Source organism: Mesorhizobium sp. B2-4-12 (assembly GCF_006441575.1).
Lineage (GTDB): Bacteria > Pseudomonadota > Alphaproteobacteria > Rhizobiales > Rhizobiaceae > Mesorhizobium.
Genome location: NZ_VFVC01000003.1, coordinates 113,239 through 169,319, shown reverse-complemented (window position 1 = coordinate 169,319; position 56,081 = coordinate 113,239). Strand labels below are relative to the sequence as shown.

At 64.2% G+C, this 56,081-nt stretch carries 56 protein-coding genes and 1 pseudogene (2 of these 57 only partly in view); 20 read left to right on the top strand and 37 right to left on the bottom strand.

Annotation, left to right across the window (positions count from 1 at the left end; all coding sequences use genetic code 11):
• The 4 genes and pseudogenes from FJ934_RS03360 to FJ934_RS03345 form a co-directional block, all read left to right on the top strand.
• Window positions 1-411: pseudogene (locus tag FJ934_RS03360) on the top strand (ABC transporter permease) (it extends 386 nt beyond the left edge of the window).
• Window positions 408-1,520, top strand: a complete 1,113-nt coding sequence (locus tag FJ934_RS03355) for an ABC transporter ATP-binding protein (RefSeq protein ID WP_140607229.1) — start codon at window positions 408-410, stop codon at window positions 1,518-1,520. The pseudogene FJ934_RS03360 and the gene FJ934_RS03355 overlap by 4 nt, the downstream one beginning before the upstream one ends.
• 25 nt (window positions 1,521-1,545) lie before the next feature.
• The gene (locus tag FJ934_RS03350) at window positions 1,546-2,931 is read left to right on the top strand and encodes an FAD-binding oxidoreductase (RefSeq protein ID WP_140607228.1); all 1,386 of its coding nucleotides are present in this window, start codon (window positions 1,546-1,548) and stop codon (window positions 2,929-2,931) included.
• A gap of 103 nt (window positions 2,932-3,034) precedes the next feature.
• Complete coding sequence (locus FJ934_RS03345) at window positions 3,035-3,403, top strand: cupin domain-containing protein (RefSeq protein WP_140607227.1); 369 nt, start codon at window positions 3,035-3,037, stop codon at window positions 3,401-3,403.
• A gap of 28 nt (window positions 3,404-3,431) precedes the next feature.
• Here the strand turns inward: FJ934_RS03345 and FJ934_RS03340 are convergent, their stop codons facing one another.
• From FJ934_RS03340 to FJ934_RS03185, 32 genes are all read right to left on the bottom strand, one after another.
• A complete protein-coding gene (locus FJ934_RS03340; protein ID WP_140607226.1) occupies window positions 3,432-5,075 on the bottom strand; it encodes an MFS transporter in 1,644 nt (547 codons plus the stop codon).
• Window positions 5,076-5,268: 193 nt separating this feature from the next.
• A complete protein-coding gene (asnB, locus tag FJ934_RS03335) occupies window positions 5,269-7,020 on the bottom strand; it encodes an asparagine synthase (glutamine-hydrolyzing) (RefSeq protein ID WP_281407098.1) in 1,752 nt (583 codons plus the stop codon).
• A gap of 289 nt (window positions 7,021-7,309) precedes the next feature.
• Window positions 7,310-7,576 (bottom strand): flagellar biosynthesis protein FliQ, encoded by a 267-nt coding sequence (gene fliQ, locus FJ934_RS03330; protein WP_140607224.1) that lies wholly within the window; start codon window positions 7,574-7,576, stop codon window positions 7,310-7,312.
• A 13-nt stretch (window positions 7,577-7,589) separates the two neighbouring features.
• Window positions 7,590-7,997, bottom strand: coding sequence for a flagellar hook assembly protein FlgD (flgD, locus tag FJ934_RS03325; protein WP_140607223.1), 408 nt, complete (start codon window positions 7,995-7,997; stop codon window positions 7,590-7,592).
• Window positions 7,997-8,440 (bottom strand): flagellar biosynthesis repressor FlbT, encoded by a 444-nt coding sequence (gene flbT / locus FJ934_RS03320; protein WP_140607222.1) that lies wholly within the window; start codon window positions 8,438-8,440, stop codon window positions 7,997-7,999. Before flbT ends, flgD begins: the two co-directional genes overlap by 1 nt.
• Window positions 8,437-8,784 carry a flagellar biosynthesis regulator FlaF gene (flaF, locus tag FJ934_RS03315; protein ID WP_140607221.1) on the bottom strand — a complete coding sequence of 116 codons (348 nt, stop codon included), beginning with the start codon at window positions 8,782-8,784 and terminating at the stop codon, window positions 8,437-8,439. The genes flbT and flaF overlap by 4 nt, the downstream gene beginning before the upstream one ends.
• 29 nt (window positions 8,785-8,813) lie before the next feature.
• Window positions 8,814-9,857 carry a flagellar hook-associated family protein gene (locus FJ934_RS03310; protein ID WP_140607220.1) on the bottom strand — a complete coding sequence of 348 codons (1,044 nt, stop codon included), beginning with the start codon at window positions 9,855-9,857 and terminating at the stop codon, window positions 8,814-8,816.
• A 3-nt stretch (window positions 9,858-9,860) separates the two neighbouring features.
• Window positions 9,861-11,315 carry a flagellar hook-associated protein FlgK gene (flgK, locus tag FJ934_RS03305; RefSeq protein ID WP_140607219.1) on the bottom strand — a complete coding sequence of 485 codons (1,455 nt, stop codon included), beginning with the start codon at window positions 11,313-11,315 and terminating at the stop codon, window positions 9,861-9,863.
• 27 nt (window positions 11,316-11,342) lie between these two features.
• Window positions 11,343-12,599 carry a flagellar hook protein FlgE gene (locus tag FJ934_RS03300; RefSeq protein ID WP_140607218.1) on the bottom strand — a complete coding sequence of 419 codons (1,257 nt, stop codon included), beginning with the start codon at window positions 12,597-12,599 and terminating at the stop codon, window positions 11,343-11,345.
• 79 nt (window positions 12,600-12,678) lie between these two features.
• A complete protein-coding gene (locus FJ934_RS03295) occupies window positions 12,679-13,347 on the bottom strand; it encodes a response regulator transcription factor (protein WP_140607217.1) in 669 nt (222 codons plus the stop codon).
• 221 nt (window positions 13,348-13,568) lie between these two features.
• Window positions 13,569-14,156 (bottom strand): transglycosylase SLT domain-containing protein, encoded by a 588-nt coding sequence (locus FJ934_RS03290; protein ID WP_246671429.1) that lies wholly within the window; start codon window positions 14,154-14,156, stop codon window positions 13,569-13,571.
• On the bottom strand, window positions 14,086-15,354 hold the full coding sequence (locus tag FJ934_RS03285; RefSeq protein WP_246671427.1) for a flagellar hook-length control protein FliK: 1,269 nt from the start codon (window positions 15,352-15,354) through the stop codon (window positions 14,086-14,088). Before FJ934_RS03285 ends, FJ934_RS03290 begins: the two co-directional genes overlap by 71 nt.
• Window positions 15,355-15,455: 101 nt before the next feature.
• Window positions 15,456-16,805, bottom strand: coding sequence for a chemotaxis protein MotC (locus tag FJ934_RS03280; protein ID WP_140607215.1), 1,350 nt, complete (start codon window positions 16,803-16,805; stop codon window positions 15,456-15,458).
• On the bottom strand, window positions 16,802-18,172 hold the full coding sequence (locus FJ934_RS03275) for a MotB family protein (protein WP_140607214.1): 1,371 nt from the start codon (window positions 18,170-18,172) through the stop codon (window positions 16,802-16,804). The genes FJ934_RS03280 and FJ934_RS03275 overlap by 4 nt, the downstream gene beginning before the upstream one ends.
• Window positions 18,169-18,789, bottom strand: coding sequence for a hypothetical protein (locus FJ934_RS03270; RefSeq protein WP_140607213.1), 621 nt, complete (start codon window positions 18,787-18,789; stop codon window positions 18,169-18,171). The genes FJ934_RS03275 and FJ934_RS03270 overlap by 4 nt, the downstream gene beginning before the upstream one ends.
• 3 nt (window positions 18,790-18,792) lie before the next feature.
• Complete coding sequence (gene fliF / locus FJ934_RS03265) at window positions 18,793-20,442, bottom strand: flagellar basal-body MS-ring/collar protein FliF (protein ID WP_140607212.1); 1,650 nt, start codon at window positions 20,440-20,442, stop codon at window positions 18,793-18,795.
• Window positions 20,443-20,573: 131 nt separating this feature from the next.
• Window positions 20,574-21,644: a flagellin gene (locus tag FJ934_RS03260; RefSeq protein WP_140607211.1), complete on the bottom strand. Its 1,071-nt coding sequence runs from the start codon at window positions 21,642-21,644 to the stop codon at window positions 20,574-20,576.
• A 277-nt stretch (window positions 21,645-21,921) separates the two neighbouring features.
• Window positions 21,922-22,902, bottom strand: a complete 981-nt coding sequence (locus tag FJ934_RS03255; protein WP_140607210.1) for a flagellin — start codon at window positions 22,900-22,902, stop codon at window positions 21,922-21,924.
• 255 nt (window positions 22,903-23,157) lie between these two features.
• Entirely contained in the window at window positions 23,158-23,889 is a 732-nt protein-coding gene (gene fliP / locus FJ934_RS03250; RefSeq protein ID WP_140607209.1) for a flagellar type III secretion system pore protein FliP, read from the bottom strand.
• The gene (locus FJ934_RS03245) at window positions 23,886-24,380 is read right to left on the bottom strand and encodes a flagellar basal body-associated FliL family protein (protein WP_140607208.1); all 495 of its coding nucleotides are present in this window, start codon (window positions 24,378-24,380) and stop codon (window positions 23,886-23,888) included. The genes fliP and FJ934_RS03245 overlap by 4 nt, the downstream gene beginning before the upstream one ends.
• A 14-nt stretch (window positions 24,381-24,394) precedes the next feature.
• Window positions 24,395-25,102 (bottom strand): flagellar basal body L-ring protein FlgH, encoded by a 708-nt coding sequence (gene flgH / locus FJ934_RS03240; RefSeq protein ID WP_140607207.1) that lies wholly within the window; start codon window positions 25,100-25,102, stop codon window positions 24,395-24,397.
• The gene (locus FJ934_RS03235) at window positions 25,099-25,683 is read right to left on the bottom strand and encodes a MotE family protein (protein ID WP_181165493.1); all 585 of its coding nucleotides are present in this window, start codon (window positions 25,681-25,683) and stop codon (window positions 25,099-25,101) included. The genes flgH and FJ934_RS03235 overlap by 4 nt, the downstream gene beginning before the upstream one ends.
• Before the next feature lie 3 nt (window positions 25,684-25,686).
• On the bottom strand, window positions 25,687-26,775 hold the full coding sequence (locus tag FJ934_RS03230; RefSeq protein WP_226890705.1) for a flagellar basal body P-ring protein FlgI: 1,089 nt from the start codon (window positions 26,773-26,775) through the stop codon (window positions 25,687-25,689).
• Window positions 26,776-26,924: 149 nt separating this feature from the next.
• On the bottom strand, window positions 26,925-27,461 hold the full coding sequence (flgA, locus tag FJ934_RS03225; RefSeq protein WP_140607204.1) for a flagellar basal body P-ring formation chaperone FlgA: 537 nt from the start codon (window positions 27,459-27,461) through the stop codon (window positions 26,925-26,927).
• 6 nt (window positions 27,462-27,467) lie between these two features.
• Window positions 27,468-28,256 carry a flagellar basal-body rod protein FlgG gene (gene flgG, locus FJ934_RS03220; protein WP_140607203.1) on the bottom strand — a complete coding sequence of 263 codons (789 nt, stop codon included), beginning with the start codon at window positions 28,254-28,256 and terminating at the stop codon, window positions 27,468-27,470.
• 11 nt (window positions 28,257-28,267) lie between these two features.
• Entirely contained in the window at window positions 28,268-28,591 is a 324-nt protein-coding gene (locus FJ934_RS03215) for a flagellar hook-basal body complex protein FliE (RefSeq protein ID WP_181165492.1), read from the bottom strand.
• A complete protein-coding gene (gene flgC / locus FJ934_RS03210; protein WP_140607202.1) occupies window positions 28,588-29,004 on the bottom strand; it encodes a flagellar basal body rod protein FlgC in 417 nt (138 codons plus the stop codon). Before flgC ends, FJ934_RS03215 begins: the two co-directional genes overlap by 4 nt.
• Before the next feature lie 2 nt (window positions 29,005-29,006).
• The gene (gene flgB / locus FJ934_RS03205; protein ID WP_140607201.1) at window positions 29,007-29,387 is read right to left on the bottom strand and encodes a flagellar basal body rod protein FlgB; all 381 of its coding nucleotides are present in this window, start codon (window positions 29,385-29,387) and stop codon (window positions 29,007-29,009) included.
• A 145-nt stretch (window positions 29,388-29,532) separates the two neighbouring features.
• Complete coding sequence (locus FJ934_RS03200; protein WP_140607200.1) at window positions 29,533-30,315, bottom strand: hypothetical protein; 783 nt, start codon at window positions 30,313-30,315, stop codon at window positions 29,533-29,535.
• Window positions 30,296-31,696 (bottom strand): flagellar protein export ATPase FliI, encoded by a 1,401-nt coding sequence (gene fliI, locus FJ934_RS03195; protein WP_140607199.1) that lies wholly within the window; start codon window positions 31,694-31,696, stop codon window positions 30,296-30,298. Before fliI ends, FJ934_RS03200 begins: the two co-directional genes overlap by 20 nt.
• Before the next feature lies 1 nt (window position 31,697).
• Window positions 31,698-32,423 carry a flagellar basal-body rod protein FlgF gene (flgF, locus tag FJ934_RS03190; RefSeq protein ID WP_140607198.1) on the bottom strand — a complete coding sequence of 242 codons (726 nt, stop codon included), beginning with the start codon at window positions 32,421-32,423 and terminating at the stop codon, window positions 31,698-31,700.
• 2 nt (window positions 32,424-32,425) lie between these two features.
• Window positions 32,426-33,547 (bottom strand): DUF1217 domain-containing protein, encoded by a 1,122-nt coding sequence (locus FJ934_RS03185; protein WP_140607280.1) that lies wholly within the window; start codon window positions 33,545-33,547, stop codon window positions 32,426-32,428.
• Window positions 33,548-33,694: 147 nt separating this feature from the next.
• Here FJ934_RS03185 and motA point away from each other — a divergent pair, with 147 nt between their 5' ends.
• Genes motA through FJ934_RS03155 form a run of 6 tightly spaced genes read left to right on the top strand, consistent with a single transcriptional unit; the run spans window position 33,695 to window position 38,528 of the window.
• Window positions 33,695-34,570 (top strand): flagellar motor stator protein MotA, encoded by an 876-nt coding sequence (motA, locus tag FJ934_RS03180; RefSeq protein WP_140607197.1) that lies wholly within the window; start codon window positions 33,695-33,697, stop codon window positions 34,568-34,570.
• 32 nt (window positions 34,571-34,602) lie between these two features.
• Complete coding sequence (locus FJ934_RS03175) at window positions 34,603-35,550, top strand: FliM/FliN family flagellar motor switch protein (RefSeq protein ID WP_140607279.1); 948 nt, start codon at window positions 34,603-34,605, stop codon at window positions 35,548-35,550.
• Between the two features lie 17 nt (window positions 35,551-35,567).
• Entirely contained in the window at window positions 35,568-35,954 is a 387-nt protein-coding gene (gene fliN, locus FJ934_RS03170) for a flagellar motor switch protein FliN (RefSeq protein ID WP_140607196.1), read from the top strand.
• Window positions 35,955-36,000: 46 nt separating this feature from the next.
• The gene (locus FJ934_RS03165) at window positions 36,001-37,011 is read left to right on the top strand and encodes a flagellar motor switch protein FliG (protein ID WP_140607195.1); all 1,011 of its coding nucleotides are present in this window, start codon (window positions 36,001-36,003) and stop codon (window positions 37,009-37,011) included.
• A gap of 3 nt (window positions 37,012-37,014) precedes the next feature.
• On the top strand, window positions 37,015-38,097 hold the full coding sequence (gene flhB / locus FJ934_RS03160; RefSeq protein WP_140607194.1) for a flagellar biosynthesis protein FlhB: 1,083 nt from the start codon (window positions 37,015-37,017) through the stop codon (window positions 38,095-38,097).
• Window positions 38,094-38,528 (top strand): hypothetical protein, encoded by a 435-nt coding sequence (locus tag FJ934_RS03155; RefSeq protein WP_140607193.1) that lies wholly within the window; start codon window positions 38,094-38,096, stop codon window positions 38,526-38,528. The genes flhB and FJ934_RS03155 overlap by 4 nt, the downstream gene beginning before the upstream one ends.
• Before the next feature lie 24 nt (window positions 38,529-38,552).
• Here FJ934_RS03155 and FJ934_RS03150 read toward each other — a convergent pair whose 3' ends face one another.
• Entirely contained in the window at window positions 38,553-39,323 is a 771-nt protein-coding gene (locus tag FJ934_RS03150; protein WP_140607192.1) for a helix-turn-helix transcriptional regulator, read from the bottom strand.
• Window positions 39,320-40,030 carry a helix-turn-helix transcriptional regulator gene (locus FJ934_RS03145; protein WP_140607191.1) on the bottom strand — a complete coding sequence of 237 codons (711 nt, stop codon included), beginning with the start codon at window positions 40,028-40,030 and terminating at the stop codon, window positions 39,320-39,322. The genes FJ934_RS03150 and FJ934_RS03145 overlap by 4 nt, the downstream gene beginning before the upstream one ends.
• Window positions 40,031-40,536: 506 nt before the next feature.
• Here FJ934_RS03145 and FJ934_RS03140 point away from each other — a divergent pair.
• Entirely contained in the window at window positions 40,537-41,730 is a 1,194-nt protein-coding gene (locus FJ934_RS03140) for a TMEM43 family protein (RefSeq protein WP_246671425.1), read from the top strand.
• Between the two features lie 74 nt (window positions 41,731-41,804).
• Here FJ934_RS03140 and FJ934_RS03135 read toward each other — a convergent pair whose 3' ends face one another.
• Complete coding sequence (locus tag FJ934_RS03135; protein ID WP_140607189.1) at window positions 41,805-42,836, bottom strand: histone deacetylase family protein; 1,032 nt, start codon at window positions 42,834-42,836, stop codon at window positions 41,805-41,807.
• 23 nt (window positions 42,837-42,859) lie between these two features.
• Window positions 42,860-43,513: a TetR/AcrR family transcriptional regulator gene (locus tag FJ934_RS03130; RefSeq protein WP_140607188.1), complete on the bottom strand. Its 654-nt coding sequence runs from the start codon at window positions 43,511-43,513 to the stop codon at window positions 42,860-42,862.
• Window positions 43,514-43,775: 262 nt separating this feature from the next.
• On the opposite strand from FJ934_RS03130, the gene FJ934_RS03125 reads away from it, so the two are divergent.
• The 8 genes from FJ934_RS03125 to FJ934_RS03090 all read left to right on the top strand — a co-directional run bounded on the left by FJ934_RS03125 (window position 43,776) and on the right by FJ934_RS03090 (window position 54,387).
• Window positions 43,776-45,455 carry an amidohydrolase gene (locus FJ934_RS03125; protein WP_140607187.1) on the top strand — a complete coding sequence of 560 codons (1,680 nt, stop codon included), beginning with the start codon at window positions 43,776-43,778 and terminating at the stop codon, window positions 45,453-45,455.
• Window positions 45,456-45,597: 142 nt separating this feature from the next.
• Window positions 45,598-46,692 (top strand): ABC transporter ATP-binding protein, encoded by a 1,095-nt coding sequence (locus FJ934_RS03120; protein WP_140607186.1) that lies wholly within the window; start codon window positions 45,598-45,600, stop codon window positions 46,690-46,692.
• Window positions 46,692-47,612, top strand: coding sequence for an ABC transporter permease (locus FJ934_RS03115; RefSeq protein ID WP_140607185.1), 921 nt, complete (start codon window positions 46,692-46,694; stop codon window positions 47,610-47,612). The genes FJ934_RS03120 and FJ934_RS03115 overlap by 1 nt, the downstream gene beginning before the upstream one ends.
• A complete protein-coding gene (locus tag FJ934_RS03110; RefSeq protein WP_140607184.1) occupies window positions 47,605-48,405 on the top strand; it encodes an ABC transporter permease in 801 nt (266 codons plus the stop codon). Before FJ934_RS03115 ends, FJ934_RS03110 begins: the two co-directional genes overlap by 8 nt.
• A 20-nt stretch (window positions 48,406-48,425) precedes the next feature.
• Complete coding sequence (locus FJ934_RS03105; protein ID WP_140607183.1) at window positions 48,426-49,460, top strand: extracellular solute-binding protein; 1,035 nt, start codon at window positions 48,426-48,428, stop codon at window positions 49,458-49,460.
• A gap of 64 nt (window positions 49,461-49,524) precedes the next feature.
• Window positions 49,525-50,721, top strand: coding sequence for a serine hydrolase (locus FJ934_RS03100; protein WP_140607182.1), 1,197 nt, complete (start codon window positions 49,525-49,527; stop codon window positions 50,719-50,721).
• Window positions 50,722-50,755: 34 nt separating this feature from the next.
• On the top strand, window positions 50,756-51,937 hold the full coding sequence (locus tag FJ934_RS03095) for a serine hydrolase (RefSeq protein WP_140607181.1): 1,182 nt from the start codon (window positions 50,756-50,758) through the stop codon (window positions 51,935-51,937).
• Window positions 51,938-52,062: 125 nt separating this feature from the next.
• Window positions 52,063-54,387: a Tex family protein gene (locus FJ934_RS03090; RefSeq protein ID WP_140607180.1), complete on the top strand. Its 2,325-nt coding sequence runs from the start codon at window positions 52,063-52,065 to the stop codon at window positions 54,385-54,387.
• Here the strand turns inward: FJ934_RS03090 and FJ934_RS03085 are convergent, their stop codons facing one another.
• A complete protein-coding gene (locus tag FJ934_RS03085; RefSeq protein WP_140607179.1) occupies window positions 54,388-55,299 on the bottom strand; it encodes a LysR family transcriptional regulator in 912 nt (303 codons plus the stop codon).
• A 102-nt stretch (window positions 55,300-55,401) separates the two neighbouring features.
• On the opposite strand from FJ934_RS03085, the gene FJ934_RS03080 reads away from it, so the two are divergent.
• A protein-coding gene (locus FJ934_RS03080) for an acyl-CoA dehydrogenase (RefSeq protein WP_140607178.1) crosses the window boundary here: on the top strand, window positions 55,402-56,081 show its 5' portion. 517 nt of this gene lie beyond the right edge of the window; the window shows 680 of its 1,197 coding nt (coding positions 1-680); it begins with the start codon at window positions 55,402-55,404; its stop codon lies beyond the right edge, outside the window.

Here is a 56,081-nt window from a genome sequence, read left to right as displayed (position 1 = left end):
GGTCGGGACGCTGGTGGGGTTCGTGCTCGCCCATACCATCCTTGCGCTTCCCTTCGTGCTGATCGCGGTCTCGGCCAGTCTCGAAGTGTTCGACAGGCGCCTGGAAACGGCCGCCGCAAGCCTTGGCGCCGGTGCGCTCGCCACGTTCCGCACCGTGACGATGCCGCTGATCCTGCCCGGCATGCTGTCCGGCCTGCTCTTCGCCTTCGCCACGTCCTTCGACGAGATCGTCGTATCGCTGTTCATCACCAACCCTATCTCAAGACCTTGCCCGTGCAGATATTCTCCTCCATCACCCGCGACGCCGACCCGACGGTCGCGGCCGTCGGCACCATCCTGCTGTGCGCCACCACGATCCTGATCGGTGGCGGCATGCTCCTTCTTGGCCTTGAGCCGAAGGGACGCCAATGAAGCGGAAACAGGAGAGCAAGGGTGCGGCGATCGATCTGGAGTCGATCAGCAAGGCCTATGGCGGCTTCAAGGCGCTGGACGGCATTTCGCTTCGAATCGAGCCCGGCGAGTTCATGACGCTGCTCGGCCCGAGCGGTTCGGGCAAGACCACGACGCTCAATGTGGTCGCCGGCTTCACCGATGTGACTAGCGGCAAGCTGATGGTCGGAGGAAAAAGCGTGGTCGGCGTGCCGGCGCACAAGCGCAATATCGGCGTCGTCTTCCAGCATTATGCGCTGTTCCCGCATATGAGCGTCGGCCGTAACGTCGCCTATCCGTTGACGCTGCGCGGCATCGACCAGGCACAGCGCAAGGCGCGCGTGGCAAGGGCGCTCGACATGGTCAAGATGGGCGATTTCGCGCATCGCTACCCCAGCGAACTGTCGGGCGGCCAGCAGCAGCGCGTGGCGCTGGCGCGCGCCATCGTCTTCGACCCGCCGCTGTTGCTGATGGACGAGCCGCTCGGCGCGCTCGACAAGAAGCTGCGCGAATGGCTCCAGCTCGAGATCAAGCGCATCCACCGCGAGCTCGGCACCACTTTCGTCTATGTGACGCATGACCAGGAAGAGGCGCTGGTCCTGTCCGACCGCATCGCCGTGTTCAATCGGGGACGGATCGAGCAGGTCGGTACCGGGCGCGAGCTCTACGATGAACCGAAGACGCTGTTCGTCGGCCGCTTCATCGGCGACTCCACCGTGCTGCGCGGAGAGGCGCGAAGCGACGGCGCCAGCACGGCGCTGCGCATAGCCGGCGAGACGGTGACGGCGCCGCGCCGGATCGCCGGGGAGGCCAGCCCGGTCATGCTGCTGCGCCCCGAAAAGCTCGCTATCCGCCGGCCTGGCCAGAGCGCGGCGGCCACCAACCGGCTGCCGGGGACGATCGCGGAAGCCATCTATCTCGGCTCGGGATCGAAATACGAAGTCAGGCTCGCCGACGGCTCCACGGCGATCGTGCGCTCGCCGCTGACCGGCGAGAGCTTTGGCCTCGGCGAGACGGTGGAGCTCTGCTTCGACGGTGCCGACGCCAAGCTTCTGGCCGACGACAGCACGGCCGACACAACGCTGACCTGATCCCAATCAATCCGAAAGTCATCCCATGCAAGCCAAGCGCAACGGCGACATATCGTTCTGGTATGCGGATCTGGGCGGGGTTCCCGCGCCCCGGCCACCCTTGCCCGACGATATCGAGGCGGATGTCGCGATTGTCGGTGCTGGCTATACCGGGCTGTGGACGGCCTATTACCTGAAGAAAGCGAAGCCCTCGCTGCGCATCGTGCTTATCGAACGCGAGTTCGCCGGCTTCGGCGCATCGGGGCGCAATGGCGGCTGGCTGTCGGGCGGCTTCGGCTGGTCGCGCGAGAAATATCTGAAGACCTCGACCCGGCAAGGCGTCACCGCCATGCAGAAGGCGATGGCGGGCTGCGTCGACGAGGTGATCCGGGTGGCGACGGAAGAGGGCATCGATGCCGATATCCGCCGCGTCGACAATCTGACGGTCGCCACCAATCCGGCGCAGCTGGAACGCGTGCGTGAGGAATGCGAGACGATCCGCTTGTGGGACGCAGACCCTGAACGCATCGAGCTGCTCGACGCCGAGGCGACCCGGGCGCGCATCAACATCCGTAATCTCATGGGCGGCTTCGTCATCCATGGCCAGGCGCGCGTGCAGCCGGCCAAGCTGGTGCGCGGGCTTGCCGCCGCCGTCGAGCGGCTGGGCGTGCCGATCTACGAACAGACAACGGTTACCGCCATCACCAAGGGCAGCGTGACAACCGACCGGGGCACGGTGCGCGCGGAAACCATCATCCGGGCGACGGAGGGGTTCACGGCCGGCATTCCCGGCGAGGAGCGGACCTGGCTGGCGCTCAACAGCGCGCAGATCGTGACCGAGCCGCTGTCCGAGGAGCTTTGGCGCCAGATCGGCTGGGAAGGCCACGAGCTTCTCGGCAATGCCGCACACGCCTATTGCTATGCCCAGCGCACGCGCGAGGGCCGCATCACCATGGGCGGGCGCGGCGTGCCCTATCGCTACGGCTCGCGCACCGATATCAAGGGGCAGACGCAGCAGGCCACGATCGATCAGCTGCACCAGATCCTGATGACGCTCCTGCCGCAGACTGGGGGCTGCCGCATCGAGCACGCCTGGTGCGGTGTGCTCGGCGTGCCGCGCGACTGGTGCACGACCGTCGGCCTCGATCCCGCGACCCGCATCGGCTGGGCCGGCGGCTATGTCGGGCTTGGCGTGTCGAGCTCCAATCTCTCGGGGCGCACGCTTGCCGACCTGATCCTCGGCCAAGACACGGAGCTGACGCGCCTGCCCTGGGTCAACCGCACCGTGCGGCGCTGGGAGCCGGAGCCATTCCGCTGGCTCGGCGTGCATTCGATGTACCAGCTTTATCATCTCGCCGATCGCCGCGAAGCCGCCGGCCTGGCACATACTTCCAGGCTTGCCGCCCTGGCCGACAGCATCACAGGCCATTAGGGCGGTTCAGCGTTGGGTGGAATCGTTGACCCACTCTAAGTCTTTGTTATTTCGCAATTCCGGGCGGAAAACCGTTGCATTTTTCCCGGAATTGCTCTGATCCATGGAGTCCGACTTGATCGATCTTTCGACCTTCCACGACCTTGCCAAGGCTGACATCGGCGCGTTCTCCCCAAAGCCCACCTCCATCGAGGGCAATCAGGTCGAGGCGGTGCGCTCGCTCTTCCAATCCCCGGACGGGACCGTCGATGTCGGGATCTGGGAGTGCACGCCCGGCCGCTTCACCGCCGATCGGTCGGGTTCGTCGGAAATATGCCACATCATTTCAGGGCGGGTGGAGGTGAGCCGCGCCGACGGTGAGGCGCGCGAGCTGGGGCCGGGCGACCTTCTCGTGCTGCCGCGGGGATGGAAGGGCGAATGGCGGATCCGGGAGACCACGCGCAAGCTCTACATGATCCAGTCGGCCGGCTAACCGGCGGACACCAGCTCTCCGCAGCGGATCAGTGCTCGATCGGCCCCTTGGCCATCACCAGCGCGGTGCCGGCGGTTGTCGGGCGCTCGATCACGCGACGCACGCGCGGCGGCTCGCTGCCGCTGTGCAGCGCCCGCAGGCGTTCGCCGACCGTGGCGTCGGCTTGGGTGATGCGGCCATTGTGGCGCACATATTCGAGCCAGGTCGGCGTGTGGTAGTGCTCGATCCAGATCATCGGATTTTCGAGATCTCGCGCCAGCGTCCAGTTGCGGGCGCCGTCACGGCGGCGGATGCGGCCGCGTTCGGCCATGGTGGCGAGGAATTCTGCCTCGTCCTCATGGCGGATCACATATTCGATCATGATGGCGATGGGACCGCTGCGCGGCTTCAGGTCCAGCGCCAGATGCGGCTCCTTGAAGCGGTTGAGCGGGTCGAGGTTCAGCACCTGCTGCTGCGGCAGCGGCAGCACAAGGCCGATGGCGCCGCCGGCCAGCATGGCGATGGCGGCCGCGATCAGCGCGGTTTCAGCGCCATGCGCATCGGCGACGACGCCCCAGATCCAGCTGCCGAGCGCGATGCCGCCGAACGTCGCGGTCTGGTAGACCGACAGCACCCGGCCGACCACCCAGCGCGGCGTCGCCATCTGCACGGTGACGTTGAAATGCGAAAGCGCGATCACCCAGCAGGCACCGCCAACCAGCAGGCCGAGCGACGTCTGCCAGGCATGCGGGCTGATCGCCGCATTGAAGGCGCAGACCGCGAAGCCGGCAAAGGCGCAGCGCACCATCGTCTCGCTGGAGAGCAGCTGCCGCAGCCGCACGCTGATCAAGGCGCCGCCGACGGCGCCAATGCCGAAGGCGCCCAGCATGATGCCGTAGGTCAGCGCATCGCCCTTGACGACGTCGCGCGCCACCAGCGGCAGTAGTGCTAACACCGCGCCGGCGCTGAAGCCGAAGGCGGCCCCCCTGACCAGCACCTTGCCGATGTTGGGCGACATGGCGACATAGCGCAGGCCGGCGCCCATGGCCGCGCCCAGCGACTCACGCGGCAAGGTCGATACCGGCACATCCGGCTTCCAGCGCGCCATCACGACGATGAGGCCGATATAGCTCACCGCGTTCGCCGCGAAGGCGGCCGCGGCACCAGCGGCCGCGACGATGATGCCGCCGATCGCCGGACCGACACTGCGCGTCAGGTTGAAGCCCATGGAGTTCAGCGCCACCGCGGCGGGCACTTTGTTGCGGGGCACCATGTCGCCGACCGAGGCCTGCCAGGATGGACTGTTCAATGCCGTGCCGCTGTCGATCAGGAAGGTGAAGGCAAGCAACGTCCACGGCGTGATCAGGTTGCAATAGGTGAACACGGTCAGCAGCAGCGAGACGACCAGCATGAAGATCTGGGCAACCAGCATCACCTTGCGCCGGTCGAAGCTGTCGGCGATGGCGCCGGCGACAAGCGCAAACAGCATGATCGGCAAGGTGGTCGAGGCCTGGACCAGGGCGACCTGATAGGGCGAGGTGGCGATGGTGGTCATCATCCAGGCCGCGCCGACACCCTGGATCAGGCCACCGAAATTCGAGACGAGGCTTGCGGCCCAGACGGCGCGGAAAATGCCATGCCGAAAGGGCGCCAGCGCCGAGACGCTCTCGCTTTCCGGCTTTTCGTCAATCATGGATGGGTCCCTGCCACGGCCTGCGGATCCTTGCGGTGATCCCTTTCCCCGGATCGTTAGCCGAAACTATGGCATCACGCAGCAAAGGGCGAATGTCTTGCGTGGAAGATCATGGTCCAACAAGGGGATAGCGAAGGGCCACGCAGCCATCAGCCTCGCAAAGCTATCGTTGGCGTCTGCGCTCAGGCCCTTTTCAACCCGCCTCATTGTCGGCGGCCCGCAGTGCTTCGGTTAGATGGCCGGCAGTCTGGCCGCCGGCGTGCAGGCGGAGGAAAAGCTCCATACCCACCAGCCGCATCCGCGATGCCTGGTCGCGCCTTGCCAGATCGATCAGGTCGTCCACGGAAGCTGCCGGCCATTTCATGGCATCGCGCAGCAAGCCGCCGCGCAACAGCCCTTGCGTGCCGGTGGTAAAATTCGCGGAAACCTGGAACCCGTTCTTGCGGGCATGAACATTCTCACGCGGAATGTGTTTTTCCGCCACCTTCTTCAAGAGCCATTTGCCCTGCTTGTGGCGGTATTTGTGCCGTCTCGGCAGATGGATCGCGAAGTCGATCAGCCGGTTTTCGATGAACGGCACCCTGAGCTCGACCGAGGCCGCCATGCTGAGCCGGTCATGCCGGTTCAGCAGATCCTGCATGTGTCCATACAGGTCGTGCAGGCAGCAGCCCAGGAAAGCGCGATCGCTGAGCGACGGCAACGGCTTCAACCGATCGAAGATCTTGGCCTGAAGGAAATTCAGTTCCGGCGACAGCGCCCTGAGCACGATGTTGCGATCCCAGCCATGGGCATTCGCGATCGATGTCCGGAAAGGGGCGTATCTCTGGCGTTCGAATCGCCGGGCTAAGTAACGCTTCGAACGAAACAGGCGTCCCGGCCATGACCAGGGCCGCCACAGCCTCATGCTGGCCTCCTGCCAATCATAGCCGCCAAAGAGCTCGTCGGCGCCTTCGCCGGTCAAAAGCACCTTGACGCCATCGGCCCGGCATTGCTCGGCAAGCGCCAGCAGGCAGGCATGGCTTGCATGCCAGCCGTCGCTTTCCAGGTGCCAGATCGTCCTTGGCCAGAGTTCCAGAAAGCGGTCCTTGTCGATAGGGATCCTGTGCAAGGTCACGCCGGCATGGCTGGCGGTGCGTTCGGCATCCTCGGCTTCGCTGTGGCCGATGCGTGGGTCAACGACATAGGCCGACATTTCCGGCCTGAACCGTTTCGCCAGCGTCGTGACGAGGCCGGAATCGATACCGCCGCTGCAGGCCGCGGCCAGGCTGGTGTCAGCAATGCAATGGAGCCCGACGCTGTCCTGGATCAATTTTTCCAGCGTCGCCATATGCTCGGCGTCCGTTGCGTCGTCGCCGACGATGCGGGCCGCGTCGAGCACATCGAGGACGTGCCAGAAGCAGCGCTTCTCGATGCCGGCGTCGGTGATCTTCCACAGGCCTGCTGGCGGCAGCCGCTCTATGCCCTCGAACAGGCTGGAGCGGGAGTCACGGCTCTGCCAGGCAAGGCGCAGGGTGATCTCACGCGCGTCGATGGCGCGGGCGACGTCGTCACAGGCAAGGATCGCCTTGTCCTCGGAAGCGAAGAGGATTCGCTCGGCGGTCTCGGCCACCGACATCGGCTTGATGCCGAGACGGTCGCGCGCCAGCCAGAGCGTGGTGGCCCGCCCATCGAAATAGGCAAGGGAAAACATGCCGTCGAACAGCGGAATGGCCTTGTCCGGCCCCCAGTGGTGCAGGGCCTCGAGAACCACCTCGGCGTCCGAGACCGTCCGGAACCGCCTGCCTTCGACTTCAAGTGTCCCGCGCAAGGATCGGTAGTTGTAGACCTCGCCATTGTAGACCAGCACACCCTGGCCACAGGCCGTGAGCATCGGCTCACGCGCATGCTCGAGAGATCGATGATCGAGAGCCGCCGGTGCCCCAGCGCCAGCCGGCTGTCGTTCCACGTGGCATGGTCGTCAGGACCGCGATGCGCCAGCGCCTGCATCATGCGGCCGACGGCGGCGAGATCGCCGCCGGAGACAGGGTTCCGCTTGCGCCATACGCCGGCTATGCCGCACATGGTCCGTCGGTCGGTCCTGGCTGCTCCGGGGATTTGCGAGAAGTCATCGGGACAAAATGATCGCCTGGCCGGGAATGGCTATACGGCAATCTAGCCAGAACGGGCGCCGCCGCAAGCGGACCGCTGTTTTCAAGCATTCCGAGTTGAAGCCGCCGCACCCTTCCCGAGGGGTTTCAGAACCCGTTCTGGATGCGCTCGAAGATGACGCTGGCGAAGGCCGATATCTGGCCACCGATGAACGGGCCGGTGAGCGCCACCACGAGCATGATGGCGACGATCTTCGGCACGAAGGTCAAGGTGATCTCCTGCACCTGAGTCAGCGCCTGGATAAGCGCGATGCCGATGCCGACCGCCATGGCGACCAGCACCACGGGCGCGGAGGCGGTCAGCACCGTCCACACCGCATACTGGACGATGTCGAGAGCGTCGGCCTCGTTCATGTGGGCGGTTGGCCTAGCTCGCCGGCTTGATCGATACGCCCGCGCCGACCGGCACCGTGGTGCCATCCTGGAGCACTGCGATCAGTCCGTTGCTGCCAAGCGTCACCGAAGCCACAGTGCCTGACGTCTTGCCGTCGGCCGAGGTGATGTTGCGGCCTATGAGAGCGTCGGCCTGCGACAGCGCCGAAGACTGCATGATCTGGTCGAGCTTGGTGTTGGTCTGCACCGACTGCTCGACCTGCGAGAAGGTGGCGAGCTGGGCGACGTATTGCGTCGAATCCATCGGCTTGGTCGGATCCTGGTTCTTCATCTCGGCGATCAGAAGCTTCAGGAACGAGTTGTAGTCGACAGCTGTCTTGGATGCCTGCGTGGTGGTCTGGTTGGCGCCAACCGGTATCGTCGTCGTCATGTCCACGGTCATCAGTAGCGTGCTCCCACGGCCAGCGGGCGCGAGGCGCCCGGAACATCGTCATTGCCGCCAAGCGCGCGGCGTTCGAGAGGATAAAGCGAACGGATCGCCTTCAATGCCTCGTAGATATGATCCTCGCCGACCATGCGATCGATCTGTTTCAAGGCGCTGCAGATCTCGGCATCCTCGAAACTTGCAATGAGCAGCGGCAGCGAGCGGCGGAACATCTCGCGTGCTTCGCCAGCGCCGGCAGGGTTGATCAGCATGACCTGCACGATGAAATAAAGCTGCCTGAGCGGCGTCGATGCCTGGTCGGCCTGGATCACATGGCTCTCGATCAGGAACTGCACGTCGTTCATCAGCTCGACGGTGACCTTGCGGTCGACACGGATGACGGCGCCATTGATGTAGATCTTCTCGTTGGGCTTCAGCGAGATCTTCAGCGTGTTGGTCATTGAATGCCGTCGCGGATGATCTGGGATACTTCGATCAGCCCTTCGAAATTGTTGGTGCGTCCCTGGCGGATGTCCTCCGCTTCGCGCAGCAGCCACAGGCCGATGGAGATCAGGTTGGCGCGCAATTCCTTGGGGAGCGCGTTGTCGCTGGAGCCGAGGTCCTCGACGAAGGCGGTCCAGACGCGATTGGTGAAATGCAGCGCCTCCACCGCCTCCATCGAATCCTGGCCGGCCACCGCTGCCGCCGACAGCATGTCGATCGAGCGGGTCAGCAGCTCACGCTCGCGGTCCTTGGCGTCCGCGACAGAGGTGCTCTGGATGTCGGCGTAGGAAAATTGGTACATCGTCGGCTCTACCGTTCCGCTGGGAGTTGTCAGGTCAGGTAATTCAACAGGCTGAGCTGCTGCAGGCGCGCTGTCAGGGCAAAGGACGTCTCGATATGCTGCGTCAGGTCGGCGACGCGGGTCGCGGCTTCGGCGGGATCGACGGCCTCGAGATCGAGAATGTGGCGTTCGAACAGGTCGACTTGCGTCTTCATGCGGTCACTGGCGTCGGAGACGCGCTTCTGGACAATGCCGGTTTCGGACTGGACCTGGCCGATGCCGCTCAGCGCCTCGCCGACCAGCGACTGCGAGCGGGTGATGATCGTATCCTTCGCCGCCTGGCTGATGTTGGTGGACATCAGGCTCGAGACCATTGCGGCCGCCATGGCGAGCTTCTTGACACCATCGCTGTTGGCGCTGGTCGAGGTCGCGGTGGTTTCGTTGAGCGCGATGCGGCTGACGATCTGCTGGTCGGTGGCATTCGACATGTTGGCCTGCCAGCCCGCGCCGAGGAACTGTGGCGTGACATCGTTGGTGATGAAATCGTCCATCTGGGCAGCGGTGATGGTGGCAGCGGCCGGATCATCGGGCGTGAAACCGAACTTGGCGACAAAGGACGCGTCGAAAGCGGCCTTGGCCGGCGAACCGGCCGCCGTGAAATCGTTGATCGGCTTGACGTCGGTGTTGGTGCCGGCGAACAGGTATTCGCCATTGACGCTGGTGTTGAGGATCGAGGCAAGCTGCTGGATCGTCGTCTGGCCGGTCGATTGGGTCAGGCTGTCGGAATTGTCCCCAGACGATGCGGTGGTCAGGCTGGACAGGAAGGTCTGCGCCACGCCGGAGAGCTGGCCGAGCGAGGTTTGCGTCGATGAAAGCCGGGCGGCGACCAGCCCGTTGGAATCGATAATCACGTTCAGCCGGTCGAGGTCGCGCGAGAAGGTGACGGACTGAGCGGTGCGTCCGCCCAATGCCAGACCGACATCGGCGACCTTGCCTGTCGAGGATTCCTTCGTTGCCTTGACGAGGTCCGCCTGCATGCGCATCTGCTGATAACGCATGGCATTGGAGATGGCGGCCGAGGAAACTGAGGTCATGGATTATCCCACCGCGTTCAACAGGGCCGTCATCATATCGTCGACGGTTTTCATCATTCGGGCTGACGCCTGATAGGTGTGTTCGAGGTCGAGCATCAGCGACATTTCCTGGTCGACATTGACGCCGGTCGCATTGGACAGAGCCTCGGCGCTGCGCTGTGCCAGCGCTTGCTTGGCATCGGCGGCGGTGGAGGCCTGCTGGCGCATGCCCTGGAGCCAGCCGATCGAATTGGCGGCATAGTCGGAAACGCTGGACGTCGCTGAAATCCCGGCGGCGGGGTCAAACGTCATCGGCTGGTCGAGCCGGTCGCCATAGGCAACCAGAAGGCTGGAATAGGAAGCGCCGCCGCTGGCGTTGGCGACATAGGCCGCGCCGTTGGCGCCGCCATCGCGCAGCAAGGTCGGGTTGCCACCAGCGCTCGGATCCATCGCGGCATTGATGCTGATCGTGCCCGCAAGGCCATTGACCAGAGTGCCCGCGGCTGGCACCTCGGGCCCGCCAGACCAGGTGAACAGACCAGCGGCGTCGGGCATGGAAGGCGCGGTTTCGGCAAAGGCCGTGATCAGGCCGCGCGCGGTCTCGTCGAGCTGGCCCTGCATGGCCGAGGCGACGCCGTCACGCAACTGCAGCAGGCCGGCAAGCTTGCCGCTGGCGCTGGTGTTGCCGCCGGTTCCTGCCGAGACCGGCACGTTGTCGATATAGACGGTGTTGCCGGCGGCCCCGGCGGCATAGCCGGCCGATGGCGTGAAGCTCACCGTGCGCGGTATCGTCTCGAACAGCGTCGTGCCGTCACCCGTGGTGATGACCATGTCATTGTCGCCGCGCGTGAAGGTCGAGACCGGAACATAGTCCGCGATCTTCTTCAGCAGCGCGTCACGTTGGTCCAGCGCGTCGGAAATATCGGTGCCGGAACGGGTTCCCGAAATGACCGCCTGGTTGGCGTCCTGGAACTGGCTGAGCAGCGAATTGAGGTCCTTGACCGCCGTGTCGATCTGGCCGTCCGTCTGGGTGCGGAAAGCCTGAATGGCCTGGGAGCCCTCATTGAGAGAGCGGACGACCTGCCTGGCCGCGTCGATGACGGTGGAGCCGAGATTCTGGTTGGACGGCGAGGTAGCGTAGAGCTGCAGCGCCTGCTGCAGGTTGGCGATGGCGGTCGAGGGGGAGGAGGCGTTGTCGACGCCATTGACCGACACGTCGAGCTGATCCATGCCGCTGTAGAGCGCGTTCTGGCCGCTATAGGCCGACAAGGCGCCGAGGTTCTGCCGGAACAGCAGGTCATTGGTGACGCGCTGGATATCAACCGAACGGGCGCCGGGCGCCGTGCTGGTGATGGCGGCGATGCGGCGCGTATAGTCCGGATTGGAAGCGTCCGAGACGTTGCGCGTGACAACGCTGGTCTGCCGCGCGGTATTCATAAGCGCCGATTGGGCGATGCTCAATGCGGAGGATAGCGACATGCTGGTCTTTCACGGGCGGCGCCCGGTTTATCTCTTCAGGTTGACAAGGACGTCCATCAGGTCGGAACCGGTCTGGAAGACTTTCGAATTGGCGGTGTAGCTGCGCTGCGCCGCGATCATGTCGGTCAGTTCCTCGGCGATATCGACGTTGGAATTCTCGAGCGCGCCGGAGATGATGGAGCCGAGTTTGCCTTCGTTGGCAAAGCCGACGCGGACCGCGCCGGAATCGGTGCCCTGCGCGTAGACGTTGCCGGGAAGGGCCTTGAGCTGGTCCGGGCTCTGCACGTCGGCCAGCGGAATCTTGTAGAGCGGCTTGGTGGAGCCGTCCTTGTACTGCGCGTAGATGGTGCCGTCCTTGCTGATCTGAACCTTGTCGATGGTGCTCGGCGCGTTGCCGTTGACCTGGGCGTCGGAAACCGTGAAGCCGGTGCCGAGCTGGGTCAGCTTCGACAGATCGAGATCGAGGCTGGCGCCGTTCGGCACGGTGAATGAAACGCCGGTGGTCGCGCCGGTCAGCTTGCCGGTGGTGGTGTCGAAGGTCAGGTTGGCCGTGCCCAGCGCTCCGCCGGTGTAGGGGAACGATGTTCCAGGCGTGGCCTTCGACTGGTCAAAGGCCGATACTTCCCAGGTGCCGGGGCCGGTATTGGTGAAATAGACGTCGACCAGCACCTTGTTGCCGACATTGTCGTAGGCGACCATCGAGGACTTCGAGGTGTACTGTGCGCCTGCCGAGTTGGTGGAGGGCAGGTTGCCGGCCGCGACCGGGGTCGCACCCGCCGGCAGATTGCCGCTGTAGCTGCCCAGCGTGCTTGGCGTCGCCGTCATCCCCTGGTCGGAAATGACGACAGGGACCAGCCCTTCGAAGCCGTTGACCGTCGCCGCCGGCACGCCGTTGGCGTAGCTGTAGGCCATCAACTGGAAGCCGGCCGCGTTGACCAGTCTGCCCTGCGCATCGGGAACGAAGGCGCCGGCGCGGGTCAGGAAAGGCGTGCCGCCGGGATCCTGGACGACAAAGAAACCATCGCCGCTGACGGCAAGGTCGGAGACCGAAGTCGTGTATTGAAGCACGCCCGGATCGCTGACCGCCTGCCGGATCGTGGTGGTGATGCCGCCGGAATTATAGGCGCCGCCCGTGGACGGCATGATCAGCGTCGAAAACTCGGCGGAGGAGCGCTTGTAGCCGGTGGTGTCGGAGTTGGCGATGTTGTCGGCCGTCGTCGACAGGCGGTTTGCCTGGGCGTTCATGCCGGAAACGCCGGTCCGCATCATTCCGTAGAGGCTCATCGAGATGTCTCCGCAATATCCATGCCACTGGCGGCGAGGCTACGCGTCCTGTCTTGCGCGAGGCTGGCGCGGTGCTGCTTCAAAACACGAGCCGGTAGCCGAGGAAGCGTTTGGAATCGATCGGGTCGGTGCCCAGCTTCTCACGCAGTTTCTTGCGCAGTTTGCTGATGTGGCTTTCGACCACGTTCTCCTCGACCTCCTCGTCGAAGATGCCGTAAATGGCATTGAAGACTTGGGTCTTGGTGACGCGGCGGCCACGGTTGCTCGCCAGATATTCCAGGATGCGGCGCTCTCGGCGCGGCAAGGGCAGCGGCTGGCCGTTGATCTCCGGATCGCGGCCGTCCATGAAGATGCGCATGGCGCCGATCTCGGTGTAGGCGACATCCTCATTCGCGCGACGGCGAATGGCGGTTATGCGGGCGAGAATCTCGCGGATGTGGACAGGCTTGCGGATAACGTCGTCGACGCCACTCTCGAACAACCGCAGCGTGTTTTCCAGCGAATGCTGCTCGCTGAGCGCAATCACCGGGGCGCCGGTGCGGTCGCGGATCTGGCGTGGAGAAATGGCGCCGTCACGGCAGTCGCCGATAAGGAAGGCCCGCACCGAACGCAGGTCGGAATCGGCGGCCGAGTTCACCCACTCGCCGAATTCATTGGGCGCGAAACCGGCGCAGGCAACGCCTTCGCGGTCAAAAAGTGAATTGTACCCCTCTGTTACGAGCTCTCGCTCGTCAACGATAACGATCATCGGCCCCGCCTCCGAATCAGCTCATCTGCCCCGTGAGGAAAGGCGTAACGGCTGGCGGGAATCCTGAACACCATCATTTCTTGTAACTAGTTTCTTGGGAGTCTGGAATCGCAGCGGTTGCATTAGCGTGCAGCCAGATATGCCTGGGGTGGCAAGTCTTGATCAAATCAAAGCGCAGGCCCGAAGAAGTAAGTTCGGCCCATTAGAAGCAGAAAATGCGCTTATGGGTTGCAGAAGGCGCGGGCGTTGGCGGTCCATTTTCCAAAGCCGGTGGCAACCATGTTGGCGATCACCCGGCAGACATAGACCTTCTGCGCAGGGTCGTTGTCGGGACCGGCATGATAGCGGGCGACGGCCATCGACCAGGTCTCGTGGCGGGCATGGAGACTGGCCAGGAAGCGCGCCGCGTAGTCGACATTCTGGCGCGGATCGAGCATGTCCTCGACGCTGCGGAAATGCGCGGCATGGTAGTGGTGATTGATCTGCATGCAGCCGAGATCGATCAGCGTCTTGCCCTCGCGCTGCGCATTGGCGAAGGTGGCAAGCGCCTCGGCGCGGCTTCCCGGGAAGACCGCTTTTCCTTCTACATTCAACGCGTTAGGCTGAAGGCTGCCTTTCTTGCCGGTTTCGGTCAGGCCGACGGCATAGAGGATGCCGGCGGGCACGCCATAGCGGTCGGCGGCGCGCAGGATCTCGGGCTCGCAAGGGTTGGTGGCGGCGATGGCGCCGTTCACGAGACTAGATAAAAATATCGCCGCCAGCGCGCTCGCGAGAAGGCGAAGCGGCACGGCCGTAATCCTGCGCGTCATCATGACTACCCCTTGCGGATTGCTGACCCGGTTGCTGGCCGCCGGTCCCACTGCCGCCGCCGGAGTTTCCGGGCTGAAACGATGACTGGTCGCGGCCAGGTGTCGTGGTCAGGGAGGCGGTTGCATCCGTCCGAGTTGCCGCCGGGACAGCCACCGATGGTTGCATGATGGTGACCTTATCCACCTCGAATCCCAGGCCGCGCAGCGATTTCACGATCGCCTCGCTGTCGCTGGAAAGGCGGCGGTAGGCATCATGCGTTTCGGGCTTCAGTTCAATCGAAAGTTGTTCTCCCGAGAGGCGAAGATGGGCCGTCACCATGCCCAGCTCGGCCGGGTGAAGTTCTATCTTCAAGACATGTGTCGGAACGGCAACAGAGCCGGCCAGATGGCTGGTCGCCGACGCCATTGAAAGCGCTTGGCGCGGGCCGCCATCGGCCGCTATTGCATTGATTACGTTGAGGGCTGCCTGGCTCATCGGAGCCTGCGGCGGAGCAGGGAAGCTGCGCTCGGAAACCACGTCGATGCGCGCCGATGCCGGGAGCTGTTTTCCTGGATCTGACCGCAGCGATGACTGAACGTCGGCGATGGACTTCGGTTGCGGCGCCGCCTGTTTCGGCTCCGCGCCCGGCACCTCGGCCGGCGCCGCCTCGGGAAGCGGGCCAGCGGCGATCGCATTCTCACGCCCTGGCGCGCCAGCGGCGGTATCGCGGACGGACTGGCCGTCGAGCTTCGTCAGCGGCCCATCGACGAGCGATGCCCGCTCGGGCTTCGACATGGGTTCGAGATCGTCATGCCCGGCTGCGGATTTCGCCCGATAGGCCTTAGGCGCGACTTGCCCCCCGGGCGGCGGCTCCTGCCCGGTTTCGTCTGCATCGGCCGACGTGGCAGATGTCGAGAAGTGGCGCAGCTCATGAAACGCCATCAGCAGCGGCAGATGGTCGTCGAGCGGTGCGGCGCCAGTCGCCGGCGTTTCGGCGTCTGCGTCCTTGTCCGTCCCAACGTCCTTGCCGTCTTTCATCGATTTCGCGGCTGGGAAGCCGGCGGACGCGGCTCTCGTCTTGCCGACTGGCATCGGTTCGTCCTCGCCGGCTTGCGCCGCAAGGTCGGAGGCAAGCTTGCTCCAGCGCGGATCGCGCGAGATGGCCTCGGCCGCCGGCTGCTTTTCCGAGTGGGCCCGGCTTGCGCCGGCACGCACCATCTTGCCGAAACCAGCATCATCCGTATTTCCGGGCGTGGCCGACTGCTCCGCCGTCGTACGCGCGGCGGTAAATCCTGGCAGGGCCGGGCCGAGGTTGGGGGTCATTTCGGGGCGGCTCCAAGCATCTGGTCGATCAGGTCGAGCTGTCGACGGGTTCTCATCATGGCGGCGTCGGTCGGATCGGTTGTGCCGGGACCGGCAGAGGTGGCTGGCGCCGATGCAGGCAGGACCGTCGCTGAATCGGCTGCAGGCGCCGAAGCCGGCGCGGCGGCCTTTGTGCCGGATGGCGCAATGGCGGGCTGTTCGGAGACGGCACCTTCGACAGGCGGCAACCCGGCAGCGTCGTCGGCCTGTGCGGCGGCGGCCTCGGGTTCGGGCGGCGGGGCTACCCTGGTGGCTGGAAGGGAAGCCGGTGGCGCCACCACCTCACCGGCGATTGTCTGCGCGGCGTCGAGCAGGGCGCGATCACCGTCCGACAGCCTGCTGCGGTCGATCTTGCCAAGCTTGGCGCGAACATCCCCGATGGTGCCCGAGGTCACGGTGGACAGGCTGGAGTAGAGCAGGGCGCGCGGATCGCCCTGGTTGCTGTTGCCGTCGCGGCCCTGCACGGCCCGCGCCGAGGCGAAGGCCGACAATTCGCCAAGGCCGTCGATCGCGGCACGGCGGGCGATGCGCAGATAGATCACCTTCTCGCGCTCGGGATCCATCATCGAGGTGATGTCGGCCAGCTTGTCCTGGCCGATCGACATGTGCAGCGCGATGACGCCGGACACGAAAGAATCCGCGAACTGGCTGGCATAGGGCGAATAGAGATAGCGCTCGACATACTGGGTGGAGGCAAGCGCGAAACGCGCCGCATCGCCCTGCGCTGCGGCAATGCCGACCGAACGCCGCAAGGCGGCTTCCTCGACCAGCGTGCCGGGGCTGAGAAGTCTGGCCTCGTCGAGCAGTGTGAGCGCCACCGCCGGTTGATCTCCGGCAAGCAGCGACCCTTTGACCAGGGCAAGGAATGCGCCGAGATCGCCGGAGAGCATCATCGGATCGATCGGCGTCAGCGCTTCGATCGCCTCGCCGGGGCGGCCATTGAGATAGTCGATGACGCCCCTGGCGATGGCAAGGTTCGGCGGATCAGCGGCGGCGCGCGAGACGGCCGTCTCGACGGTCACCGGATTGCCGCCGCTCATGCCGTAGACCAGGAGCGCGCGAAAGTTCCTGGCGTCCTTGAAGTCCTCCGCATCCGCTTCGCGCAGGCGCGCATCGGTCATTTCGAGCAGCTTGGCCTGCATCGGCATCGCGGCGTGATCGCCGGCGGCGATGCGGTCCTGGATGAGTTGCAGCGAGCGCACGAGCTGGTAAGGCTGCAGCGTGTCCTGGGCGAAGCCGGCGGACGGATATCCGGCGGCCAGCAGCAACAGGCCCATCAAGCGGCTGATGACGGCCGCCCGCTTCATCCGCCGGTCGCCATCAGGATCTCGATGCGGCGATTGACCGCCGACATCGGATCGGCGCGATCCTTCGGCTGGCGGTCCGCGAAGCCGGCAACCTCGGTAATGCGGCGTTCGTCGACGCCGCCGCGCACGAGCATGTAGTAAGCGGAATGCGCCCGCGCCGTCGACAGCCGCCAATTGTCGTAACTGGCGCTGCGGAAGGGCCGCGCATCGGTGTGGCCATTGATACTGATCGTCCCCTTCTGGCTGTTGACGATGCGGCCGATCTTTTCCATCGCCAGCACCAGCTCGCGGCGCGGCAGCGCCGATCCGATTTCGAACATGCCGAAGTCGAGCTGATCGGTGATCGATATGACGACGCCTTTGTCGGTGGCTTCGACGGAGACGCCGTCATGCAGCTTGTCGCCAGGCTTGAAGGCATCGGCCAGCTGACGCTTGACCTCGGTGGCGGCTTTCAGCGCGGCGGCTGTCGGTGTCTTTTCCGCGGCCCCGGGCTTTGCAGCCTCTTGCCGTGCGACGGTCGCATCCATCGCCTTGCCGTCGGCCGCCATGGCGTCGCTGGCCATGGCGTCGCTGGCCTTGGCGTCGCTGGCCTTGGTGGCGCCGGCCTTGGCCATGGCGGCGTCCTCGCCATCCTGTGCCAGGGGCTCGAGCGGTGCGTCCTCGACCGGCGGTGCCGGCGGCACGGCCTTGACCTTGGCGACCTGTGTCTCGGCGGCCTTGTCGCCGGGCTTGAGCGGGTCGCCCTCGATCCTGGGGCGCTGGGCGCTTGCCTCGGCGACGGGCGCGGCGACCTGCTGCGACCAGAAATCCGGCTCGAAGGGATCACGGTAGGACGCGCCGCCGGAGGCGCCGGTCGCGGGACCCGCATTTTGCGCGCCGCCGTCGCCCTTCTGGCTGACATTCTGCATGACGCCGGTGTCGGTGGCGATCTCGGAGAGCACGGCGTAAGGGTCGGCGAAGAGGTGATCGTCGGACTGTTGCGGCTGCTGTGCCTGCTTGTCCTGCTTGCGGTTGGACGAGCCCACGGCGCCGATGCCATCCTGTCCGGTCTTGATGGTCGCGTCCTGCGGCTCGTCGGCCGTCAGCCCGACCGAGCGCGGCCCATTGCCGAGATCCTTAAGGCCCTTGCGGCTCGACTCACGGTCGACGAGCTTGACGGGATTGAAGTAGCTGGCCACGGCCGTCTTGGTCTGCTCGTTGGCGGCGTTGATCAGCCACATGACCAGGAAGAAGCACATCATCGCGGTCATGAAGTCGGCGAAGGCGATCTTCCAGACGCCGCCATGGTGGCCTTCGTCGTGGTCGTCATGCCCCCGGTGCACGATGATGATCTCGTGCCTGCCATGGTCGGCTTCGGCGACGCTCATGACAGCACCTCGGAGAGGGTTGCCGACCATTCGGCCATGCGTGTCTCGAACACGGCTTCGTCAACGGTGACCGTCAGGTCGAAGCCGGGCGCCTCGACGAAGTCGAGATTTGCAGCGCGGGCGCCAAGCGATGCCTTGAGCGTTTCGAACAGCGACAGCGGCCCACGAACGGCGATGCGCACCGCTTCGCCGTCGCCGACGGCTTCGCGAACCGCGCTGGCGAGCGCTTCAAGCGAGCGCCGCTGCAGATCGTCACTGACGACGCCGCCAATGATGCGGGCGACCGTTGCGGCGACAAGATCCGTCACACGCGCCTCCATGGCATCGATGCGCGACGAGACCGCCTTGCCGATATCGCCGCCGAAGCTTTCGAGAAAGATCCTTGCTTCCTCGGCATGCGCCTGGCGCTCGGTTTCCAGCGCTGCGTGATGGGCGGCCGAGAGCCGCTCTGCGAGCGTCGCCTCCGCCTGGGCGACCGCCTCGGCGATCAGCGTGCCGATATCGGCCTGCGGCTCGGCTGCTTCCGGCCTGTGCTCGGTCGCAGCCTGAACCTTGCTGACGCGCGGCGCACGCGGACCGAAATCGGGGAGAAGATCGAAAAGGGCTGCGGAGGGCATGGTTTAGGCCGCGACTTCCTGGGCGGCCCATTTGCGCAGGATCTGCGCGGTGCGCTCCTCGTTGATGTCGACCATGCGGGCAAGCCGCTCCTGCGGTGCCGGCCTGATCTTCTGGCGAAGATCATCGAGCGGGGTGGCGCCCGGCCGCGCGCCCGGCAAGGCGCCGATGGCGACACCTGCGTCGGCGGAAGCGGCCGCCTCCGGAGTCGGCAGCGAACGCTGGACCTCGTCGAAATTGGGGCCGGCTATGGCAGGCGTCGCCCTTGCCGTCAGTGCCGCCGCCATCGGGCGCAGGCCGAAGAAGGCCACCAGGAATACGACAACGATGAAGGCGCCGGCGTTGATCAGCGTGCCGGCATGTTGGCCGATCGAATCGAGCATTCCAGCCTGCGGGATCGCCTCGCCGTCCAGCCCATCGATGAACTCGACCGCCGAGACGTCGACGACATCGCCGCGCTTGTCGTCGAAACCGGTGGCCGACGCCACCATTTTCTGGATATCGGCGACGCGCTTGGCGATCTGGTCCGGCGTCGCGTCCTTGCCCAGGATCGCCTTCAGCCGGTCCTGGTTGACAACGACGGCGATCGACATCTTGGTGACTGTGTAGCCGTTGGAGACGGTGGCGATCTTCTTGGAGTTGATCTCGTAGTTGGTGATCTCTTCCTTGCGGTCGTTCTGCGAGGAGGATTGCGGGCCTTCGGTCGCCGTCGCCTGGGTCTCGGGCAGGTTCTGCTCGACGCTGGCGGGGGTGGAGGCCTGCCTCTGGTTGTTGTTCTCATTGGCGCGCACCGACTGCACCGAACGCTCGACGCGGGAATTCGGATCGAAGATGGTCTCTTCCGTCTGGCGGGTGTCGGTGTTGATCTCGGCCTTGACGCTGGCGCGGAAGTTGTCGGGCCCGAGATAGGGGGTGAGTGCGCGGCGGATATTGTCGCCGATCTGTGCCTCGACAGTCTGCTCGACACCGAGCGTGCGGGCGGCACTGGTGTTGGAGGGATCATCCCCGGCGGCCAGCAGGTTGCCGTTGGAATCGAGCACCGTCACCTTGTCGGCCGACAGGCCAGGCACGGCGGCGGCGACGAGATGGCGGATCGACTGGGCGCTTTTCTCGGCATCGATGCCGGCATAGCGGATGACGACCGATGCGGAAGGCTGCTGCTCGTCGCGGCGGAAATTGGCGCGCTCGGACATGACGATGTGGACACGTGCCGCCTTGATGCCCGATATCGACTGGATGGTGCGAGCGATCTCGCCTTCCAGCGCACGCACGCGGGTGATCTGCTGCATGAAGGAGGTGAGGCCGAGCGAGCCGACATTGTCGAACAGTTCGTAGCCGGCATTGGCGCTGGTCGGCAGGCCCTTTTCGGCGAGCAGCATGCGCGCCTGCGCCGTGGTGCCGGCCGGCACCAGCACCGAGGTCCCGTCGGCGCCGACATCGAAGCCGATGCCGGCCTCGCCCAGCACCAGGCCGATCTGGTTCACGTCGGAGCGATCGAGCCCGACATAGAGCGTGTCGTAGGCGGGGCGGTTGAGGTAGACCGAGGCGATGCCGATGACGCCCATCACCAGAACGGCGATGCCCGCCAGCATAGCGAGGCGCCTCACACCAAAACCGCGGAGATTCGAGATGATGCTCTGGATCTGTTCCGGCACGATTCAGCGACTCCCAGCATGACTGTCCGCCGGAACACTAGCCTCCGAAGCTTGTGCGAAAATGAAATCGGGCCGCGCTTGCGGCGCAGCCCCTTGATTGGAAATGGAAGAAGCCGCCAGCTATGGCGGAACTAGCCGTTCTTGAACAGCGACAGGATCGATTGCGAGGAACTGTTGGCGATCGACAGCGACTGGATGCCGAGCTGCTGCTGCACCTGCAGGGCCTGAAGGCGGGTCGATTCCTTGTTCATGTCGGCATCGACGAGCTGACCGACGCCGCGGTCGATGGAATCCATCAGGCTCTGCGTGAAGGTCTTCTGCAGGTCGATCGAGCTCTTGGCCGAACCGAGGATCGTGGCGGAGTCGGTCAACTGGCTCATCACCTTGTCGATCTTGCCGATCATCTGGGTGATGATGTCGTCGGTAACGCCGGCCGCCGTAATGTCGAGATTATAGGCGGAGACGTTGTCGATCTTGGCGGGGGTGCCTGTCACCGCGGCCTGGCCGGCGGTGTTTGCGGCGATGTCCGTGGCTCCGCCCGCGATCGCGGTGGCGTAGGCTGTATCGTACTGGCTCTGGGCGGCCGCGGTGGAATAGACCGAGGTCTGGCGGTCGAGCGTGCCGTAGTTCTTGACGTCGGTGGCGAGACCGGAATCGAACAGCTTTGTGCTCTCGACATCGATGTCGATCGTTCCGAGCGAAATGGCGCCGGATGAGGAGCGATTGAAGGACGACACGATCTTGGCGTCGGGCTGCACGCCATCATTGGGCGCGGCGACCTGCTTCGACGTCACTGAAAGGAAATTCGAACCCGAAAAGGTGGCGGCATCGGCAAAGGACTTCATCTGCGCCTGGAGCGCCGTGATTTCAGTCTGCGTCTTTACCTTGGCGGCGTCGGCTTGGCCGACGGTGGAAAGCAGCTTGGTCTTGATCTGGCCGATCGTCGTCAGGACATTGTTCATGCCGGTGTAGGCGGTGTCGACCTTCGAGGCGCCGAGGCCGAGCGCATCCTGGACAGTCGAGAGCGCCTGGTTGTCCGAGCGCATCGTCGTGGCGATCGACCAGTAGGCGGCGTTGTCGGAGGCCTCCGAGACCTTGTAACCGGTGGAGATCCGGGCCTGTGTCTGCTCGAGCGATTTGTTGGTGGCGTTGAGGCTTTGAAGTGCGGTCAACGCCGCGGCGTTTGTCATGATGCTCGCCAAGAAACTCGCTCCTTTTCCCACCCGGTCTCAAAAAACCGGCATTGCCCTCGCGAGCGTTCGCTCGCCCATGGATTGCCGTCGCGGCCACGGGCCGATTCGCCAATCCTTTGTAAGCTATTGGTTAACCATGACTAGCGCGTTATGGTTAACGGCCTGTTAAAGGCTCGCTTTTGAGGGTTAAGGACCGAGGGTTGCGCGGGGCTGGAGCAAACGCAAAACGGGCCGCGCTTTTGGCGCGGCCCGTTGTTTACTACGCTCTAAGGTTGAGCGAAGTGGATTAGCGGAACAGCGACAGGATCGACTGCGAGGAGCCGTTGGCGATCGACAGCGCCTGGACGCCGAGCTGCTGCTGAACCTGCAGGGCCTGGAGGCGGGTCGATTCCTTGTTCATGTCGGCATCGACGAGCTGACCAACGCCGCGGTCGATGGAGTCCATCAGGCTTGACGTGAAGGTCTTCTGCAGGTCGATGGAGCTCTTGGCGGCGCCGAGCTTGGTGGCGGCGGTCGTCATGTCCTTGAGCGCGGCGTCGACGACGGTCATCATCTGCGAGATCTGGCTATCGCTGGCGGCCGTGCCACCCGAGAAGATGGCCAGGCTGGCGACCGAATAGGTGTCGGTAGCCGCTGCGGCAGCGCCGAGCGTCGGGGCCGAAGCTGCTGCCGCAGCGCCGGTGGCGCCGAGGCGATCCGTGTCCAGAATGCCTTTGGCCGTCGGGGCCGCGCCGGCGTCATAGAGCTTGATGCTTTCCACGTTGACGTCGATCGTCGAGATCGAAACAGCACCGCTGGCGTCGCGGTTGAAGGCCGAAACGATCTTCACATCGGCCGCCGTGCCCGAAGCGGTGGACAGCGAAAGCATGTTGGTGCCGGAGAAGGTGGCGCCATCGGCGTAGGCCTTCAACTGATCCTGAAGCGCCTTGATTTCGACCTGGGTCTTTTCCTTGGAGGCGTCGGTCTGGCCGTAGGACGCGGTCAGCTTCTGCTGGATCGAGTTGATGGTGGTGATCGCACTGTTCATGCCGGTGTAGGCGGTGTCAACCTTCGAGGCGCCGAGGCCGAGCGAGTCCGAAACGGTGGACATCGCCTGGTTGTCGGAGCGCATCGTGGTCGCGATCGACCAGTAGGCGGCGTTGTCGGAAGCCTGGGAGACGCGATAGCCCGTCGAGATGCGGGCCTGGGTGTCCTGAAGCGATTTGCTGGTGGCGTTGAGGCTCTGCAGCGCCGTCAATGCGGCGGTGTTCGTCATGATGCTGGACATGGCTACTCGTACCTTGATTTTACAGGTGTTTTTTTTTTGACATACCGGCTTGTCCGGTATGACGGAGCGGCATCATGCCAATGATCGTCGAAAGAGATCACCCGCCATCTGCGAGCGACTATGGCGGCGAGTTCCTACCAAAGACCTAAATCCGACGGTTAATCGAAAATAATCTGGGAATTCGATGATGGTTCCCGCACCGCCCACCCTTGTCGGCAGACGGTGCCTTTTGCCGGGGCCGTGCGACGGAAACGATCAGGTGAAGGAGCGCACCAGGCTGCCGACAAGCAGGTTCCAGCCGTCGATCAGGACGAAGAACAGGATCTTGAATGGCAGCGACACCACGGTGGGCGGCAGCATCATCATGCCCATCGCCATCGTGATGGTGGCGACGATCAGGTCGATGATCAGGAAAGGCAGCACGATCAGGAAGCCGATTTCGAAGCCGCGCCGGATCTCGGAGATCATGAAGGCCGGCACCAGGATGCGCAGGTCGACCGTGTCGCGCGAGACGGTCTGGCCGCGCTCGCGGGCGAGGTCGGCGAAAAGGTCGAAGTCCTTGTCGCGCACATTGTGCAGCATGAAAGTGCGGAACGGATCCGAGATCTTCTCGAATGCCTCGGTCTGGCTGATCTGGTTGTCCATCAGCGGCTTGACGCCGGTGTTCCAGGCCTGATCGAAGGTCGGCGCCATGACATAGAAGGTCATGAACAGCGACAGCGAAATGAGGATGAGGTTAGCCGGCGTCGACTGCAGGCCGATGCCGGCGCGCAGGATCGAGAAAGCGATGACGAAGCGGGTGAAGCTCGTCACCATGATCAGCAGGCCCGGCGCCACCGACAGCACCGTCAGCAGGCCGAACATCTGGATGATGTAGCCGACGGTGGTGCCATCGGCCTTGCCGATGCCGCCGAGGTCCAGTTGCTGGGCCGCCGCGACGGATGTGGCAGCGCCGATCAGCGCCGCTGCAAGAAGGAATTTCCTCATTCGACCAGCAATGTCCTGATGAGTACCTGTTTGGCATGGCCCTGGCTGCGGATCGAGGCGCGTTCCTCGAGATCGGCTTTCAGGTGCTGGTAACCGCTGGCGCCTTCGATCTGGTGCATCTTCAAGGTGCGCACGAAGGCCAGAAGGTCCTGCTGGATGTCCTCCGCCATCGCCGGCGGCTGCGGCGCGTCATAGACCACGAATGCCTCCATCCTGAACCAGGTGTCGGCAGGCGAGGCGATGTTGGTGGTGATCGGCGCCAGTGCCACGAGCGTCGGCCCCGTGCCCGGCTGTTGCGCGGCGGCGGGCTGGGCAGCCTTGCCCTCGTTCTCCGGCGCGACCGGAACCGACGCCGGTCCTCCGACGCCCTTGAGATAGCCGCCGGACAGCCAGCCCATGCCGATGGCGGCGGCCGTCACCACCAGCAGCATGGCGCCCTGGACGGCAAGGGAAGGTCCCTTGCGAGCCTGAAGCTGTTCGACATTGGCCACGCTGTTCTCCAACCCTAGAACGGAAGAACCTGGTCGAGAACCTGCTGGCCGTAGGCCGGCTGCTGGATCTCGGTGATGCGGCCGCGTCCGCCGTATGAAATGCGCGCCTCGGCGATGCGCTCGTAGGGAATCGTATTCTCGGCACCGATATCGGCCGGCCGCACGATGCCGGCGATGGTCAGCACCCTGAGTTCGGCGTTGACGCGCACCTCCTGCGAACCGCTGATCATCAGATTGCCGTTGGGCAGGACGTCGGTGACGATGGCCGCGACATTGAGCTCCAGCGTTTCGGATCGCTTGATCTCGCCGTCAGCAGTGGTGTCCGTGGCCGAGTTGAGCGCGCCGGAACCCTTGCCGGCTGTGCTGAGCTTGTCCCATTGCGCGCTGATGTCGAAACCGAGCTTGCGGTTGGCGGTGCGGCTTCTGTCGTTCTGGTTCTTGAAGTTGGCGCGGTCGTTGATGCTGATCTTGACGGTCAGGATGTCGCCCTGCGACAGCGCCCGGGGGTCCGTGAACAGCCGGCTCTGGCGATCGTTCCAAAGCGAGAATTTCTTGACCGGCGCGCGTGGCGACTCCGGGTATTTGTAGAGGGAGCCGGTGTTGCCGCCATCGATGCCGGAGCCGACCGGCGACAGCGCCGGTTCCTTGCCGACCTCCCTGAGGTTGGTTCCGCAGCCGGACAGCGCTGCGATCGCGCACAGGATGAGCATTCTGCGGATCATGACGGATCTATCCTTCGGGCTGCGCTGGCCATGATGCCGGTGAGCGTCGCCGCCGCCTTCTGGTCCATTTCGTTGAGAATGACACTGGCCTTGCGTGAATCGAGCTTCATCAGGATGGCCGCGGCCAGGTCTGCGTTGACGATCGCCAGGCGTTCAGCCGCGGCATCGGGCTTCATGCCGGCATAGATCTTGACGACGCCGTCCTCTGCCCGGGCCAGGAAGACCTCGCGCCGCTTCAGCCACGTCTCGTATTCGGCCTTCTTCTCGTCCAGCGCCTTCATGCGCTGGTCGATGCCGGCCTGGAGCTGCTTCAGTTCTTCCGCCTGCAAGGCATAGCGGCGGTCGCGGGCGGCGTCGGCTATGTTGGAGCAGAAGCGCTCGATCTCGCTTTGGTCAGGCGCCTTTTCCCGCGTCAATCGCTGCGGCGCCATCGCGGGCTGCGCTCCGGGCAGAACCTGGCGAACGGTGTCCTCGGCGTCCGCGCCGCCGGAAAAGGACATGGCCGCGAGAGCTGCTGCCGCGAACAGGATTGTGCGGGGGAGGCGCCTTTCATGAGATGAGAGAGGAGGGATCATCGGCATCGCCTATTGGAGAACCAGATCGGCTTGCAGGGCGCCGGCCGACTTGATGCCTTGCAGGATGGCAATGATGCCGTCCGGCTTGACGCCGAGACGGTTGAGGCCGGAAACGAGGGTTTGCAGGTCAGGCCCATCGAGCACGGCGACGCGACCATTGGGCCGGCTGGCGTCGATGGCGGTGAACGGCTCGACGGCGGTTTCACCCTTGGAAAAAGGTTCAGGCTGCACGACACGCGGCGCCTCGGTGATGCGCACCGTCAGTGTGCCGTGACTGATAGCGACCCGCGAGATCTTGACGTCGTTGCCGATGACGATGGTGCCGGTGCGCTCGTCGATGACGACGCGGGCCGGCGTGTCGGACTCGACCACCAGATTCTCGATCTCGGCATAGAAGCGGGCCGCCGATATGCTCTTCGGCCTCCTGATCTGGACGGTGCGGGAATCGCGCTCGGCCGCCACGCGCATGCCAAAGCGCTGGCTGGTGTAATCGTTGATCGCGTCGGCGATACGGATGGCGGTCGAAAAATCGGGATTGCGCAATTGCAGCGTTAGCGTCGGCTGGTCATCGAATTCGGCCTTCACCGACCGCTCGACAATTGCGCCGTTCGGGACCCGGCCGGCGGTTGGCACGCCCTGCGTCACTTGCTGGGCCTGACCCTGGGCGGTGAACCCGGAAACGATGACCGCGCCCTGGCCAACGGCATAGATCTCGCCGTCCGCCGCCTTCAGCGGCGTCATGATCAGTGTGCCGCCTGATAGCGAGGTGGCGTCGCCCATCGAGGAGACGTCGATGTCGATGCGGGCGCCCGATTGCACATAGGGGGGCATATTGGCGGTGACGATGACGGCGGCGACGTTCTTGGCGCGCGCGCTGCCGCCCTCGGTGGCGATGCCGAGATTTTCGAGCATGGCGCGGATCGACTGCTCGGTGAACGGCGAATTGCGCAGGCTGTCGCCAGACCCGGCGAGCCCGATGACGAGGCCGTAGCCGACGAGCTGGTTATCGCGCGAACTCTGCAGCTGGGCGATGTCCTTGATGCGCGAGGCGACCTGGCCCGGCGGCAGCGAGCTTGGCCCGGACGACACGCGGAACATGCGGGTGGTGGTGGCCGGATCATATTCCGGATCGTCGTAAACGCCGCCATTCCTGGCGGCGAGTTCGCGCTTGGCCTTGGGCGTCAGGCCGTCGGCCAGCGCCGGCTGCAGGCCGAGCGCGGCCGCAAGCAGAAGGGTAAATGCGCGCATCATGAAGCGCTGACCTGGATGGTTCCGTCGGCCATCACAGTGCCGGAAAGGATCTTGCCGCTGTCGGTGTTGCGAACCTTGATGAGGTCGCCGGCCGAACCCGGCTGCAAGGTCACGGCGGTCGCCGATATCGTCAGTCCGCCGGCGATGAAGAAGACCTGCACGGCGGCGCCCTGTTCGACCAGCCAGGCCTGGCGGATGGCGGTCGAAGGAATGTAGCGGCCGGGCAGCAGCGTGCGCTTGGCGATCTTGCCCTGCAACTCCTCGGCGCGGGTTGCCACCGCATCGGGCTTGTGCTTGCCCGGGATGAGGGTCACCTGCTTCAGCGCGGTGATCTCGATGGTCTCGCCGGGATAGATGACCCGGTTGGGGATCAGCACGACCTCGCCGGCAGGCTGACTTCTGGCGATCTGCGTTGCCGATTGGTCTGTCGACGGGCCTTTCGACTCCTGGGCGAAAGCCGGCAAACCACCGACCACCAACGCAAAGGCAAGCGCGGCGCGGCGGAGTGCGGAGCAGGAGATCGGCATGGCCATCGTCCGTTACCTGATGTTCTTGGAGACAACAGAGGCCATGTCGTCGGCGGCCTGGATGACCTTGGAGTTCATTTCATAGGCGCGCTGCGCCGAGATCAGTTCGGTGATTTCCTTGACCGGGTCGACGTTGGAAGCCTCGAGATAACCTTGCTGGACGGTGGCGAAGCCGGGGTCGCCGGGCACGCCGACATTGGCCGGGCCTGACGCCGTCGTTTCCTGGAACAGATTGTCGCCGAGCGGCGCCAGCCCCGCCTCGTTGGCGAAGTTGACGATCTGGAGCTGGCCGAGCGTCTGCAGGTTGGTCTGGCCGTCGATACGGGCGAAGACCTGGCCGGTCTTGTTGACGATGACTTCGACGGCGTTGACCGGCACGGTGATGGCCGGGATGACACTGGCGCCGTCCGCGGTCACCAGCTGACCGGTGGCGTTGGTGTTGAAGGCACCGGCGCGGGTATAGAGCGTGCCGCCATCTGCGCCCTCGATCTGAAACCAGCCGCGGCCGGTGAGCGCCATGTCGAAACTGTTGCCGGTGCTGGTCAGTTCGCCCTGTGTGTGGACGTTGCGCACCGCGGTCGTCTTGACGCCGAGGCCGATCGAAACGCCCTCCGGCACCAGCGAGGCGTTGGAGCGGTTGGGCACGCCTTGCGTGCGGTCGACCTGGTAGAGCAGGTCCGAGAATTCGGCTCGCGCCCGCTTGTAGCCGGTGGTGTTGATGTTGGCGATGTTGTTGGCGATGACTTCCAGATTTGTCTGCTGGGCATTCATGCCGGTGGCGGCAATGGCGAGTGCTTTCATGGCCTAACTCCTCAGATACCCATGCGACTGACTTCGAGATAGGCCGAAACGACCTTGTCGCGGATGGCGACGGCGGTCTGGAGCGCCTCCTGCGCGCTCATCACGGCATCGACGACCTGGCGGGTGTCGGCATCGCCCTTGAGCGCCTGCAGCGACACCTGTTCGGCATTCTGCAGCGTGTTGACGGTCTTCGACGCCGCCTGGCTCAGCGCCTCGGTGAAGGAGGTGCCAAGATTGCCCGGTGTCGCGGGCGCGACACCGCCTTGAAGCAGGTCGGTTGCCGTGTCGCCCAGCCCAGGCTTCAGGTTAAGCGCGCCGATGCCGTTCACGATCATTGGTTCCTCATCAGGTCGATGGTCATTGAGATGAGGTCGCGCGCCTGCTTCACGACTTGCAGGTTGGCCTCGTAGGAGCGGTTGGCCTCGGTCATGTCGGCCATTTCGATCAGCACGTTGACATTGGGCAACTTGACGTAGCCCTTCGCGTCGGCGGCCTCGTTGCCGGGTTGGAATTCGACGGGAAAGTCACTCGGATCGCGGTCGATCGAGTTCACCGCGACCGTTGAGCTGCCGGAGGCCCGGTCGAGCTCCGAGACGAAGCTGATGGTCTTGCGGCGATAGGGGTCGGCGCCGGGCGTGGTGCCGGTCGACTGGGCATTGGCGAGGTTCTCGGAAACCACGCGCAGGCGCTCGGACTGGGCGCCGAGGCCGGATGCTGCGACTTTCAGGGCTGAGGTCAATGCGTCCATGGTCAGCTCTTCACCGCCATCATCATCATCGAGTGGAACGCCTTGACGATGGCCGTGTTGAGCTCGAAGGAACGGCGCACTTCGCCGGCCTTGAGAAGCTGGTCTTCAAGCACGACGCTGTTCTTGGACGGCATGACCACACCGTCGTCTTCCTGCGGCTTGACGGTGAAGCCGGCATTGGTCGCGGCGTTGCCGAGATGGCCGGCCTCGGTGGCCTGCAGCGACACCGCCGTGCGGTCGAGCACCTTTTCGAACGGCTCGACATCGTTTGCCATGTAGCCTGGCGTGTTGGCGTTGGCGATGTTACCGGCGATCGCCGACTGACGCACGGAAAGCCACTGCGCTTGCTTGGCGGCGAGATCGAAAAGGGAAACGGGCTCCATGGGAATCTCCGGGCATGTGCCCAAAGACTAGGCCGTCAGTCTTGCGCGGACCTTGCGGACGGCCGCCAGAAAGGTGTGAAGCGGTTTTCGCATGACATCATGCCCCGTTTCTTGATCGGAGCCGGATAGGCAGAACCACGGCGGCCTATCTGGAGAGCTCGATCACCTGATTGGTGCTGGTGAGCATGACCCATTTTCCGTTGCGCTGCTCGATCGAGGACACCTTGCTGGAATCGGGCAGGGTCGAGCCACGCTGGACGATCCACAGGCCAGTGTCGTCCTCGATCATGGCGCGGCCATTGGCGACATGGACCATGCGGAATTTCGCCACGTCGGCCGGAAAGGGCTGCTCGCCGGGCGCCCGGGCCGGCGTGGCGTCGTCCTGCACCGTTCCGGTGGCAAGCAGGTCGATGTCGGCGTTGGGAACGTCCTTGGCCGTCAGTGGTGCACTGCGTTGGGCGACCACGCCGCCGCCCTCACGCCCTGAATTGGTGCCGGTGCCGCCAAACTTGATCGCCTGGACGCCGAACTGTTCCTGGTTGAAGAAGATGTACCAGGGAAAGAGCGCACAGATCAGGCCAAGCGTGATGCCGAGCGCGGCGATGACGAAGTCGCTGCGCCGGTCCGCCTTCCTGCCCAGTTTGGGAAACTGCGGCTTGGGAGGCTGCGACCATTCGGTGACCGGGAACAGGCCGTCGATGAGCGAGTCCCGGCTGGCCTGCGTCAGGTCGGCGGTCTCCGGCCGGGAGGGCCTAGGCAAGGGCGGCTTGGCAGCCCTGGCCAGAACGGCCTCGGCTTTGGCGCGGTCGGCCTCTGTCTTGACGGCTCTGGCTTCTTCAGCCCTGGCTTGCTCGGCGGCGTTCGCCTCGGCGATCATCTCGCGCAGGAGGCGCTCGGCGTACTGGCCTTCAGTCTCCTGGTTCGGCATTCTGCTTTCCCTTGAGATGGCGGGCGAGATCGGAGAACGGATCGGCCGACGGGCGGTCCCTGGGCGATTGCGTCAACGCCTCGTAGATCAGGGGTACCTGGCGCACGGCCATGTCGAGTTCGGCGTCAACGCCGCCCTGGTAGGCGCCGAGCAGGCGGATGTCGCGCGTGTCCTCGAAGCGGGAGATCATCGACTTCAGCCGTGCCACCAAAGCGCGCTGTTCGGCGCTCCAGGCCTTGCCCGCCAGTCGCGAAATGGACGACAGCGGGTTGACCGGCGGATAGCGGCCATGCTCTGCGATCGCACGGTCGAGCACGACATGGCCATCGAGAATGCCGCGTACGGAATCGGCGACCGGATCGTTGTGATCGTCGCCGTCGACCAGCACGGAAATGATGGCGGTGATCGAGCCTTTACCTTCCGCCCCCGGTCCAGCGCGCTCGAGCAGCTTGGGCAGTTCGGTGAAAACCGAGGCGGGATAGCCGCGCGCGACCGGCGGCTCACCGGTTCCCGTCGCCACCTCGCGCAGCGCATGGGCGAAGCGGGTGATCGAATCCAGCACCAGAAGCACTCGGTGGCCCTGGTCGCGAAAGTGTTCCGCGACGCGCATGGCGGTGTCGGGCGCACGCCGGCGCATCATGGCACTCTCGTCGCTGGTGGCGACGACGGCCACGGTCTTGGCCATGCTGTCGCCGATCGTGTCCTCGAGGAATTCGCGCACCTCGCGGCCGCGTTCGCCGATCAGCGCCACGACGACGGTGTCGAACGCGTCGGCGCCGGCGAGCATGGCGAGCAGCGTCGACTTGCCGACACCGGAACCCGCGAAGACGCCCATGCGCTGGCCGAAACACAGCGGCGTGAAGATGTCGATGACCTTGACGCCGGTCATGAAGGCGGTGCCGACGCGCTGCCGCGCCATGGCACCAGGCGTCGTGGCGCTGCCCGCAGTGTCGTCGCCCCTGATCAGCGGCGGACCGCCATCGATCGCCCGGGTGAGCGCATCGATGGCACGGCCGCGCCATGAGCCGTGCGGGTGCACCGCGAGCGGACCCCTGCGGAACACGGCATCGCCGATACCGGCATCGGCGCTGCGTTCGAAGGGAGCAACGACAACCTCGTCGCGGCTGATCTTGACGACCTCGCCGCGGCGCGCGCCGGCCTGGCCGCGTTGTTCGACGATGTCGCCCAGCCTGGCGAAATCGGAAAGGCCGCGCACTTTGTAATGCGTGGGCGTGACTTCGGTGACGAGACCGCCACGCTTGACCAGTCCATCGGCGTTGCCGAAGCGCCGCCATATCCTCTCCAACGCGGCAAGCCGATCCTCCGGCGCCGGCTGGAACTGTCTTTCGGGTGCGCGGATCGATGGCTGGTTCGACGACATGCTACGACTTCGAGCCGAGCGTCTTGATTGCCTCGTCGGTGGAGGAATCCGTCTGCCGCATCAGGGCGGCGGTGTTCTCGAAGGCACGCTGGACCATGATCAGCCGGGTCATCTCCAGCACCGGATTGACGTTGGATTCCTCGACGAAGCCCTGCGCGACGCCGACATCGGAACGGTCGGTGACCGGCTCGGGCGTGCGCGCCGGCACGATGCCTGAATTGCCGTAGCGCACGAAGTTCTCGCCCGGGTCGAAATTGTAGAGGCCGATCGAGCCGACAAGCTGGTCGTTCTGGCGCAGCGACCCGTCGGCGCCGGCCTTGGGCGGACCGTTGCGGGGATCGAGCTGGATCGGCGCGCCGCCGGCGTCGAGCACCGGGTGGCCTTCGATCGACATCAGCTCGCCATTCTCGTTCATCGAGAAGCGGCCGTCGCGGGTCATGACGGTGCCGGCCGGCGTATCGATGGCGAACCAGGCATCGCCCTGGATCGCGAAATCGAACGGATTGCCGGTCTCGGTCAAGGAGCCATGGGCGCCTGAAAGATAGGTCTTGCCCGACGAGGCGAAGGACACCGATTTCTGGCCGGTGCCCGACACCACGTCCTCGAATTTCACACCGGTGGCACGAAAGCCGACGGTCCCGGCATTGGCGACATTGTCGGCTATCGTGTCGAGCCGGCGCTCGAGCGCCATCTGCGAAGAAAGGGCGACGTAGAGACTGTCCCGCATGATCAGAACTTCAGTTTCTGCATGGCCATCATCAGGTCGGTGGAGATGCCAGCCGTGACCGGCTGTGCAAACAACACGCTGACCGACGTCACGGCCGGCGAGGTCGGGTTGTTGATCTCGTACATGCTGGTGAAGCGGGTCAGGAACTTGCCGAGTTTCTCGGGGTCGGAGAAATCCGAGATGCTGAGCTTCTGTTCGAAGAGCTGCGCCTGCTTGTCGATATCGGCGGCGGCGAAGGAATCGGGCAGCCCGAGCGCGGTGCGCACCACGCTCGCAAGCGCCGTGTCGGCCAGCACGTCGTACCAGCTGGTGATGGTGGGCGCCTTGCGCTGGAAATAGAGCGCCAGCCGCACGCCTTGATTGGTCTGGCCGGCATCCTCCTCCAGCGTCTGGCGCATGTATTTGTCGACGGTCGGCTGCTGCGCCGGATTGATGGTGGTGGCGTTTTCGCCGTACTGTTCGAAGTTGAAGGCCGAGGCCAATGCCGCGTAAACCGGGTTCGTCTGCTTGTTGGCGACGCTGTTGGGGTCGCGCACGCCGCCCTGCAGAACCTGCTTGATAAGGTCCTTGTCCTCCGTCGCCGAATCGAGGCCGAACGCGGCCAGCGCGTAGGTGTAGAGCCGGCTGTTCGACATCAAATCGTCGACCGACTTCACCTTGGTGATGTTGGCGAGATAGTAGGTCGTCTCGCCTTTCACATAGTCCGAATTCGGGTCGAGACCGGCGATTTGCGCCTGTATGGCGTAGTTCTTCGTCACCAGCTGCTGCGCCTTGTTGTAGATGGTCGCATCGGCGCCATTGGCGGCGAAGTTGAAGGCGCTGACGAACTCGGCGTAGCGCTTGTCGGTCAGCTTGTTGGCGAAACTGTCGGGGTCGGAAACGCCTTCCTTGAGCGCCTTGACCATGAAGGCCTTGGCGTAGTCCATGTCCTCCAGTCCGTAGGCCTTCATGGCATATTTGAACAGCCGGTCATTGTTGACGAAATCGTCGATCGATTTCACCTTGGTGATGTTGGCGAGATAATATTGCGTATCGCGGTCAACCGTCGGCTGTTGCTCGATGCGGGCGATGGATTTGCCGATGTCCTTGGTGATCAACTGGTAGCTGGTAAAGGTATTGAGCAACGTCATGCCTCCGGCCGAAGCTTAATATCGCGACAATAATCTCGCTTCCTTGCGCGAAACTGAATCGGTCCGGCCGTTCGGATTCAAGCCTCACACAAGGCACGGGGACTATCCCTTGCGCTGACGTGAAATGCGGAAGGACCTGCCGTGGGCATTCTGATTGGACTGGTGGTGACGCTCGGCTGCGTCCTTGGCGGCTTCATGGCCATGGGCGGACATCTGCACGTGCTGGTCCAGCCATGGGAAGCGGTGGTCATCTGCGGCGCTGCCTTGGGCACCTTCCTGGTCGCCAACCCGATGAAGACGGTCAAGGATACCGGCAAGGGCATCCTCGAAGCCTTCAAGCAGGCCGTGCCGAAGGAACAGGATTACCTGGAGACGCTCGGCGTGCTGCACAGCCTGATGCGCGAATTGCGCTCGAAATCGCGCAGCGAGGTCGAGGCGCATATCGACAATCCGGAAGAATCGGCGATCTTCCAGGCCTTTCCGACCGTGCTCAAGAACCATGACCTGATGAATTTCATCTGCGACTACTGCCGCATCATCATCATCGGCAATGCCCGCTCGCATGAGATCGAGGCGCTGATGGACGAGGAAATCCAGACCATCAAGTCCGACAAGATGAAGGCCTATCATGCGCTGGTCGCGGTCGGCGACGGCCTGCCGGCGCTCGGCATCGTCGCCGCAGTGCTCGGCGTGGTCAAGGCGATGGGTGCCCTTGATCAATCGCCGGAAATCCTCGGCGGCCTGATCGGTGCCGCCCTGGTCGGCACCTTCCTCGGCATCTTCCTGTCCTATGCCGTGGTGGGGCCTGTCGCCACCAAGATCAAGACGGTGCGCGAGAAGAAGAACCGCCTCTACATCATCGTCAAGCAGACGCTGCTCGCCTACATGAACGGCGCGCTGCCGCAGGTGGCGATCGAGTTCGGCCGCAAGACCATCTCGTCCTATGAGCGGCCGACCATCGACGCGGTCGAACAGAGCACGATGGCCACCGGCGCCGCCGAGAAGAAAGCCGCTTGAGCAATGCACGACAGATCGGTGCCGATACGGTCATGACCAGCCCAGGCAGCCCCGTGCAAGCGCGCTCGCTGATCATCGAGCGTCTGGTCGGCGATAGCGGCGAGGCCGATCAGGTGATCGATGCCGGCCGCGCCATGGCCGAACGCGCCGTACCGCTCTTGCAAAAGGGCCTCTCGGGCGAACTCGGCATTCCGGTGATCGTCGACCTCAGGGCCGTCGAGGTCAGTCGCGTCCCGGAGGCGCGCTCACGCGCCGGCGAAAACTTCGCCATGACCGTCGTCGGATCGCCTGCATCCTCGGACGCGATGACGCTCGTCATCGATGCTCCCGCGATCGCGATCATGGTGTCCATGCTGTTTGGCGGCGATCCGGATATGCCGGCATCGTCGATCGAGCGCGACCTGTCGCCGATCGAGGCCGATGTCTCGACCATGGTGTTCCAGGAGGTGGCGCAGGCGCTGAACGGTTCGGGGCGGCGTTCGCTCGACCTGCGGCTGCCCGCGCCGCGTGCCATGTCCGGTATCGAGGCCAGAAAGCATGTGCTGCGCGACGGCGCCGCGATCCGCATCGTCCTTGGCATTTCGACGCCAGTCGACAGCGGCTCCATCACGGTGACGATGCCGCAGCGCGTCGTGCTGGTCGGCCGCGACGGCACCGCCCCCGTCGCCGAGGACGATCACGGCGGCAGTTGGCGTGCACGCTTTTCGGAAGAGGTGATGCGCTCGACAGTGGCGCTGGAAGCCACCATGCCGCTGGCGCGGCTGACGCTTGGCGACCTCGCCGGTCTCGAAAAGGGGCAGGTCATCGACTTCGACGAGACAGCGCAGTCACGGGCCCGCCTCAGCGCGCGCGGCAAGACGCTGTTCGTATGCGAGTTCGGCAAACTGGGGCAGAATTACACCGTCCGAATCACGCATCCCTTCGATGCCGGGCAGGATTTCATCGATGGGCTCATGCCGGCTGGTGCCGGGCGCGCCTGAGCTTTTGGAGACGACGCATGCGCAAGACTAAGGTAGAAGCAGAGCTCGACCAGCCGGACGAGCAGCTCGACCGCGCCATCGAGGAATTGCGCGGGGTCCTGCACGAAGAAGAGCAGCGTCCCGATGCGGCGTTCAGGGCCGCCGCGGGAGCCAATTCGAGCGTCATCATGAACATCCCCGTCGATGTCCAGATCATCCTTGGCAGCACTGAAATGGCTGTAGCCGATCTGATGGCCTTGCAGAAGGGCTCCACGGTCGCGCTCAACCGCCGCATCGGCGAACCCGTCGACGTCGTCGTCAACGGCCGCAAGATCGCGCGCGGCGAAATCACGGTGCTCGAAAGCGATCCCTCGCGCTTCGGCATCAGGCTGACCGAAATCATCGCCGGCACGAAGGGCGCCTAGACGTGGATCGCGGCACTTGCCGGTTGCGGCTGAGGCGAGGGGCAGCATGACGCCGCTGACCACGCTCACGCGCGCGCAGAAGGCGGCCGCCATATTGGTGGCGATGGGCAAGCCATCCGCCAGCCGCCTGCTGAAATTCTTCAAGCAGGAAGAGCTGAAGGCGCTGATCGAGGGCGCCCGGCTGCTCAGGACCATTCCGCAGAGCGATCTCGAGCGCATTGTCGCCGAGTTCGAGGCGGAGTTCACGGAAGGCGCGGGACTGCTCGATTCCGCCGACAGGATGGACACCATCCTCAACGAGTCGCTGTCGCCCGAAGAGATGAGCGCCATCATGGGCAACAAGAAACCGGAGGCGGCACCCGAAGGGCCGCCGCCGATCTGGCCCGATCTCGAAAAACTCGAACCTTCGCGGCTGGGCACCTTCCTGGCCGGCGAACATCCGCAGACGGCGGCCATGGTGCTGTCGAAGCTGGCGCCGCAAGCGGCCGCAGGCGTGCTTTTGACGCTGACGAAGCCGATGCGCGGCGAAATCATCAAGCGCATGGTGACCATGGCCAATGTTCCGCCCGCCGCCACCAGGATCGTCGAGAACCGGCTGCGCGCCGGCGTGCTGTCGGACACCTCGACCAAGGACACTTCGGCAGGGCAGGCGCGCGTCGCCAGCGTGCTCAATGAGCTGGAAAAGCCGCAGCTCGAGGAGGTCATGCAGGATCTGGAGGCCGCCGGCACGCCCGATCTCGACGGTGTGCGGGCACGGCTTTTCGCTTTCGACGACCTGCCGCTGCTGACCCAGAAAGCGCGTGTGCTTTTGTTCGACGGATTGTCGACCGAGCTTGTCACGCTGGCGCTGCGCGGAACCTCGGCGGCGCTCGCCGAAGCGGTGCTGTCGGCGATCGGCGCGCGGTCGCGGCGCATGATCGAAGCCGAGCTCGGACAGGGTTCGGACGGCGTCCCTGCCGCCGACATCATGGCGGCGCGCAAGACCATCGTGACGACCACCATCCGGCTGTCGCGCGAAGGTGCGTTCGAACTTCCCTCGACGCAGAACGCCGCGTAAGGCATGTCCGACGCCACCGACAAGGACTCGAAAACCGAAGAGGCGACGGAAAAGAAGATCCGCGACACGATCGAACAGGGCAAGCTGCCCCATTCGCGGGAAACCGCGCTCCTCGCCTCTTACGTCGCGATACTGGTGTTCACCGTCTTCTATGCCAAGGACGCGGTCATCAATCTCGGCATGTTTCTGTCGATGTTCCTTGAGAAGCCCGAGGCCTGGCCGATGGACACCGAGACCGACATCATCGCGCTCTACAAGATCGTCTTGCTGGAAGTGGGCCGCGCCCTCGTCAGCCTGCTGGTGCTTTTGACCGTCGCCGGCATCGGCGCCTCGGTGCTCCAGAACATGCCGCAATTCGTCGGCGAGCGGATCAGACCGCAGATGTCGCGCATCTCGATCGTCAAGGGCTGGAACCGGATGTTCGGCGCTCAGGGCTGGGTCGAGTTCCTGAAATCCCTCGCCAAGGTGGGCTTCGCCATCGCGGTGCTCGTCTTCACGCTGTCGGAGGATCACCGCAAACTGCTCGACGGGATGATCACCAATCCCATCGCCTTCGGTTTCGTCATCCGCGGCATCGCGGTCGACATCCTGGTTGCGATCGTCTTCGTCATGGGTCTGATCGCGGCGATCGACCTCGTCTGGTCGCGCTTCCATTGGAAACAGGACCTGCGCATGAGCAAGCAGGAGGTCAAGGACGAATTCAAACAGTCCGAGGGCGATCCGATCGTCAAGTCGCGGCTGCGCTCGCTGGCGCGCGACCGGGCGCGCAAGCGGATGATGACGGCGGTGCCGCGCGCGACGCTGATCATCGCCAATCCGACACACTACTCGATCGCGCTGAAATATGTGCGCGACGAGGATTCGGCGCCGCTTGTGGTGGCCAAGGGGCAGGATCTGGTAGCTCTGAAAATCCGCGAGATCGCAAGGGAAAACAACATCCCGATCTTCGAGGACGTGGCGCTCGCCCGCTCCATGTACAAGCAAGTTTCGGTCGATAATGTGATCCCGTCGCAATTCTACCAGGCCGTCGCCGAACTGGTGCGGATCGTCTACTCGAAAAAGGCTGAGCGCAGACAGATTTCATGAACCGCCAACCGCACGCAAAATCCCGCGAGATCATCGTCGCCAACGCTATCGAGCAAGTCGTGGCCGAGTTGCGCCTGATCGATGTCGCCGACTATATCGCCTTCATCCGGCTGGAGCACTTCGCCTGCCTGTCGGATCTGGTCGATTCAGCAGCGGAGTTGTTCTTCAATCCGCGCACGCTCAGGCTAGGCCATGGTGGCGAGGCGCATGTCGACTGGAGCGGCAGCCCGCGCATCGTGCTCGATCTGGAACTCAGGCCACCCGGGGTAACCGTCTATTTCCAGCTGACGCTGAGCGAGACCGGCAACTCGGTCGCGGTCAACTACGTGTCGTTCGAAAAACCTGGCGAGGACCCCGAGCACAATACGGCGCTGCTGGAGGCTGTGATCGAACAGGCCCGTATCCGCAGGGTCGAGCCGCTGGCCTTCTGAACCGGCTCTATCAGACAGCAAACGCTATTCGATCAGGCCAAGCCGCAGTGCCTTGGCGACGGCCTGATTGCGGTTGACGGCGTTGAGCTTCTGGGTTGACTGGGTCAGATACTGGTTGGCGGTGTGCACCGACAGTTTCAGGAGCCGCGCGATCTCCTCGCTGGTATTGCCGTTGGCGGTCAGCTTCAGGCATTCGAGTTCGCGCTTGGAGATGGCGCGCATCCTGCCGGCGTCGCCCGGGCGAATGCGGGCGACGGCTGCGAACAGCGAGAAGCAGCGGGCGTGGATATCGTAGAGCGTATCCTGCGTCATCGCGATCTCCGATCCCAGGAAGACGACGAGGCCGCATTGGCCGCGATCGGCGTGGACGGGGAACACGATGCCGCTGGTGCCGGGCGTCAGCGGCGCCATTTGTCCGGTCCAGGCGAGATTGCCGAACATGTCGACCATCGCCGCGACACCGTCATCCGACCACCAGCGCGGTTCGGTCGAAAGGCGGGTGTGGCGCACGATCTCCTCGCCATTGGCCCCTGAAATGAACTTCGTAGCCACCGCGATGCCAGGATAGTCGGAATCAAAACAGGGGACCAGCCGCGCCCGTTCCGGCGACGGGCTGACGAAGAACAGGCCGAAGCCCGAGGCGTTGATGTCGACTGATATCCAGCGGCAGCGGCGCACGGCATCGGGAATGGTGACGGCGTGATGCGTTTCGGAGCCAAGCGTGAAGGCGCCGAACGGGCTGTGCTGCTCGTTGAAAAGGGCTTCAGCGGCATTCTTGATGTCGGCGTGTTTCAAATGATGCCACTCCTGATCGCCGTGGCGATGGCCATCGCACGGTTGCTGGCCGCGAATTTCTGGATGGCGTGGGTGATGTAGCTGTTGACGGTGTTGGAGGAGACGCCAAGGATGACGGCCACCTCGTCGGTAGTCTTGCCTTCCGAGACCCAGAACAGGCATTCGCGCTCGCGGTCCGACAGTGGATCCTGCATCGCCGCGGCGGCGATCAGTTGCGGAATATGCGAGAGCGCATAGCAGCATTTCAGCTGCGCCTTCATCAGCGCCGGCTCGTCGATCTGGCCGACCGTCGCCGCCGAGAACAAGGCGAACAGGCGCTGGCGGCCGACATTCAGCCGCAGCGAATAGATTTCGGCATGGCCGAGCACGTCGAGAAGGCGGGCCTCTTCGCCGGAGACCAGTCCGTCGGCATCCGGCGCTTTGGCCGCCACCAGCGGCTTCGGACGGAAACCGGGCGCGACGGTGAGGGCACCCTGGGCGAGGCTGGCGATCAGCCGCTTGCCGATCAGCTCGATGGCATCGAAGATCCAGTTCGAAGAGACGATGCGCGCATCGTTGCGGTCCTGGTCGTGGACGATGGCGACCAGCATGTAGCTGTCGGCGCCGATCTCGGCGGTCAGCTCCATGAAGAAGCTGGTGAGATCACCCCGCGACGTCAGGCGCGAGCCCAATGTGTCGGATTGAAGAGGCGCGGCGGGACTGCTCATCTGCTGCTTTTGGCCGGAATCGATTCTGATGTCCGGATGCTGGAGAGCCAGCCGCCGAACCCTAAAACGCGTTACTTTTACGAGGCGCACACCAGGCGCGGGGCCGCGCCCAACCAGACGGAATCCATTCAGGGAACGCGAAGCTGTCCGCGTCTGGCGCCGGAAAATTCCGGAACTTGAGACTTTGGGTGGTCGCCGCGCCCCCCGAGGACCGGCTGATTCGGGTCTAATCTACCCGCAGATGAATCCGACATCAAACGCGATTTGACAAAATCGAATCCGGCGGACTCTGCCTGCGACTCAGGGGGGATTTTCCCGGCTCTCAATGTGCGAAAATCGCCGGAACCGTGCAAGCCGGCCATATCGGCGGCGGCTCCGTTGCGATAGATTCGCGACTGTCGAAGGGGAGGGCACCTTCGACTGTCGCGCGTGCAATCGGCAGGACGGACATGGTTATCCGTGGCGGTTCCGTTCGGCTCCTGGCGAGGTTTGTTTCGGGGGGAACGATGAGCGATTCATTTCGGGAAGTTACATCCGTCTCGTGGTTCGGGCGGATCAAGCGCGCGGTCGGCGGGGTCATCATCGGCCTGCTGCTGATCGTGCTGATGGTGGTCGGGTTGTTCTGGAACGAGGGCCGCGCGGTGCAGACGGCGCGCTCGCTGGCCGAAGGCGCCGGCGCCGTCGTCTCGGTGAACGCCGACAGCGTCGATGCCGGTAATGACGGCAAGCTTGTGCATGTCAGTGGCCCGGTGACCGCGGACGGCGGTCTGGCGGACCCGGATTTCGGCATTGCCGCGCAGGGGCTGCGCCTGTCGCGCACCGTCCAGATGTATCAGTGGAAGGAACAGTCCAAATCCGAGACCACCAAGAAGCTTGGCGGTGGCGAGGAGACGCAAACCACCTACAGCTATTCGCGGGTGTGGGACGACAGCCAGATCGATTCGTCGGATTTCAAGAAGCCGGACGGCCACCAGAATCCGCCGATGGCGATCCACAGCCGCGCCTTCCAGATTCCACAGGGCAAGCTCGTCGCCTTCGATCTGGACAAGCCGGTGCTCGATCGTATCGAAGGTGACAAGGACTATTCGCTGTCGGCCAATCAGGCGGCGGCGATCAAGGCCGCCTATACCGGGACGAAGCCGCTCAGCATCGTCGATGGCAAGATCTATCTCGGCAGCGACAACACATCGCCACTGCTGGGCGATTACCGCATCGGCTATCAATTGGCGTCGCTTGGCGCGGTCAGCATCGTGGCGCGTCAGGCCGGCAGCCGGTTCGAGCCGTACCAGACGCAGGCGGGCGATGCGTTGCTGATGGTCGACACCGGGACGGTGCCGGCCGACAAGATGTTCGCCGAAGCGGTCAGCGTCAACACGCTGATCACCTGGCTGCTGCGTGGTGCCGGCCTGCTGCTGCTGACCATCGGCTTTGCCCTGTTCCTCGGCCCGATCGGCGTGATCCTCGACGTCATTCCGTTCCTCGGCAGCATGGCGCGGATGGGAACCGGTATCATCGCCTTCTTCCTGGCGATCCTGGTCGGCGCGACGACGATCGCGATCGCCTGGTTCTGGTACCGGCCGCTTCTGGCGGCGGGCATCCTGGCCGCCGGCGTCATCGCGGCGGCAGCGGTCTATTATCTCGGACGGTCGCGCAGGGCGGCCGCGCAGATGGCGACGCCGAGCGCCGGCATCGCAATGTAGCTCGCGAGCAAGGGCGGACCTGCCGCCCTTGCTCCGTCGTGCCTGACATTGTCGGCCCGGATCAGCCGGCAGGCTTACCGGTCCTCGAAGCCGGTCAGCACCCCGACGGCGTTGATGCCAATTTCCTCGACGGCATAGCCACCTTCCTGGACGAACAGCGTCGGCAGGCCGAATTTGGCGATGCGCCGGCCGATCTTGGGATAGTCGGCGGATGTCAGCTTGAACTGGCTGATCGGGTCCTTCTCGAACGTGTCGACGCCGAGCGAGACGACGACGACATCCGGCGCATAGGCGGCAAGCCTGGCGCAGGCGTCCTCCAGCGATGCGTTCCAGGCGTCCCAGCCGGTGCCGAAGGGCATGGGATAGTTGATGTTGAAGCCTTCGCCCGCGCCCGCGCCGCGTTCGTCGGCATGGCCGAGGAAGAACGGATATTCGACCATCGGATCGCCATGCAGGTTGAGAACCTGCACGTCAGCCCGGTCATAGAAGATCTCCTGGGTGCCGTTGCCATGGTGGTAGTCGACGTCGAGGATGGAGACGCGCTTGGCGCCCTGATCAAGGAACCATTGCGCGGCGACGGCGGCGTTGTTGATGTAGCAGTAGCCGCCCATGAAGCCGGCGCCGGCATGGTGACCGGGCGGGCGGCAAAGCGCGAAGGCCGACCTCTCGCCGTCCTTGACCAGACCGGCGGCGGTCAACGCCACGTCGTAGGAGGATTTGATCGCGGCCCAGGTCCCCGCGACGAAGGTGGCGCCGCCGTCGAAGGAATAGTAGCCGAGCAGGGCGTCGATGCGCTTTGGCGGCACGTCGCCGCGCAGGCCGCGCGTCGGCCATGTGAAGGGCATTGCCGTGCCCGTGTGGCCCTCAGCCGTCCATTGCGGCCAGACCGTTGGCAGGAAATCGATGTAGTCGGCCCTGTGGACGCGCTTGGCGGCGGCAAGATCGTGCTCGACTGGCGCGATGATCGGGCCGAGTTTCTCGCTTTCGACCCGCGCCTTGATGAACTCGGCACGCGAAGGCTTTTCGAAACCCGGCACGATGGCTGAGGTGACTAGTTCCATCTGGCCAGCGTGGCCGGCATGAAGCGGCGAATAGATAGTCTTCATAAAATTCCTCTCGAAATGCGAAATCAGTCAAGATTGAGATAGGGGTTCACCAGGGCGAGCCACATGGTCTCCACATCGTCCTCAATGAGGTCGAACGTCTTGCGATCCTTTTTCAGCCCGACGAGCCGGCAGACGTGCCCGACCTCCATCATCACCACGCCGAGCCGGCTGGCGATCTTGCCTTCGAGAGCCGGGTTCACATGCTGCAGCCATGCGGCGTAGAGGGCGATGATCTGGTCGTCATATTCGTTCTGGATCGGCCTGAGGTCGGCATTGCCCGAGATGGCCTCGATCACTGGCATCAAGGTGGCGTTGTCGAGATAGAGCCTGGACGTGTCGGCGAAGAGCTTGCGCACTTCGCGCCGAAACTCTTCGCGGTTGGTGGGCGGGGGGACCTTGATGCGCTTGGCGATCACCTCGGGAAAGGACGATAGCCAGCGCCGCGCGAGATCCAGAAGAATGGCTTCCTTGTTGGGAAAGTATTGGTAGACCGAACCGACCGACAAGCCCGCGCGCTGCGCAATGGCGAGCGTCGTCGGCGTCTTGGTTCCTTGCTCCCGCGTCAAGATCAGCGCCGCGTCGAGAATCCGGTCTACCACCTTGCTCGACCGTTGTTGCCGCGGCTGCTTGCGGGGTTCGAGCGCTATCCTGGTTTTGCGGTCGAGACTGCGCTTCACTGCTTGATATCCCCGTTCCCCGCCCGGTCTCAACACAAGCGGAGCATGCTGTCCACAATACATTCCAAATTCCGCATGTTGACAAACGCGAATAATTAGTCGCATTCTTTTATCCACGCTGTCTTCAGGGATAACAAGGGGAATTTCGAGGACAGCGCGCTGGCATCGATTTTTGTCCCATGGCGCCGCTCCTGTGAAGTGGCGGGTCGTTGGACATGGGGTTGTCGGGTCTAAAATCAGTCGTCAAAAGCGCGGAGTCGCGATGTCTGTCACGGATGCGGGTCACAATGCGGATCTGATCGTCATCAATGGTCATGTGCTAACCATGGACGATGACAATCCCGCCGCCGAGGCTGTTGCCGTCAAGGACGGTGCCATAATCGCCATCGGTAGCCGCGCCTCCGTCGAAGAGTTCAAGGGACCGGGCACCAGGGTTGTCGACGCCAAGGGCGGTTCGGTGCTCCCGGGTTTCATCGAAGCCCATATGCATCTTTTCTCAGGTGCGGCCGAGCTTGCCCATTTGCAGCTTTCGGGCGTCCACGGATTCGAGGCGCTGCAAAAGGCGATCCGCGACTACGCATCGACACATCCCGACGCGAAAATGCTGGTCGGGCAGGGCGTCGACTATACCGTGCTCGGCGACGAGCGGGTGACGCGCCATCATCTCGACACCATCCTGCCGGACCGGCCCTTCGTCATGGCCGCACCCGACCACCACACGATGTGGGCCAACACCAAGGCGCTGGACATGGCCGGCATTCTGCATGGACGCGTGCTTGGCCCGGGCAACGAGATCGTCATGGGCGAGGACGGCCTGGCCAATGGCGAATTGCGCGAGGGCGAAGCTTTCGGCCCGGTGCTCGACCTTGCCGGCGAAAGCCGCGTGAGGCTGGGGCTGGCGACCGGCGGCGAGCCGGACCCGATGCCGTCGGCGGAAGAGCGCGCCTTCGACCGTGACATCATGCGGCGAGGGCTTGCCTGGTGCGCGCGCCACGGCATCACCTCGGTCCAGAACATGGACGGCAATCTCTACCAGCTCGAACTGCTGGCCGAGATCGAGGCCGAGGAAGGCTTGCCCTGCCGTGTGCAGATACCGTTCCACTACAAGAATTTCATGACGCTCGACATGCTCGACAAGGCATCCGAGATGGCCGAACGCTTCGACAGCGAGTGGCTGTCGTCGGGCATGGTCAAAGTGTTCTACGACGGGGTGCTGGATTCCTGGACGGCTGTCATGATCGAGCCTTATGCCGACCGTCCCGACTGGATCGGCGAGCCGCTGTTCACGCCGCAACAGTTTATTGACCTCGCCGCCGCCATCGACAAGCGCGGGCTGCAGATCGCGGTACATTCGATCGGCGATGGCGCGGTGCGTGCCGTGCTCGACGGCTACGAGGCGGCGCAAAAGGCCAATGGCAAGCGCGATAGCCGGCATCGCATCGAACACATCGAGGTCACCACCACATCGGACGTGCCGCGCTTCGCCGAACTCGGCGTCATCGCTTCCATGCAGCCGCCGCATCCGCCCGGCGCCATGGATTTCCCGCTGGAGCCGACCGTGTCGCGTATCGGCCCGGCTCGCTGGCCGCTGAGCTATGCCTGGCGTACCTTGAAGAACGCCGGCGCGCATGTCGTCTTCGCCTCGGACTGGCCGGTGTCGCCGGTCGACCCGATCTTGGGCATTCAGGCGGCAGTGCTGCGCAAACCCTGGGCACAAAGCGACCCGGACCAGAGCTTCTCGCTGCACGAAGCGCTCGCCGCCTACACGGTCGAGGGCGCCTATGCCGAATTCGCCGAGCATCGCAAGGGCATGCTCAAGCCCGGCTACATGGCGGATCTGGTCGTCCTGTCGGCCGATATCGAGAAGACCGCGCCGGCAGACCTGCACAAGGTGCGTCCGGCAACGACGATCTGCGGCGGGAAGGTTACCTATCAAGCCTGACATTGGCATGGGCTTGCCAAGCCTGAAATAACTGACTGAACTGTGATTCAATGCCGGGCTTGCCAACCTACCGGCCATGTGTTCACATCCAACAGGGGAAGAGCTCCGCCAGCAAGAGCGGGGTCAACAGTGAGGCGTAATCGTGCCGGACAAACCGGATCGGAATGCGATTGAAGTAGTAAACGTCAGCAAAATTTTCGGATCGGGTGAGGGGCAGGTCGCTGCTCTCGACAAGGTCTCGGTTTCCATCCGCGAGAACGAGTTCTTCACGCTGCTGGGACCGTCTGGCTGCGGCAAGACGACCTTGCTGCGGCTGATCGCCGGCTTCGACTTTCCAACCGCCGGCGAGATCCTGCTCTACGGGCAGGACATCGCGCCGCTGCCGCCCTTCAAGCGGCCGGTCAACACCGTCTTCCAGTCCTATGCGCTGTTCCCGCACATGACGGTGGCCGACAATATCGGCTTCGGCCTGGAGATGCTGGGCAAGCCCAAGGTCGAGATCAAGGCGCGCGTCGCCGAAATGCTCAAGCTGGTCAAGATGGAGGCCCTGGCGGGCCGCCGCACAGGCCAGATTTCCGGCGGCCAGCAGCAGCGCGTGGCATTGGCCCGGGCGCTCGCGCCGCAGCCGAAAGTGCTGTTGCTCGACGAACCGCTCTCGGCGCTCGACTACAAGCTGCGCAAGGAGATGCAGATCGAGTTGAAGCGGCTGCAGCATGAGACCGGCATCACCTTCATCTTCGTCACCCATGACCAGGAAGAAGCGCTGACGATGTCGGACCGCATCGCGGTGATGTCGTCGGGCAAGATCCTGCAGGTCGGCTCGCCCTGGGACATTTACGACAAGCCGGCGGACCGTTTCGTCGCCGACTTCATCGGCGAAACCAACTTCCTCACCGCCGCTATATCGGGCATCGGCAATGGCAAGGCACGCGCGACGCTCAAATCGGGCACGACGATCGAAGCAACCGTTGCCGAAGGCTTCCAGCCCAAGGACAATGCCACCGTGGTGGTACGGCCCGAGCACGCCAAGCTGACGAAGGACAAGGGTGAGTTGTCGGGCATGGTCGAAAACATCGTCTATTTCGGCACCGATACGCATATTCATGTCCAGCTCGACAGCGGCGAGGCCTTCACCGTGCGCCAGCAGAATACGCGCAGCGCCGGCTGCGGTTTCGAGCGCGGCGACAAGGTCGGCATCATGATCGGCAACGACGCCGCGCAAGTGCTGAGGGACTGATGGCCACCGCGGAAGAAGTCGCCAAGGCGGCGGAACGGCGCGATGTCCGTGACCGCTGGCTCTTGTCAGCGCCAGCACTGCTGGTCATTTTCCTGGCCGCGACCGGCCCGTTGCTGATCGTTCTCGTCTATTCCTTCCTGACGCCCGGCGCCTATGGCGACGTGAAATGGCAGTTCTCGTCCGACGCCTGGACGTCGGTGCTCCTGGAACGCGACATCTTCGACGATACGCTTTCGCTCGCGGCGGCGCATGTCACCATCTTCCTGCGCTCCATCAAGCTTGCCGTCGTGACAACGATCGCCACCTTGGCGCTTGGGTTCCCGACCGCCTATTTCATGGCGACACGTAGCGAAAAGACCCGAGACCTCTGGCTGTTCCTGATCACCATTCCGTTCTGGACCAACCTTCTGATCCGCACCTTCGCCGTGCTGCAGATCATCCGCAACGAAGGCATCGTCAACACGATCCTTTTGAAGCTCGGCATCATCTCGGCGCCGATTCAGATCCTCTACACCGACACGGCGATCCTGATCGGCATGGCCTATGTCTACCTGCCACTGATGGTGCTGCCGATCTATGCCAGCATGGAGAAGCTCGATTTTCGGCTGGTCGAAGCCGGCTACGACCTCTACGCGACGCGTTTCCGGGTGCTGCGGCGCATCATTTTCCCCCTGGTCAAGCCGGGCGTCATAGCCGGTTCCATCCTGGTCTTCATCCCGGCCCTTGGCGCCTATGTGACGCCGAGCGTGCTTGGCGGCGGCAAGAACATGATGCTGTCCAACCTGATCGAATTGCAGTTCGGGCAGGGCCGAAACTGGCCGCTCGGCTCGGCTCTGTCGATCACCGTGATGATCATCGTCATGGTGGCGCTGCTTGCCTATGTGCGCAATGCCGGCAAGTCGGGGGTGCGTCATGGCTAGCAACTTCTCCATCAAGCACCAGCCTGGCTTCACCGCGATCGCGGCGACCTGTTTCGTCGTGCTTTACCTGCCGATCGCGGTGCTGGTGGTCTATGCCTTCAATGCGGCAAGCTCGACGTCGGAATGGGGCGGCTTTTCGCTGAAGTGGTTCCAGTCGGCATACCAGAACACGCAGGTCATCGACGCGACACTGCGATCCTTCCAGATCGGCGCCATCGCTGCGGTGCTGTCGACCATATTCGCCACCATGGCGGCGCTTGCCACCACACGCACCGCCTCTTATCCCGGCCTCACCTTCAAATATGCGGCGATCAACCAGCCGTTGATGGTGCCCGAGATCGTCACCGGCGTGGCGCTGCTGATCTTCTTCTCGCGCATCAAGATCTTCACCGGCTATTCCGGCCTCGGTTACCTGATCGCCGCGCATACGGCTTTCTGCATTCCCTTCGCCTATCTGCCGATCCGGGCGAGGCTGGAGAATATGGACCTGACGCTGGAGCGTGCCGCCGCCGATCTCTACGCGACGCCGTGGAAGACCTTCCGCCGCATCACGCTGCCGCTGTTGTGGCCCGGCATCCTTGCTGGACTGATGCTGGCCTTCGTCATCTCGCTCGACGACGTCGTCATCACCGAGTTCGTCAAATCGGGCGGCCAGGACACGCTGCCAACCTACATGCTCGGCCAGATCCGGCGCGGCATCACACCCGAGATCAACGCGATATCGACCGCCTTCCTGCTGCTTTCGGTCGCGATCGTCACGTTGTTTTTCTTTGTCAGCAGGAAACGAGACTGAACCTAATGGGAGTTAGAACCATGAACTGGAAGACCACAGCGAGCGCCATAGGGTTGGCGTTGCTCGCCTCGACGGGGCTTGCCCGCGCCGACGGCGTGCTCAACATCTACAATTGGGGCAACTACACCAGCCCTGACGTGATCAAGAAGTTCGAGCAGAAATACAACATCAAGGTCACGATCACAGACTACGATTCCAACGACACCGCGCTCGCCAAGGTCCGCCAGGGCGGCACCGGCTTCGACATCGCCGTGCCCTCGCAGACCTACGTGCCGATCTGGATCAAGGAAGGGCTTGTGCTCGAAACCGACCCGGGCAAGATGGAGAACTTCAAGAACGTGGCGCCGGAATGGGCCAATCCAGATTTCGATCCCGGCCGCAAATATTCGGTGCCGTGGGCGCTGGGCACGGTGGGCGTCGTCGTCAACACCGATGCCTACAAGGGACCGGCCGACAGCTGGGGCATCATCTTCAACACGCCCGACGAGCTGAAGGGCAAGGTCAACGTCGTTCCCGAGATGAATGACGTCATCTTCGCCGCGATCAAATATGTCGGTGGCCAGCAGTGCACCGACGACAAGGCGGTGCTGAAGAAGGTGCGTGACACGCTCGTCGCGGCCAAGCCGAACTGGATCGCCATGGAATACAACACCATCGAGAAGATGGGCGCCGGCGACTTCAAGGCCACCAGCGACTGGAACGGCTCTGCGCTACGCCAGCGGCTGGCCAATCCGGCCATCCACTACAATTATCCGAAGGAAGGCTACGGCCTGTGGAGCGACAACGTCGTCGTTCTCAAGGAAGCCAAGAATGTCGACAACGCCAAGCTGTTCCAGAACTTCATCATGGATCCGGAAAACGCAGCCGGCCTCTCGGCCTTCCACCGCTACGCCAACGCCATCACCGGCTCGGACAAATACATGCCGGCCGACATGAAGGATGCGCCGGAAGTCGTCATTCCGGCCGCCGCGAAGCCACAGGGCGAATTCCAGAAGATGTGTGCGCCTGAAATCCAGGACATCTACACCAAGATCTGGACCGAGCTGCAGAAGTAATCGCCGCATGACGGACCCGGCGGCACACGCCGCCGGGTCTTTTCTTTTCCGGAAATGGCCTCTCATGAATTCCTATCGCAACAGCGATCCGCTGCCGCCGATCATGCAGGGCTCGCCGCCCGCCATGGTGCCGCCAAAGCTCGACTGGGACCGGCCGCCATGGAACCGCTGGGCGTTCCAGCACATCAGGGAAATCCTGCCGACCGCCGAAGTGTGGCGCGGCAATGGCCACCGCCATCGTCTCGAACGCGCCAAGGTCGATCTCGACGGGCTGTCGGTCGAGGACAGCGAAGGCAGGCCTTCAACGCTCGCGGCGTTGCTTGACGAGACCTATACGGATGGCTTGCTGGTACTCAAGGACGGCAAGGTCGCCTATGAGCGCTATTTCAACGGCATGGATGAGCGAACGCTGCATCTGTCGCAGTCGATGGCCAAATCGATCACCGGCGCGGTGTTCGGCATATTGGCTGGGCGCGGGCTGATCGATCCCACCCGGCCGGTCACCGATTACCTGCCGGAACTCGCCGCCACGGGCTGGGCCGGCGCCAGCGTCCAGCATGTGCTCGACATGACGACGGGCGTGCGCTTTTGCGAGGAATATACCGACCGCTATTCCGACATCGGCCAGGTCGATGTCGCCACGGGCTGGAAGCCGGTGCCGCCGGGCAGCGATCCGGACTTCCGCTGGCCCTCGCATTTGTTCGAGCTGATCCTCGGCTTGAAAGACACGGTCCGTCCGCACGGAGCAAAATTCGAGTACCGCTCGATAGAGACCGACGTGCTCGCCTTCATCATGGAGCGGGTGACCGGCAAGCGGCTGGCGCAACTGGTTTCCGAAGAGCTCTGGCAGAAGCTCGGTGCCGACGAAAGCGCCTGCTTCACCGTCGACAGCGCCGGCTATGCACTGGCCGACGGCGGCTTCAACGCGACGCTTCGCGACTATGGCCGTTTCGGCCAGATGATCCTCGATAATGGCGGCGGCATCGTGCCGGCGGCGTGGATCGAGGCGACACGCAACGGCAGGCACGGCCCGGATTTCTCCGCCAGCATGCCCGAGGGCAGTTACCGCAACCAGTTCTGGATCGAGAATCCCGGCTCGCGCGCGCTGATGTGCCGGGGCGTGTTCGGCCAGATGATCCACATCGACTGGAACACAGGGATGGTCGTGGTGAAGCTTTCGACGTGGCCGGATTTCAGCAATCTCGCCTATTCCATAGCAGCCCTGAAGGCCGTGCACGCCATCGCCGCCGCCCTGCGCTGAGCCCCTCAAGAAACGACCTGGAAGGGAAAACGCCATGACCGGCAAGACCGCGTTCGAGACCCGCTACGGCTTCCGCCGCAACGAGGTGCTGCTCGCCAACTGGCGCGAAAGTCCGTTCAACCGATGGTCGTTCCAGAACCTCGGCGAATTGGTTCCGACCGCGCGCGTCACGGCAACGCCTGGTGCCGCCGAGGAGCCCGTGCGAGACCTCGGCGGCCTGCTCGGCGAGAAAGTTTTGGTTGCCGGCGCGCCGGAGACCGTGGCTGAATTCCTCCTGCGTTCCAGCACCGACGCGCTGACGGTGATGAAGAGCGGCAAGACCGTGGGCGACTGGTTGGCGCCGCACATGGATTTCGGTGCCCGCCACATCATCTTCTCGATCAGCAAATCGGTGACGGCGATCATTGCCGGCATACTGGAAGGCGAGGGCGTGTTCGATCCGGAGGCACCGGTGACGCAATACATCCCGGAGGCGGTGGGCACGGCCTATGGCGAGGCCAGCGTCCGGCATGTGCTCGACATGAGCGTCAGCCTCGATTTCGAGGAGGCCTATCTCGATCCGGAAAGCGCCTTCGCCCGCTACCGCCGCGCCACGCTGTGGAACCCGGGCGGTGGCGCGGAAAGCTTGCGCGAGTTCATCCTGACCCTGCAGCGGCTGGCCGAGCCGCATGGCCAGACCTTCCGCTACCGCTCGCCCAATTCCGACCTGCTCGGCCTGTTGCTCGAACGCGCTTCCGGCCAGCGCTTCACCGACCTGATGCGCGACAGGCTGTGGTTGCCGCTGGGGGCCGTCAGCGAGGCTTCGATCGGCGTCGACATGGAAGGCACGGCGCGCACCGCCGGCGGCATTTCGGTGACGCCGCGCGACCTGGCGCGCATCGGCGAGATGATGAGGCAGGGCGGCATGGCGAACGGCCGGCGCATCGTGCCGGAAGCCTGGGTGCGTGACACGGTTGCGACCGGAGGCAGCTCGGAGGCCTGGCAGCGCGGCGCGATGCTTCCGCTGTTTCCGAACGGCCGCTACCGCAACAAATGGTACCAGACCGGGCATGAGAATGGTGCCTATTGCGGCATCGGCATCCACGGCCAATGGCTCTATGTCGATCCCCGGACCGAAGTCGTGATCGCCAAGATGTCGTCGCAGCCAGTACCTGTCGACGATCCGCTCGATGTCGAGATCGTCGCCTTTTGCGAAGCATTGAGCCGGATGGTCTGAGCCTCCGGGCTTTAGTTCAGCCCTCGCTTTCCTGTGGACCTCTCGTGCCGGTGAAAAGGCGGCGGTTGGCGGACTGAACGTCTGCGCCTATGGTCGCCGCTCTTCTCGTCGACGGCAGGAACGACATGGCATCCGACATCAAGCGCATCGCAGCCATCATCGCGGCCGAGATCAAGGCGCGGCCCGAACAGGCGGCCGCGGCGATCGAACTGCTCGACGAGGGCGCGACGGTGCCGTTCGTGGCGCGCTACCGCAAGGAGGCGACGGGCGGGCTGGACGACACGCAACTGCGCGACCTTGCCGAGCGGCTCGCCTACCTGCGCGAGCTCGACGCCCGCCGCGACACCATCCTCGGCTCGATCCGCGAACAGGGCAAGCTGACGGAGGAGCTTGAGACCAAGATCGCCGCCGCCACCACCAAGGCGGAGCTCGAGGACATCTACCTGCCCTACAAGCCCAAGCGCCGCACCAAGGCCGAGATCGCCCGCGAGCGCGGATTGGGACCGCTGGCCGCGGCCATCCTTGCCGATCGTTCGCAGGTGCCCGCCGAGGCGGCGCTGGCCTATGTCACCGAGGAGGTGGCCGACGCCAAGACGGCGCTTGAAGGCGCCCGCGATATCCTGTCGGAGCAGTTCGCCGAAAATGCGGATCTGGTCGGCAAGCTGCGCGGCTACATGAAGGAACGCGCCTTCCTGCGGGCCAGGGTGGTTGACGGCAAGCAGGAGGCTGGCGCGAAATTCTCCGACTATTTCGACCATGTCGAACGCTGGGCAAATGTGCCAAGCCACCGCGCGCTGGCCATGCTGCGCGGCCGCAACGAAGAGGTACTGTCCCTCGACATCGAAGTCGATGCCGACGACACTTCGCCGGTGAAGCCGGTCGAACGGATGATCGCCAATGCCTACGCGATCGGAGTCAGCCTGCCGGGTGACCGCTGGCTGATGGAGGTCGCCAGCTGGACCTGGCGGATCAAGCTGTCGCTGCACCTGACGCTCGATTTGATGCGCGATCTGCGCGAGCGGGCCGAGGAAGAGGCGATCCACGTCTTTGCCCGCAATCTCAAGGATTTGCTGCTGGCGGCTCCGGCCGGCTCGCGGCCGACGATGGGGCTTGATCCCGGCATCCGCACCGGCGTCAAGGTCGCTGTGGTGGACGGCACCGGCAAGCTGGTGGCGACGACGACGGTCTATCCGTTCCCGCCGCGGAACGATGTGCGCGGCACGCAGACGGAACTTTCAGCGCTGGTCCGCCAGCACAAGGTGGAGCTGATTTCGATCGGCAACGGCACCGGCAGCCGCGAAACCGAAAAGCTGGTGGCGGACATGCTGTCCGACATGCCCGCCGGCTCAGGCCCCAAGCCGCTCAAGGTGATCGTCAGCGAGGCAGGAGCCTCGGTCTATTCGGCCTCGGCGGCGGCGGCGGCCGAATTCCCTGGCCTCGACGTGTCGTTGCGCGGCGCGGTGTCGATCGCGCGGCGGCTGCAGGATCCGCTGGCCGAACTGGTCAAGATCGAACCGAAGTCGATCGGCGTCGGCCAGTACCAGCACGATGTCGACCAGTACCGGCTTGGCCGCTCGCTGGAAGCGGTGGTCGAGGACGCCGTCAATGCCGTCGGCGTCGATCTCAACACAGCTTCGGCGCCGCTCCTGGCGCGTGTCTCGGGTCTTGGCGCGTCACTCGCCGATGCTATCGTCGCGCACCGCGACGCGACGGGACCGTTCGCCAGCCGCAAGGATCTGCTCAAGGTGTCCCGCCTTGGACCACGCGCCTTCGAGCAATGCGCTGGCTTCCTGCGCATTCCAAATGGCAGCGAGCCGCTCGATGCCTCGGCGGTGCATCCCGAGGCGTATGGCGTGGCGAAAAAGATCGTCGCAGCCTGCGGGCGCGATGTGCGCGCGCTAATGGGCGATAGCGCCGCGCTCAAGGCGCTCGATCCGCGCGTCTTCGTCGATGAGCGCTTCGGCCTGCCGACGGTCCGCGACATTCTGGCGGAGCTGGAAAAGCCCGGCCGCGACCCGCGCCCCGGCTTCAAGACGGCGACCTTCGCCGACGGCATCGACGACATCAAGGATTTGAAGCCCGGCATGCTGCTGGAGGGGACCGTCACCAATGTCGCGGCCTTCGGGGCCTTCGTCGATATCGGCGTGCACCAGGACGGGCTGGTGCACGTCTCGCAGCTGGCCGACCGGTTCATCAAGGACGCGCATGAGGTGGTCAAGGCCGGCGACGTGGTCAAGGTGCGCGTCGTCGACGTCGACATCAAGCGCAAGCGCATCGCGCTCTCAATGCGCAAGGACGGCGGCGAGGGCGGCGGATCGAAGGGCGGGCCGCGCGACAATGGCGGCGGCAGGCCGGCGCCACGCTCGCCAGCACCCCAGCGCCAGCCGGAGCGGCCGGCCCAGCAAGGCGCATTCGGCGCGGCGCTGGCGGACGCGCTGAAGCGCAAGTAGCTACCAGGCCAGAACAGCCGGCTCCTTCTCAAGCTGGCCTAGCAGCCAGTCTCGAAAACTGGCAGCCGGTGGATAGCCGCGCTTGTCATGGGGAACGACGAGGTAATAGGCGCTGCGGCTTTGCATCGGTTGGCCGGGCGCCGTCACAAGCTGGCCGCGCTGCAATTCGCCGGCGATGAGCAGTAGGGGCAACAGCGCCACGCCGAGCCCCGCCATGCAGGCCTGGGCGGCGGTGCCGAACTGCTCGAACTGCATGCCTGGTCCGGTCGGCGCGCTCAGACCCTGGTGCTCGAACCATTCGGTCCAGGCGCCGGGGCGCGTCGCCATGTGCAGCAGCGGCAGGCGACCGATATCGGCCGGCGTGGCGATGGCGCGACCGGCGAGGAATTCGGGCGATACCACCGGCGCCACCGTTTCGCGCACCAGGAGCGTGGAGTCGGCCTCCGGCCAGTCAGGCAGGCCGTAGTGGATGGCGGCATCCAGCCTCTCCCGGGCGAAGTCGAAGCGGCCGACACGGGTGACGAAGTTGATGGTGATGTCGGGATTGTTTTCCACGAAATCGGGGATCATCGGCATCAGCCAGCGCGTGCCGAAGGTCGGCAATATGGCAAGGTTCAGGATGCCGCTATGCCGATTGCTCATCAATCCAAGCGCGGCATCCCGCAATTGGCCAAGTGCGGCACGTACCGCCTCGGCATAGATTTCGCCCGCAGCCGAGAGCTGGACATTGCGGCTGTCGCGTTCGAACAGTTGGCGCCCGAACTGATCTTCCAAGAGCCTGATCTGCCGGCTGACAGCGCCCTGGGTCAGGTCCAACTCCTGAGCGGCGGCGGTGAAACTGCCAAGCCGCGCCACCGCCTCGAAGGCGGCAAGGGCGCTGATGTTGGGCAAAAGGCGGCGCTGGACACTCATGATCCATTCCTAATGCTCATTGATCGGAGAAGCAATTTCGTTTGATTTTTTCATGCCGCGGGTCGATAAGCCGGGCTTCAGCCGTTTTGAGGATCGAGAGCCATGGCCGCCGACAAGAATGCATTCGTCTGGGAAGACCCGTTCCTGATCGAGGACCAGCTTTCGGAAGACGAGCGCATGGTGCGCGACGGCGCGGCGGTCTTCGCCGCCGACAAGCTGGCGCCGCGCATCGAGGACGCCTACCTCAACGAGACCTTCGACACGGCGATCTTCCGCGAGATGGGTGAGGCCGGCCTTCTTGGCATCACCATTCCGGAGGAATTCGGCGGGCTCGGCGCCAACTATGTCACGTACGGACTGGTCGCGCGCGAAGTCGAGCGTGTCGATTCCGGCTATCGCTCGATGATGTCGGTGCAGTCGTCGCTGGTGATGTATCCGATCCATGCCTATGGCTCGGACGCACAGCGCAGGAAGTACCTGCCCAAGCTCGCCAGCGGCGAGTGGATCGGCTGTTTCGGCCTGACCGAGCCGGATGCCGGCTCCGACCCTAGCGGCATGAAGACCCGCGCCGAGAAGACCGCCAGCGGCTACAGGATTTCCGGGTCCAAGATGTGGATTTCCAATGCGCCGGTCGCCGACGTGTTCGTCGTCTGGGCGAAGTTGAAGGGCGAGAACGGCAAGGACGAGATCCGTGGCTTCGTGCTGGAAAAGGGCATCAAGGGGCTTTCGGCGCCGAAGATCGGCGGTAAGCTGTCGCTGCGGGCATCGATCACCGGCGAGGT

Excerpts from the sequence above, each read along its gene's own strand:
- FJ934_RS03100 (WP_140607182.1), top strand. The coding sequence starts at position 49,525 with ATGAATTCCTATCGCAACAGCGATCCGCTGCCGCCGATCATGCAGGGC.
- FJ934_RS03270 (WP_140607213.1), bottom strand. The coding sequence starts at position 18,789 with ATGCCCTCCGCAGCCCTTTTCGATCTTCTCCCCGATTTCGGTCCGCGT.
- FJ934_RS03280 (WP_140607215.1), bottom strand. The coding sequence starts at position 16,805 with ATGAAGCGGGCGGCCGTCATCAGCCGCTTGATGGGCCTGTTGCTGCTG.
- FJ934_RS03110 (WP_140607184.1), top strand. The coding sequence starts at position 47,605 with ATGGCTAGCAACTTCTCCATCAAGCACCAGCCTGGCTTCACCGCGATC.
- FJ934_RS03125 (WP_140607187.1), top strand. The coding sequence starts at position 43,776 with ATGTCTGTCACGGATGCGGGTCACAATGCGGATCTGATCGTCATCAAT.
- fliP (WP_140607209.1), bottom strand. The coding sequence starts at position 23,889 with ATGAGGAAATTCCTTCTTGCAGCGGCGCTGATCGGCGCTGCCACATCC.
- FJ934_RS03085 (WP_140607179.1), bottom strand. The coding sequence starts at position 55,299 with ATGAGTGTCCAGCGCCGCCTTTTGCCCAACATCAGCGCCCTTGCCGCC.
- FJ934_RS03275 (WP_140607214.1), bottom strand. The coding sequence starts at position 18,172 with ATGAGCGTCGCCGAAGCCGACCATGGCAGGCACGAGATCATCATCGTG.
- FJ934_RS03285 (WP_246671427.1), bottom strand. The coding sequence starts at position 15,354 with ATGGTGCGTGCCGGCGCAAGCCGGGCCCACTCGGAAAAGCAGCCGGCG.
- FJ934_RS03140 (WP_246671425.1), top strand. The coding sequence starts at position 40,537 with ATGAGCGATTCATTTCGGGAAGTTACATCCGTCTCGTGGTTCGGGCGG.
- flgD (WP_140607223.1), bottom strand. The coding sequence starts at position 7,997 with ATGACCGTGGACATGACGACGACGATACCGGTTGGCGCCAACCAGACC.
- fliQ (WP_140607224.1), bottom strand. The coding sequence starts at position 7,576 with ATGAACGAGGCCGACGCTCTCGACATCGTCCAGTATGCGGTGTGGACG.
- fliN (WP_140607196.1), top strand. The coding sequence starts at position 35,568 with ATGCGCAAGACTAAGGTAGAAGCAGAGCTCGACCAGCCGGACGAGCAG.
- FJ934_RS03235 (WP_181165493.1), bottom strand. The coding sequence starts at position 25,683 with ATGCCGATGATCCCTCCTCTCTCATCTCATGAAAGGCGCCTCCCCCGC.
- flaF (WP_140607221.1), bottom strand. The coding sequence starts at position 8,784 with ATGTACCAATTTTCCTACGCCGACATCCAGAGCACCTCTGTCGCGGAC.
- FJ934_RS03155 (WP_140607193.1), top strand. The coding sequence starts at position 38,094 with ATGAACCGCCAACCGCACGCAAAATCCCGCGAGATCATCGTCGCCAAC.
- FJ934_RS03255 (WP_140607210.1), bottom strand. The coding sequence starts at position 22,902 with ATGTCCAGCATCATGACGAACACCGCCGCATTGACGGCGCTGCAGAGC.
- flgF (WP_140607198.1), bottom strand. The coding sequence starts at position 32,423 with ATGCGGGACAGTCTCTACGTCGCCCTTTCTTCGCAGATGGCGCTCGAG.
- FJ934_RS03200 (WP_140607200.1), bottom strand. The coding sequence starts at position 30,315 with ATGCCGAACCAGGAGACTGAAGGCCAGTACGCCGAGCGCCTCCTGCGC.
- flgC (WP_140607202.1), bottom strand. The coding sequence starts at position 29,004 with ATGGACGCATTGACCTCAGCCCTGAAAGTCGCAGCATCCGGCCTCGGC.
- FJ934_RS03310 (WP_140607220.1), bottom strand. The coding sequence starts at position 9,857 with ATGACCTCAGTTTCCTCGGCCGCCATCTCCAATGCCATGCGTTATCAG.
- flgB (WP_140607201.1), bottom strand. The coding sequence starts at position 29,387 with ATGGAGCCCGTTTCCCTTTTCGATCTCGCCGCCAAGCAAGCGCAGTGG.
- FJ934_RS03290 (WP_246671429.1), bottom strand. The coding sequence starts at position 14,156 with ATGACGCGCAGGATTACGGCCGTGCCGCTTCGCCTTCTCGCGAGCGCG.
- FJ934_RS03175 (WP_140607279.1), top strand. The coding sequence starts at position 34,603 with ATGACCAGCCCAGGCAGCCCCGTGCAAGCGCGCTCGCTGATCATCGAG.
- flgK (WP_140607219.1), bottom strand. The coding sequence starts at position 11,315 with ATGTCGCTATCCTCCGCATTGAGCATCGCCCAATCGGCGCTTATGAAT.
- FJ934_RS03355 (WP_140607229.1), top strand. The coding sequence starts at position 408 with ATGAAGCGGAAACAGGAGAGCAAGGGTGCGGCGATCGATCTGGAGTCG.
- FJ934_RS03135 (WP_140607189.1), bottom strand. The coding sequence starts at position 42,836 with ATGAAGACTATCTATTCGCCGCTTCATGCCGGCCACGCTGGCCAGATG.
- FJ934_RS03095 (WP_140607181.1), top strand. The coding sequence starts at position 50,756 with ATGACCGGCAAGACCGCGTTCGAGACCCGCTACGGCTTCCGCCGCAAC.
- FJ934_RS03340 (WP_140607226.1), bottom strand. The coding sequence starts at position 5,075 with ATGATTGACGAAAAGCCGGAAAGCGAGAGCGTCTCGGCGCTGGCGCCC.
- FJ934_RS03230 (WP_226890705.1), bottom strand. The coding sequence starts at position 26,775 with ATGTTCCGCGTGTCGTCCGGGCCAAGCTCGCTGCCGCCGGGCCAGGTC.
- FJ934_RS03295 (WP_140607217.1), bottom strand. The coding sequence starts at position 13,347 with ATGATCGTTATCGTTGACGAGCGAGAGCTCGTAACAGAGGGGTACAAT.
- flgA (WP_140607204.1), bottom strand. The coding sequence starts at position 27,461 with ATGGCCATGCCGATCTCCTGCTCCGCACTCCGCCGCGCCGCGCTTGCC.
- flbT (WP_140607222.1), bottom strand. The coding sequence starts at position 8,440 with ATGACCAACACGCTGAAGATCTCGCTGAAGCCCAACGAGAAGATCTAC.
- FJ934_RS03165 (WP_140607195.1), top strand. The coding sequence starts at position 36,001 with ATGACGCCGCTGACCACGCTCACGCGCGCGCAGAAGGCGGCCGCCATA.
- FJ934_RS03345 (WP_140607227.1), top strand. The coding sequence starts at position 3,035 with ATGGAGTCCGACTTGATCGATCTTTCGACCTTCCACGACCTTGCCAAG.
- FJ934_RS03215 (WP_181165492.1), bottom strand. The coding sequence starts at position 28,591 with ATGATCGTGAACGGCATCGGCGCGCTTAACCTGAAGCCTGGGCTGGGC.
- FJ934_RS03300 (WP_140607218.1), bottom strand. The coding sequence starts at position 12,599 with ATGAGCCTCTACGGAATGATGCGGACCGGCGTTTCCGGCATGAACGCC.
- FJ934_RS03105 (WP_140607183.1), top strand. The coding sequence starts at position 48,426 with ATGAACTGGAAGACCACAGCGAGCGCCATAGGGTTGGCGTTGCTCGCC.
- fliI (WP_140607199.1), bottom strand. The coding sequence starts at position 31,696 with ATGTCGTCGAACCAGCCATCGATCCGCGCACCCGAAAGACAGTTCCAG.
- FJ934_RS03145 (WP_140607191.1), bottom strand. The coding sequence starts at position 40,030 with ATGAGCAGTCCCGCCGCGCCTCTTCAATCCGACACATTGGGCTCGCGC.
- FJ934_RS03090 (WP_140607180.1), top strand. The coding sequence starts at position 52,063 with ATGGCATCCGACATCAAGCGCATCGCAGCCATCATCGCGGCCGAGATC.
- FJ934_RS03350 (WP_140607228.1), top strand. The coding sequence starts at position 1,546 with ATGCAAGCCAAGCGCAACGGCGACATATCGTTCTGGTATGCGGATCTG.
- flgG (WP_140607203.1), bottom strand. The coding sequence starts at position 28,256 with ATGAAAGCACTCGCCATTGCCGCCACCGGCATGAATGCCCAGCAGACA.
- flgH (WP_140607207.1), bottom strand. The coding sequence starts at position 25,102 with ATGATCCGCAGAATGCTCATCCTGTGCGCGATCGCAGCGCTGTCCGGC.
- flhB (WP_140607194.1), top strand. The coding sequence starts at position 37,015 with ATGTCCGACGCCACCGACAAGGACTCGAAAACCGAAGAGGCGACGGAA.
- FJ934_RS03115 (WP_140607185.1), top strand. The coding sequence starts at position 46,692 with ATGGCCACCGCGGAAGAAGTCGCCAAGGCGGCGGAACGGCGCGATGTC.